The sequence below is a fragment of the Arthrobacter globiformis genome (assembly GCF_030818015.1).
Lineage (GTDB): Bacteria > Actinomycetota > Actinomycetes > Actinomycetales > Micrococcaceae > Arthrobacter > Arthrobacter globiformis_C.
In genome coordinates this window covers 1478323-1535757 of record NZ_JAUSZX010000001.1, presented here as the reverse complement: position 1 = coordinate 1535757, position 57435 = coordinate 1478323, and the positions used below count along the sequence as shown (strand labels likewise).

The window sequence follows — 57435 nt, the reverse complement described above, 5'->3', positions numbered from 1 at the left end:
GGTCATGACGGTTGCTGCCCTGCACCGTGAGGAATCCCGCGGCGGCCACTTCCGCGAGGACTTCCCGGAACGTGACGACGAAAAATTCATGAAGCACTCCATGGCGTACAAAGAAGACCACGCACCGGCCGACGGTTCCGCGGAGGAGGCAATCGCCGGTGTGCGGCTTGCCACCAAGCCAGTTGTCTTTACGCGCTACGAGCCGATGGTGAGGAAGTACTAATATGTCCGCTGAACTTGCTGAGCCAGCCTCCAAGATCGAACTTCCCGCCGGTGTTGGCGGCGGCGGGGAAATCCCGACGTTCGACATCACCCTGCGCGTCCGCCGCTACGACCCCGAGGTTTCCGCCGAAGCCCGCTGGGACGACTTCAAGCTGACCATGTACGGCACAGACCGCGTGCTGGACGCCCTGCACAAGATCAAGTGGGAAGTGGACGGCAGCGTCTCCTTCCGCCGCTCCTGCGCCCACGGCGTCTGCGGTTCCGATGCCATGCGCATCAATGGCCGCAACCGCCTCGCCTGCAAGACGCTGCTGAAGGACCTGGACACGTCCAAGCCCATCACCGTTGAGCCCATCAAGGGCCTGCCGGTGGAGAAGGACCTGATCGTGGACATGGAGCCGTTCTTCCAGTCCTTCCGCGAGGTCATGCCGTTCCTCATCAACAAGGGCCACGAGCCCACAAAGGAACGCCTGCAGTCCGCCGAGGATCGTGAGCGCTTCGACGACACCACCAAGTGCATCCTGTGCGCCGCGTGCACGTCCTCCTGCCCGGTGTTCTGGACCGATGGCCAGTACTTCGGCCCGGCAGCGATCGTGAACGCCCACCGGTTCATCTTCGACTCCCGTGACGACGCCGGCGACATGCGCCTGGAGATCCTCAACGACAAGGAAGGCGTGTGGCGCTGCCGCACCACCTTCAACTGCTCCGAGGCATGCCCTCGCGGCATCCAGGTCACGCAGGCCATCGCAGAGGTCAAGCAGGCCATTCTGGCCCGCAAGATCTAAAGCCCGCTTATTTAGCGGACAAAGCACTACGACGGCGTCGCTCACCACGTACGGGAAACGTACGGTGAGCGGCGCCGTCGTCGTTTTCCCAACAAAGCCATTCGCATCATACGAAAGGGGACACCGTGTCCCGCTCCGAAAAAGTCTCGTTCGAAGGCACCACCGGTGAACTGCTGTCCGGCATCCTCGATGTGCCGGACGGCCCGGTGAAGGGCTGGGGCGTCTTTTCGCACGGCTTCACGCTGGGCAAGGACAGCCCCGCGGCGTCCCGGATGTGCAAGGCGCTGGCGGACAACGGGATCGGCATGCTGCGCTTCGACAACGTGGGCCTCGGCGGCTCCGCTGGGCAGTGGTCCGCAGGCTCCTTCAGTCACAAGGTGGCGGACACCGTCCGGGCGGCAGAGTACATGCGGGCCGAGGGCCGGGCCATCTCCCTGCTAGTGGGGCATTCCTTCGGGGGCGCCGCCGTGCTCGCGGCCGCGTCGGAAATCCCGGAACTCGATGCGGTCGCCACGGTCGGGGCGCCGTTCTCCCCTAAACATGTCGCCCACGTCTTCGATGCGGCGCTGGACAAGATCCTCAGCGAAGGCAGCGCCGAGGTGGACCTGGGCGGAAAGCGCGTAGAGATCCGCAGGCACTTCGTGGAGGACCTCGAGAACGCCGACCTCACGGACTGCATCCGGCGCCTGCATAAGCCCCTGATGGTCCTGCACTCCCCCACGGACAACACCGTGGGCATCGAGAACGCCAGCACGATATTCCAGACGGCCCGCCATCCGCGGAACTTCGTCTCGCTGGAGGGCAGCGACCACCTGCTGACCGGCAAGGGGCAGGCCGCGCGGGCCGCGAAGATTATCGCGGCGTGGGCCGACCAGTACCTCGACGCCGGACACTGACCGCCACGGGGCGCGGATGCTCGGCCGGCTGGTGCCGTTCCACCGGCGTCTTTCCCGGCTGTACCTGCCGTGACCCCCAGCCGGTGTTTTTGGTGGCCGGAGCGGCCTTCAGGTCCTCCTCGCGGATGGCTGACCATGACGCCGCCACGAGGTAGACCTGGCTGACCAGGTTGAACCAGATCAGCAGCCCGATGATGATGGCAAACGGCGCAAGGATGGGGTTGCGTCCGGCACCGGCGAGCAGTTCGGTGCTGAAGACCTGCAGGACTGTGGTGCCCACGCCGGCGAGGATGGTCCCTTCCAGCAGCGCCTGCCGGGACAGCTTCAGGCCGCCGGCCAGGCGGAACATGATGAGTGCGGTGATCCAGTTCAGGAGCAGCGGTACGGCGATCTTGATCAGCGCTGCCGTCGGCCCTGCCACTACGGGGTCCAGGCGGAGCTGCTCCATCGCCCAGCCCGCCGCGGTGCCGAACACGAGGGACGCGCCCGAGCTGATGACCAGGGCGCCCCCTAGAAGCAGCAGCGTACCGGCGTCGCGCAGTTTGAGGACCACCGGATTGAGCTTGCGCGGGCCCAGCATCATCACTCCCCGGAGCCCCTCGCGCAGGCCGGCGATCCAGCCCAGGGACGTAACGACGGTAACGACGGCGGCGATGACCGCCGTCCAGCCGAGCCCGTCGGGGTTCAGCAGGTCCTTCGGATCCACCAGGCCGTCACCGCCGTCGACCTTCAGCAAACCCGGCGCGGTTTCGGCCACGCTGGCGATGATCTGGTCCAGGAGCGCGGGCTGGCCGCGCAGGGCCAGCCCCGCAATGGAGAACCCAGTGGCCAGGAGGCCAGTGATGGAGAAGAACATGTTGAAGCCGGTGCCCGCACTCATCAGCGGTCCGTGCTGCCGGGTGTAGTGCTGCAGCACCCGAATGGGACGGACGGTGTTCAGCCGGGCCTGCAGAAACTGGACCAGGGCCATGAGCTGGGGGAAGGTCCCCTGGCCGGACCTCCGGGCTTTGCCCCACTCCACCCGCTTGCGGATGACCTCCAGCTTCAGCCGGGCTCGCTCAGTGGGGAGCGGTGGCTCCGTCGGCGTTTGTTGCTCGGAGGGAGTCCCGTTGGTCGTCTGGTTCGGTACCAAAGTCAAGCTCTTCCCGTAGCTGCCAAATACCGTCGGTGTCGTGCTCGTAGAGTCCCATGCTAACCACCGGGAAGGTCGCCCTGTAGTCTTTCAGCACCGTTTCCGCCTCATCGAGGCTCTCCGGTGCGACGTCGTGGGCAATGGTCACATGGGGATGGTAGGCAAAGGGCAGCTCACGTTCGAGCGGTCCGGTCTGGAGCTTTTCGTGGAGGTCGACACACTCCTGGAAGCCCTCCTCCACCCTGATGAAAACCACCGGGGAGACGGGCCGGAAGGACCCAGTTCCGCAGATGGTCACCATGAAGGGCGCCTGCGTCCGGGCCACCGCCCGCACGTGGTCCCGGGCCGCTTCCCAGTCATGCGTGGGGGTGGTGGTGACGAGGGTGATGTGCGCCGGGATGACGGTGGCCATGGGGTCTCCGAAGGATGCCCGCCACCGCTGCAGTTCCTCGGCGATTTCAGGCGGGAAGCCCAGAATGACCCCGAGGCTCATTCCGTTGCTGACTCCGCTGTTGGCGGGCATGGGGGCCGGCATCTCGCTAGCGGGCTCCGGCATATGGCAGGAATCCGGTCTTGGCATAGACGTCTGCGAGGGTGGCAGAGGCGATTGCGCGGGCCTTGTCGGCACCGTGGGCAAGCAGCCGGTCCAGCTCCGCCGGGTCGGCGAGGAGTTCGTTGGCGCGGTCGCGGATCGGGGTCAGCCGCTCGGTCACCACCTCGGCAAGGTCCACCTTGAGGTGGCCGTACATCTTGCCTTCGTAGGCGGCTACCAGTTGGTCGACGGTCTGCCCGGTGATGGCCGAGTAAATGGTCAGCAGGTTCGACACGCCGGGCTTCGTTTCCCGGTCGAACCGGATCTCAGTCTCCGCGTCGGTCACGGCGGACTTGATCCGTTTGGCGGTGACCTTGGGGTCATCGAGCAGGTTGATCAGGCCGTTGGGCGACTCCGCGGACTTGGACATCTTGGCGGTGGGAAGCTGCAGGTCGTAGATCTTCGCCGATTCCTTCTGGATAAAGGGCTCCGGAACGGTGAACGTCTCGCCGAACCGGGTGTTGAACCGGGCGGCGAGGTCGCGGCTGAGCTCCACGTGCTGGCGCTGGTCCTCACCGACCGGTACGCCGTGCGGCTGGTAGAGCAGAATGTCCGCGGCCTGCAGGATCGGGTAGGTGAAGAGACCGACGCTTGCATAGTCCGAGCCCTGCCGGAGCGCCTTGTCCTTGAACTGGGTCATGCGGGACGCTTCGCCGAAGCCCGTGATGCAGTTCAGGACCCAGGCCAGCTGGGCGTGTTCAGGCACCTGGGACTGGACGAACAGGGTGCACTTGTCCACGTCCACGCCGCCGGCGATGTACTGCGCCGCCGTGACCCGTGTCCGGCGCGCCAGTTCCGCGGGGTCCTGCGGGACCGTGATCGCGTGCAGGTCCGGGATGAAGAAGATGGCGTCGTACTCATCCTGCATCCGCACCCAGTTCACGAGGGCGCCGAGATAGTTGCCAAGGTGCAGGGAATCGGCGGAGGGCTGCATGCCGGACAGGATGCGGTGCCGGATCCCGGCAGCCGGCTGGGTGCCGTTTGCTGGTTCGGGCTGCGCAGCTGTGTCGGTCACGGTGGAAGTGGAGGTCATTCGTCGAAGCCTTAGGAACTAGAGCCGGTAGTCCACTACCAGCGGGGCATGGTCAGAGAAGCGGGTGTCCCACGAGGGCGCCCGGTCCACGACGGCCGAAACTGCTGCGGCCGCGAGGGCGGGGGTGGCCAGGTGGTAGTCAATGCGCCAGCCGGTGTCGTTGTCGAAGGCCTGGCCGCGCTGCGACCACCAGGTGTAGGGGCCATTGACGTTACCCGCCAGGCCCCTGTGAACATCCTTCCAGCCGATCTCCTCACCGAAGAAGCGGTCAAAGTAGGCGCGCTCCTCCGGCAGGAAGCCGGCACGCTTGACGTTGCCCTTCCAGTTCTTGATGTCCAGCTCGGTGTGGCCGACATTCAGGTCACCCGTGACCAGGGCGTGGTCGCTGTGCTTGGTGAGCTCGGGCAGGCGAGTGCTCATGACATCCAGGAAGCGGTATTTGTCCTCCTGCTTGGGAGTGCCCGCCTCGCCGGAGTGCACGTAGGCGCTCACGACGGTCAGCTGGGACGCATTGCCTTCGGCGTCGCGGACCCGGAAGTCAGCCTCCACCCAGCGGCCGGCAGTGGCAAAGTAGTCATCGCCGATGTGGTCGCGGGTGACGAGGGGCTCCTCGCGGGAGGCGATGGCGACGCCGGCACGGCCCTTGGCCTCGGCTTCGGCGTGCAGGATGTGCCACCCTTCGCCGATGAGCTGGCGCACGATGGCGTCAGGGGCCCGGACTTCCTGCAGGGTCAGGATGTCCACTTCGCGGGTCGCAAGCCATTCGCCCATGCCCTTTTTGTAGGCAGCCCGGAGGCCGTTGACGTTGACTGTTGCGATGCGAAGGTGGTCCTTCTTCAATGCCGAGCTCACCCGTTCCACTCTAGTCGATGATGGTTCCGGTCACGGGCTCGCCGGAGCCGCCGGACGACTTGATCATGTCACGGGCGTTGGTGGCGGTGATCTCAATGGTCTCGAGGGCGCGGCGGATGGTGTCCTGGTCCGCGGCTGCGCCCTTGGCCCGCTCCTGCTCCACCACGCGCACCTGCACCTGCACGATCTTGAAGGAGTGGTCCAGCTTCATGTCCCGGATCTCCTCCGCCTCGCCGCGTTCACGGACCAGGCGGGTTCCCCCGTGGTCGGCCGAGACGGTGGAAGGTGCGCGGCCGGTGGCGGCGTTGAACGCGTTGTGCGCCTCGTTGATCTTGGCTCCGGCCTTCTTGGCCGCCCGCTGGATGCTGAAGACCACGAAGGAGGCGAGCGCCAACCAGAACAATGCGATGACGGCAACAACCCAGCCGACGACGTCGTTCTGGTTGGCCGCGAAGATCACAGCCACCAGGAAGGCAGTGATCAGGACCAGCAGGCCCGGACCGCTGATGCGGAACATGGAGAATCCGCCCCGGCCCGGGGTGGATGAAGACTTGGAGCTGCCCAGAGATTGCATGAAGCTATTCTCTCAAATCCCCGGAGCGCCCCCGGACGCTTCCACCGGCGGCGAACACCTGCCTACTTCAGGAACAGGCTCCGCAGCCTGCCGGTGGTGAGCATGAGGCCCAGGACGATCATCACCAGGTAGTAGCCCACGTGGACGGCCGTGGCCGGGGTGAAGGAGGCAGCGCTGATCTGCCGCAGCAGCTCCACCCCGTGCCACAGCGGCATGGCCTGGATCAGCCACTGGATGTACTCCGGGTAGACGCTCAGCGGGTAGAAGGTGGCACTGAAGAGGAACATCGGCAGCATGATGAAGTTCACCCAGTCCATCTGCTGGAAAGTCTTCATGAAGCTCGTGATGCCCATGCCGAAGCTGGCAAACCCGAAGGCGATCAGCACCGAGGCCGGAATCATCAGCAGTGCCCACGGAGTGGTGATCAGGCCCATCAGCCCCATGACCGCCGTGAACCCGGTCGCGTACAGCAGGCCGCGCAGCAGCGCCAGGAAGATCTCGCCGATGGCCACGTCCAGGGGCCCGAGCGACGTGTACAGCATCCCCTGGTAGAGCCTGGCGAAGTTCATCTTGAAGAAGACGTTCCAGGTGGAGTCGTACACCGCCCCGTTCATGGCCGAAACCGCCAGGAGCGCCGGTGCGATGTACGCCGCGTAGCTGATCTCCTGGCCGCCGGGACCGGTGACGGAGCCCACCACGGCGCCCATCCCGACGCCCATCGAAATCAGGAACAGCACCGGCTCGAAGAACCCGGACAGCATGACCAGCCAGTTGCTGCTCTTGGTGGCCATCAGCCCGCGCCCGATCACCGCACGGGCGTTGCGGGAGTACAGCGGGCCGAAGCGCCGGTTCCGGACTTCCTCTGTGACGGCGTGGCCCTGGGTCAGGACTGTCACTGTCCCATCCTCCTGATGAATTGGCGCTTGGTGAGGACCCAGCCGAACCAGGCCAGAGCCAGCAGGAACACGACATGGATGATGGTCAGCACCGGGGATTCCTCGTAGCCGAACGTCATTACCCGTCCCAGCTCAGTGCCGTGCCAGATGGGCGAGATCCAGCCGATCCAGCGGACCAGCACGGGCAGCGTGTCCAGCGGGAAAAACGTGCCGGAGAACAGGAACAGCGGCATGACGATGAACCGCATCACCATGGCGAACTGGCCTTTGTCCTCCTTGATGGATGCCGCGTAGGCCATGAGCGGCAAGCCGAACGAGAGCCCGGCCAGGGTTGCCACCAGCACGGAGCCCCAGCCCCAGCCACTGGGTGATGCGCCGAACATGGCCACGATGATGAAGTAGATGACGGACTGCAGCAGGAACCGCAGTGTCACCGCGATGATTTGCCCGGCCGCGATCTGCTCGGAGGTCAGCGGGGAGGCGTGCGGACCGTAGTAGACCCGGCGCCATTTAAAGCCGTCCATCACCGGGAACGTGAATTCGTTGGCTGCGGTCATGACCGCGGCAGACACCAGCAACGCCGGGGCGATGAACGCGATGTAACTGACCCCGCCGAACGCCGAGACCGCGTTGGTGTCCACCAGCGTGGCCAGGCCGACGCCCATCGCGAACAGGTACGCCGCGGGCTGGCCGACGCTGTACAGGAAGATGGACCAGCCGTACCCCTTCATGACGCGCAGGACCTGCTCGGCGTAATAGAAGGCGCCCCAGCGACGCGCCTTGGCGGCCGACACCTCGGGAGGGTGGGCGCGCAAGGTGCGTCCCGCCGTCGGGCTTTCCGGTGAGTTGCCGACGGCGGTGGGCCCGGTGGCGCGCCCGCTGGCGTGCCCGGCAGTTGACGGCTCAGTCAATGAGGCTCCTGCCGGTGAGCCGGAGGAACACGTCCTCCAGCGAGGACCTGCGCACCAGCGATGTCAGCGGCCGCAGCCCGCGCGCGGAGACTTCCTCCAGCGCCGCCTCGCCGTCGTGGGTGTAGATCAGCACGCGGTCCGGGAGGGTTTCCAGGCGTTCGCCGATGCCCTCGAGCTCGGCACCGATGCTGGCGTTGCGCTCCGACCCGAACCTCAGCTCCAGGACCTCGCGGGTGGAGTAGTCCCTGATGAGCGCGGCCGGCGAGCCTTCCGCCATGATGCGGCCCTTGTCCACCACGATCAGCCGGTCGCAGAGCTGCTCGGCCTCATCCATGTAGTGCGTGGTGAGGATGAGCGTGACGCCCTGCTCCTTCAGCCGGAACAGCCGGTCCCAGAGGATGTGCCGCGCCTGCGGGTCGAGGCCCGTGGTGGGCTCGTCGAGCAGCAGGATGCGGGGCTCGTTGATGAGTGAACGCGCGATGGTGAGGCGGCGCTTCATGCCGCCGGACAGGGCGTCCACCTTGGACTTGGCCTTGTCCGTGAGCTGGGCGAATTCGAGCAGTTCGTCGGCCTTGGGTTTGAGGTAACTCATGGGCAGGCCGAAGTAGCGGCCATAGACCAGCAGGTTGTCCCGGACCTTGAGTTCCTCGTCCAGGTTGTCCTGCTGCGGCACCACGCCCAGGTGTGCGCGCACCTCGGGACCGTTCTGTTCGGGGTCCAGCCCCATGATGGTCAGGGTTCCGGAGGTCCGCTGGGACACCCCGCCGATCATTTTCATGGTGGTGGACTTCCCCGCGCCGTTGGGGCCGAGCAGCCCGAAGGACTCCCCCGCCGGAACGCTGAAGGAAATGCCGTCGACGGCGATGACGTCGCCGTAGGTCTTGGTCAGGTTCTCGGCGGTAATCACGTACCCCGGCGGGGCGGGCACGGCGTCAGGCCCTGTTTCGTTCTCGGGCCCTGTCTCGTTGGCGGGCACAGGCTTCTTGGACGTTCCTTCGGCGGAATGGAGTTCGGGCACCCCATTACGCTAGTACGCGGCGTGGGCCAAAGGAATAGCTAAATCTCAAAAAACCCGAACAGCAACGCGCGGTCAGGTATCGCCCAATTCCGAGGCAGTTGGGCGATATCTGACCCCACGTTGCGGTTGGCGTTACCTGCGGTTCCCCGGTGAGTCGCCGCGGAGGACCTCCAGGCGCTGGCGGTACTCGGTTTCGTCAATTTCGCCGCGTGCGTAACGCTCGCGCAGGACGCTTTCACCGCCGCGGGCGGTGGCCCACTCGTGGTTCCTGCGCCAGGTGCGCCGCGCGAAGAAGATGAACAGTCCGATCACCAGGATCCAGAACAGCGGGAACAGCAGGAACCATGGCGAGAATCCGCCGCCCCACGGGCCGTGGGCTACGGGATCGGCCAGCAGCTGCGCGGACTGGACCGCGAAAGTGGTGGCTAGGGATGCAGTCATGTCATGCTCCAAAATGTCGGTAAGGGCCGTCTTTCGGCTCTGCTTCGAGTCTGGCCGTCCGACGGCGGCGGGTCGTCCGACGTCGGGAGTCACCTTGGGTGCCCTGCGTACTCCGCCGGGAGTCCGGCCCCTGCTGCCTCAGCCGGCCCAGCCGGGCCGCACGAGCCCCGATTCGTAGGCCAACACCACCAGCTGGGCCCGGTCGCGGACCAGCAGCTTGCTCATGATGCGTGAGACATGGGTCTTGGCCGTGAGGGGCGTGATCACCAGCCGTTCCGCGATCTCGGCGTTGTTCAGGCCCTCGCCCACCAGCCGCAGCACCTCGCGCTCACGCTCGGTGATGTTCTCCAGCGACACCGGAGCCGCCGTCGCCCGGGACTGCAGCGCCAGCTGGGCCATGATGCGCCGGGTGACGGACGGCGAGAGCAGGGCGTCGCCGTCGTGGACCACGCGAACGGCGCGGAGCAGCTCCTCGGGTTCGGTGTCCTTCACCAGGAACCCTGCCGCCCCGGCCCGCACTGCCTCCGCGATGTATTCATCCAGTTCGAAGGTGGTGAGGATGATGATCCGCGTGCCGTTCAGGTTCTGGTCCGCCATGATTTTCCGGGTGGCCTCCAGCCCGTCCGTCTCGGGCATCCGGATGTCCATCAGCACCACATCCGGACGCTCCCGGGAAGCCAGGCGGACGGCGTCACGGCCAGTTCCGCACTCGGCCACCACCTCCATGTCCGGTTCGGCGTTCAGGAGGGCGCGGAAGCCGGCGCGGATGAGGGTCTGGTCGTCCGCGACCAGGATGCGGATCACTGTGCCTCCCGTTTCACTGTGCCTCCCGTTCCGGTCCCGGCAAGGGCCGGGACAGCGGCCCGGCCACCGGAATCACGGCCCGGACCCGCCAGCCCGGATGCAGCGGCGCCAGGTCCAACGGCACCATGTGCAATGAACCGCCGACGGCGGCTGCCCTCTCACGCATCCCCGTCACCCCGTTGCCTTCCGGCACCCCGGCGGCCCCGGCGCCGTCGTCGTCAATGGTCACGGTGAGCTGCTTTCCGGGGTTCCCCGCCGGCGTCGTGCCCTCCAGTGCCAGTACGACGGCGGCCTTCCGGGCGCCGGAATGCCGCACCACGTTGGTCAGGGCTTCCTGGACGATCCGGTACGCCGCTTCCTGGGCGGCGTCCGGAAGCTCCTGCACGGCCGCCGCCTCGGGCACGGTTAGGCTCACCTCGAGCCCGGCGCGGCGGGCGTCGTCGGCGAGCCCGGGAATCCTGTCCAGCCGGGGCGGCGGCGCCGGGCTCAGCGGAGCATCCTCGCGGAGCACGCCAAGGAGCTGGCGGACCTCGGCGAGGGAATCCTTGCTCGCCGCCTTGATGGCTTCGAGCGCGGGGCGGAACTGGGCAGGGTCCTTCTCACCCAGATGCAGCGCCACGGAGGCACGGACGTTGATCAGCGACAGGGAGTGGGCAACGACGTCGTGGATATCCCGGGCAAGGGCCAGCCGGTACTCGTCGCGGGCAGCCTGTTCGCGGGCCTCGTGCTGGCGGCGCCGTTCCGCCACCCGTTCGGTGCGCAGCCGCACGCCCTCCCCCATCAGCACAAGAATGGCCAGCCATGAGGTGCCGGCGAATGCCCGGACCAGGGCGAACTCGTCGCCGCCGACCGCCGCCGTGGCCACCAGGACGGCTGCACAGGCGCCGGCCACGGCCCAGGTCTGCCAGCGCTTCCCGGCCGCGGCGGAGAGCACGATCGCCAGCGCCAACGACAGGAATACCGGGCCCCATGCATAGCCGAGCGACAGGTACGCCGCGACGGAGGCCGCCGCGGCAGGAAGCATCACCAGCGGGGCGCGCCGACGCAGCGACAGGGCCGCCGGCCCTGCCAGCAGCAGGACGAACGCGAGGGCATCCAGCGGCCGGTGGTCAGGCTGCCGGGCGGAGGCGAAGACGGTGCCCACCACCTCGAAGACAGCCACGGCAACCACAATGGCTACTGTGGGCGGTCCCCGGAAACGGCGCTGCATATGTCCGAGCCTAGCCGGGAAGGACCCGCCCGTCGTCGGCTTAACGGCGTAGGGCGCCTACTCCTCCTGGAGTAGGCGCCCCACCGGCACCCTAACCTCGCAAGCTCGGTCAGGGAACCCTGCCGGCGTGGGCCCAGGCGTGGGCCCACGTCGTTGAAACCTAGGCCTGCTGATTAAGCGATCCCGGCCTGGCGTTCCGCGGTTTCCACCACGTTGGCTAGGAGCATGGCGCGGGTCATCGGACCCACGCCGCCCGGGTTCGGGGACAGCCAGGCGGCGACGTCGGCGGCGTCGGGGTGCACGTCACCGGTGACCACCGCCTTGCCGGTGCCGTCGTCAACACGGCTCACCCCGACGTCCAGCACAATGGCGCCCGGCTTCAGGTCCTCCGCCTTGACCAGGTGCGGCACGCCGGCCGCGGCGATCACGACGTCGGCCTGCCGGAGTTCGGCGGGCAGGTCGGCGGTGCCGGTATGCGCCAGAACGACGGTGGCGTTGACGTCCTTGCGGGTCAGCAGCAGGCCCACCGGGCGGCCGATGGTCACGCCGCGTCCCACCACGAGGACGCGCTTGCCCTTCAGGTCAATGCCATGGCGGCTAAGCAGTTCCACGCAGCCCTTGGGGGTACAGGGCAGCGGGGACTTCATGGGGCCGCTGATGTTGGCCACGAGGCGGCCCAGGTTCATCGGATGCAGGCCGTCGGCGTCCTTATCCGGATCCATGGCCTCCAGGATGACGTCCTGGTCGATGTGCTTGGGCAGCGGCAGTTGGACGATGTAGCCCGTGCACTCCGGGTTGTCGTTCAGCTCGCGGACCACGGCCAGGAGCTCCTCCTGGGTGGTTTCCTCGGGCAGGTCGCGGCGGATGGAGTTGATGCCCACCTCGGCGCAGTCCTTGTGCTTGCCGCCCACGTACCAGGTGCTGCCGGGGTCAGACCCCACCAGAATGGTGCCCAGTCCCGGAGTGACGCCCTTGGCCTTGAGTGCGGCCACGCGTTCGGTCAGCTCGGCCTTGATGGCGGCGGCGGTAGCCTTGCCGTCAAGGATCTGCGCGGTTTTTGCGGTTTCAGTCACGGATCACCACTGCTCGTGCTGCGGGTACAGCGGGAAGTCGGCAGCGAGCTTGTCCACGCGGGCCTGCAGGGCATCGACGTCCGTGGCGGAGCCGGCCTTCAGTGCGGTGGCGATGATCTCGGCAACCTCGGTGAATTCGGCGGCACCGAAGCCGCGGGTGGCCAGGGCCGGGGTGCCGATGCGCAGGCCGGAGGTGACCATCGGCGGGCGCGGGTCGAACGGCACGGCGTTGCGGTTGACGGTAATGCCCACGGAGTGCAGGAGGTCCTCGGCCTGCTGGCCGTCCAGCTGCGAGTTGCGCAGGTCAACCAGCACCAGGTGAACGTCGGTGCCGCCGGTGAGGACGGAGACGCCGGCCTCGGCAACATCGGACTGGTTGAGGCGGTCGGCGATGATCTTGGCGCCTTCCAGGACGCGCTCCTGGCGCTCCTTGAATTCGGCGGTGCCGGCGATCTTGAAGGCGACGGCCTTGGCTGCGATCACGTGCATGAGCGGGCCGCCCTGCTGGCCCGGGAAGACAGCAGAGTTGAGCTTCTTGGCCCATTCCTGCTTCGCCAGGATGACGCCCGAGCGCGGCCCGGACAGCGTCTTGTGCACGGTGGAGGTGACGACGTCGGAGTGCGGCACCGGGCTCGGGTGCAGTCCCGCGGCCACGAGGCCGGCGAAGTGCGCCATGTCGGTCCAGAGCAGGGCGCCGACCTCATCGGCGATCGAACGGAACGCGGCGAAGTCGAGGTGGCGCGGGTACGCGGACCAGCCGGCGATGATGACCTGGGGCTTCTCGGCGATGGCCTGCTCGCGCAGCTTGTCCATATCGATCCGGAAGTTGTCTTCCTCGACCTGGTAGGCGGCAACCTCGTAGAGCTTGCCGGAGAAGTTCAGCTTCATGCCGTGCGTGAGGTGACCGCCGTGAGCCAGGGAGAGGCCCAGGATCTTGTCCCCAGGAGTGATCATGGCGTGCAGCGCGGCAGCGTTGGCCTGCGCACCGGAGTGCGGCTGAACGTTGGCGTACTCGGCACCGAACAGCGCCTTAACCCGGTCGATCGCCAGCTGCTCGGCCACGTCCACGTACTCGCAGCCGCCGTAGTAGCGGCGGCCCGGGTAGCCCTCGGCGTACTTGTTGGTCAGAACGGAGCCTTGGGCTTCCATGACCGCGCGGGGCGCGAAGTTTTCGGAGGCGATCATTTCCAGGGTGCCGCGCTGGCGGCCGAGCTCCTGGTCCAGTACTGCGGCGATCTCGGGATCGAGTTCAGCCAGCGGCTGGTTGCTGACGGAGGAGGTGCTAACGGAAGTCGGTGAAGTAGTCACGAAGAACTCCTGGCTAGGGATGGGCACTGCTAAAGGTCAGGCTACCGGCTTGAACGTTGCTCCGCCCTTCGATGACCACCATCCGGAAACGCTTCCGGGCGCACGTCTATTAAGGGCGCCGCAGCGCACTGGGTGGCTGCTCTTCGAGAAGCGCAGCGCTACCGGCAAAACATGACCCTCGGCCCAGGCGTACGATCCGTGGTCTTCGTGAATGCCGCTCCCTGGTGGTTAGCCACCCAAACGCCAGTTGCGACGCCACCACACTATCAAAAGCGGCACCGACGCGCGGGTAGGCTGTTCTTCGTGAATGAAGACCAGCTCGCCAAATCGTACGTAGTAACCCTGTCCTGCCCCGACCGCCCCGGAATTGTGCACGCCGTTGCCGGCGCCCTGCTCGTGGCGGGCTGCAATATTACGGACTCACAGCAGTACGGCAGCGAGTCCACCGGGACTTTCTTCATGCGCGTGGAAGCCACCACCACCGCATCCCAGGCTGAGGTGGTTGCTGCCCTGGAGCCAGTAGCCGAAGCCTTCGGCATGCAGTGGAACCTGAACCCCGTGGGCCGGAAGGTCCGCACCCTGCTGATGGCCAGCAAGTCCGCCCACTGCCTGAACGACCTCCTGTTCCTGCAGCGCTCGGGCACCCTGCCCATCGAGGTTCCCGCTATCGTCTCCAACCACCGGGACCTGGCCGGTCTGGCCGAGTTCTACGGCATCCCGTTCCACTACATCCCGGTGACGGCCGACACGAAGGAACAGGCCGAGGACCAGCTGCGCAAGATCATCGCCGAAGAGGGCGTCGAACTGACCGTCCTGGCCCGTTACATGCAGATCATCTCGGACGACCTGTGCACGGAGCTGACCGGCAAGGCCATCAACATCCACCACTCCTTCCTGCCGTCCTTCAAGGGCGCCAAGCCCTACCACCAGGCCCATGCCCGCGGAGTGAAGCTGATCGGCGCCACCGCGCACTACGTCACCGCCGCGCTGGACGAGGGCCCGATCATTGAGCAGGAAGTCATCCGTGTGGACCACGCGCGCACGCCGGAGCAGTTCGTGCAGATGGGCCGGGACGTGGAAGGCCGCACTCTTGCCCAGGCCGTGCAGTGGCACGCCGAGCACCGCGTGCTGCTGGACGGCAACCGAACGGTCGTCTTCAACTGATGCCCCACCCTTAACTTCGCCGCCGCGGGCAGTGCCCGCAGCGGCGGTTTTCGGTGGCGGTTCACACCCGGCGGGTTTTAACCAAGACTGGTTAACACGATGACTCTGCTGACGGAAACCTCGCTGGAACCCTTCATCGCCCTGCTCAAGGCCCAGGGCAGGCACGCCGTGCTGGACGTGTGCTGCGGCCCGGGCGACGACGGCCTCCGGTTCGTCCGGGCCGGAATCCACTACACGGGCGTTGATCCCTTCGACGGCAACGTGAGGTACGCAATGGCCCGCCGCCTGAGCGTCTCGGTGGCGGACCCCACGCGTTTGCCCTTCGCGGCGAACACGTTCCCCGCTGTCTGGGCGGTCCAGTCGCTGGAGGGGCTCACGGCAGAGCAGGCGGACGACGTCGTGCGGGAGCTTGAGCGTGTGGCAGAACCCGGTGCGCCGATCGCCGTCGTCCTCCCCTGACCGCCGCCCTCCACCCGCTGCTATGCCCGGTCCGCCGTGGTGGGCGGTTGGCTGCCTTGGGACACCGTCGGCCGGTTGAGCCGCACACGGACCGCGGCGCCGGCGCAAAGCATGACGGCAAGTCCGCCGACAATGGTGGCCCACGTCAGCTGCTCGCCGAGCAGTAGCGCAGCCCAACAGATACTCATCACTGGCTGGGCGAGCTGGACCTGGCTCACCTGGGCCATGGGCCCGAGGGCAAGGCCGTGGTACCAGGCAAAGAAGCCCAGAAACATGCTGACGATGCCGAGGTAAGCAAAGGCAGCCCACTGCACAGGCGTGGCCGAGGGCGACTGCTGGGACACGGAGAAAGCCACAAGAACCACCATCAGGGGCGAGGCCAGGACGAGGGCCCAGGATATGGTCTGCCAGGCGCCAAGCTCGCGGGCCAGCAGTCCTCCCTCGGCGTACCCCACGGCAGCGGCCAGCACGGCGCCGAAGAACAACAGGTCCGTCCAGTGCAACTGGCCAAAGCCACCGGGCTGTGCGACGGCGAACGCGATGGCGGCAAAAGCCCCCGCTCCTGTCGCGATCCCAAATGCTGCCCGTGGACGCTCGCGGCCGCGGAGCACCGCCAGCGTTGCAGTCGCAGCCGGCAGCAGGGCGATCACCACGGCCCCATGGCTGGCCGGCGCGGCGCTGAGCGCGTATGACGTAAGCAGGGGGAAGCCGACGACGACCCCTCCGGCGACCACCGCCAGGCGAAGCCACTGCGTGCCGCGGGGCAGGCGCTGCCGCGTCAGCACCAGGGCCGCGGCCGCCAGGACGGCCGCCACCACCGCCCGGGCCGAGGCAATGAACAACGGCGACAGCCCCTCCACTGCGAGGCGGGTAAAGGGAACGGTGAACGAGAAAGCCACCACCCCCAGGAGGGCCCACCAGATTCCGGCATGTGAGGATCCGGTGCGTGACGATCCTGCGGAAGGCGACCTGTTGGGTGACGATATCACTGGGCGGACTGGAACAGTAGCGCTACTATTGCCTCTCATGAACAACGATAGCAGCTCCCGGATCGCGTCGCGGCTGAGGAAATGGGTCGCCGAGGCGGCGCCGGGATCGCGACTGCCGTCGACCCGGTCGCTCGTCGCGCAGTACCAGGCCAGCCCCGTTACCGTTCAGAAGGCGCTGCAGGCCCTCACGAGAGAGGGCGTTATCGAGAGCCGGCCAGGCGTGGGGACCTTCGTGCGGGCCGTCCGGACCGCGCGGCCCTCGGACTACGGCTGGCAGACGGCGGCCCTGCGGTCACCACAGGCCCCTCTTCGGCCCGCCTCCGCCGCCATGCGGACCGCACCCAACGATGTCATCGCGTTCCATTCCGGCTATCCGGCCCGCGAACTCCTGCCGGAGCGGCTGGTGCGCGCGGCGCTCGCGCGGGCGGCCCGCGGCGAGGCAGCGTTGTCCCGTCCCCCGGCGGCAGGGCTGCCCGAGCTGCAATCCTGGTTCGCCCACGAGCTCGGAAGCTCCACCCCGGCCGGCATTACGCCGCCAACCCCAAGCGACGTCGTCGTGCTTCCTGGCAGCCAAAGTGGCCTAAGCTCCATCTTCAGGGCGCTCGTCGGCTACGGACACCCGCTCCTCATGGAATCCCCGACATACTGGGGGGCCATCCTGGCCGCGGCGCAGGCCGGCGTCCGCGTCATCCCCGTACCCAGCGGTACCGGCGGACCTGACCCTGACGAACTGGCCCGCGCCTTCGAGGAAACGGGCGCCCGGATGTTCTATGCCCAGCCGAACTACGCCAACCCCACTGGCGCGCAGTGGGACGGCCGGCGGGGCGAACAGGTGCTGGACGTCGTGCGCAAGAACGGCGCCTTCCTCCTCGAGGACGACTGGGCACACGACTTCGGCATCACCACCACAGCCCAGCCCGTGGCGGCCCGCGACGATTCCGGCCACGTTGTGTATATCCGTTCGCTGACCAAGAGCGTCTCCCCTGCCATCCGGGTGGCCGCCGTCATCGCCCGCGGCCCGGCGCGCGACCGCATCCTTGCCGACCGGGGAGCCGAGTCGATGTATGTCAGCGGCCTGCTCCAGGCCGCGGCACTCGACGTCGTGACTCAACCTGCGTGGCAGACCCACCTGAGAAGCCTCCGGCACCAGCTCCAGTCCCGCCGCGATCTTCTGCTCACGAGCCTGATACAGCACGCACCGCAGGCCCACATCGAGAATGTCCCCAAGGGTGGGCTGAACCTCTGGGCACGCCTTCCCGACGGGACCGACGTCGAACAGCTCGCCCGGAATTGCGAAAGCGCCGGCGTCATCATTGCGGCCGCAACGGAGTGGTTTCCCGCCGAACCGGCGGGGCCGTTCATCCGGCTCAACTACGCGGGCCCCAACCCGGGCGCGTTCCCCGAGGGCACCCGGATTCTCGGCCAAGAGCTCGCGCGGATCCTCGCGTAACTGGGCTATTCTGCGCGCACCTAGGATGGGAGTGGTTTGGGTTCGAAGCTCCGGCAGCACGCCGGTCAGGGCTCCAGCAATGAGAAAGGACAATACTCCTTGGGCTACGTCTATCTGGCACTGGCGATCGCCGCGGAGGTCCTGGGTACCAGCCTCCTGAAGTCGACAGAAGGATTTAGCCGGCTCTGGCCCAGCGTCTGGTGCCTGGGGTCCTACGGTGTGGCCTTCGCGCTGCTGTCGCAGGTGGTCAAGAGTGTTCCCGTCGGCGTGGCCTATGCCCTGTGGTCAGGCCTCGGAACGGTTGCCATCGTGGCGATCGGCGCCGTTTTCCTCGGCGAGGAACTCAACCTCATGAAGGTCCTCGGGATCGCACTGGTGGTCGCCGGCGTCGTCGTTCTGAACGTCGGTGGAGCACACTGACAGGCGCCCCGGGCAGAAGATCTCCATGACAGCTTTCGTTTCGCCCTCGACAGGACGCCAGCTCAAGGCCGTGCTGTTCGACACGTTCGGAACCGTGGTCGACTGGCGGTCCGGCGTTGCCGCAGAGATCAGGAAATTCGGTGACAGGCACGGGCTCGCACTGGACCCGTTCGGCCTGGCGGACAAATGGCGCGCGGAGTACCAGCCGTCCATGGAAACGGTGCGTTCCGGCCACCGCAGTTACGTGCCTCTGGACCAACTGCACCTGGAAAACCTGAAGCGCGTGCTCGAACGGAGCGGGCTCTCCCCTGCCGGGTTTACGAGCGAGGACCTTGGGGAACTCAACCGTGCTTGGGAGCGCCTGCCAGCGTGGCCGGACAGCCGCGATGGCCTGCATAAGCTAAAGAGCCGCTATGTCATCGGGCCGCTGTCCAACGGGAACACCGCCCTGCTGGTGAACATGGGCAAGAACGCCGAGCTGCCGTGGGATGTTGTTGTTGGCTTGGACCTGCTCCGGGTGTACAAGCCCGACCCCGCTGCCTATCTCGGCGCCGCCTCGGTCCTTCGGCTCGATCCGGGCGAGGTCATGCTGGTTGCCGCCCACAACGGTGACCTTGGCGCTGCCCGGGCTGCCGGGCTGGCCACCGCGTTCGTCCCGCGGCCCAGCGAGCATGGGCCGGGGCAGACCACGGACCTGGTCCCGGCCTCAGGCTGGGACGCCGTGGCAGCGGACTTCATCCAGCTGGCACAAATGCTGACTGAAGGCGCCGCCCTGGCACACTAGCCCCAACCGCGGTACTCCCGGCCCACTTGTCCTAGGCTTGGGTGCATGGCTCCCATTCACCCCTTCGCCGGCGACACGCCGGACATCCACCCCTCCGTTTTCGTTGCGCCGACGGCGTCGATCATCGGCCGTGCCACGCTCGCCGAGGACGCCAGCGCGTTCTACGGCGTCTCGGTGCGTGCCGACACCGCCGCTATCACCGTGGGCACCGGCAGCAACCTGCAGGACAACGTGGTCCTGCACGCTGACCCGGGCTTCCCCTGCAGTGTCGGGGCGCGCGTCAGCGTCGGGCATAGCGCCGTCGTCCATGGCTGCACCGTGGAGGACGACTGCCTCATCGGCATGAGCGCCACCATCCTCAATGGAGCGGTGATCGGCGCCGGATCGCTCGTGGCGGCCGGCGCCGTCGTGCTGGAAGGGACGGTAGTCCCGCCCCGCTCGCTGGTGGCCGGGGTCCCGGCCAAGGTTCGCCGCGAACTCACCAATGAGGAGTTCGACGGCGTGAAGCGCAACGCGGCGCACTACCGCGAGCTCGCCCAGGCGCACCGCGAACTCCACGCCTAGTCCAGGCTGAGGACTCGCATCTGGTGCCAGGACGCCAAAATGGTCTGGGGACACCCGAATTCGGGTGTCCCCAGACCATTGGCGCATCGCAGGACCGTTCCGGCGTCGTCTGCCAGCCGGCTCAGTCGAGGCTGATCGGTCCCAGTTCGTCCAGCAGGTCGCCGGGGCCGGGATTGCCGGGTGCCGATGAGCCGCCAAGGTGGTTCACCACGCCCCACACCGCGTTCAGCCCCGTGGTCACGGCGCCCTCTGCCCAGCCTGCGGTGAAGGAAACGTCGTCGCCGGCGAGGAAGATGCCCCGCTGGCTTTCCGGCAGTTTGTCCTGCTTGAAGTGGGTGAAGAGCCGCTGCTGGTAGCGGTAGTGGCCGGGCAGGTTGGCCTTGAACGCGCCCATGAAGTTGGGGTCGGCCTCCCAGGAGACGGTGATGGGCTGGCCCACGATGTGGCTGGCGATGTCCACGCCGGGGTAGATCTGCTCGAGCGAGTGCAGCATCAACTCCACCCGTTCGTCGGCGTCGAGCGCCAGCCACTTCAGCGCGTCGTCGTTCCAGGTGTAGGACAGCAGGATCACGGCCGGCTGGTCGGGTCCGTTGTCCAGCAGGTAGGTGGCGCGGTTGAGCCGGTCCGTGAGCGTCATGGACAGCACCTCCCTGCCGGTTTCCGGATCGATGTCCTTCCAGAACGGCCGGTCCACCATCACGAACGTCTTGGACGACTGCATGTAGTGCGAGCGCTCGATCGCCGTCCACAGCTCGGCCGGGAACAGCGCCTCCTCGGTGTGGATCCGGGTGGACAGCAGCCACGACTGGCAGGTGGTGACCACGGCCGGGAAAGAGGCCATCCTCCCCCAGCGCTCCCGGATGCGGAGGTTGCCGTCGGCGTCGCGGCTGATCCGTTCCACCGCTCCGCGCGGGGAGCCTGAGTGCAGGGACGCCAGGGACGTCCCCTCCGGCCAGTGAACCATGCCCGACGGCGCGTGGCGCCAGAGTGCCTCGGGGAGCCTTTGCGCTCCCCCGGCTATGAGCCGGTGCTGGTCGTCGGCATCGGTATAGACGACGCGAAGGATTTCCAGGATGGAGTTCGGGAAGTCGGTGTCCCAGCCGCCGGTGCCGAAGCCAACCTGGCCGAACGCCTCGCGGTGCGCGAATCCCGCCTTCCGGAACGCCTGGCTGCCGGCGATAAAGCCGTAGAAGGTCTCCTCGTCGAGTTCCGGAAGAAGCTCGTTCCACAGCTCCTTGATCCGGGCCGTGTCGCGCGCCCGGATGGCCTCCTGCATCTGGGTAAACTGCGCGCCGTCGTTCACGGCCGCCTTCCAGGCGTCGGCCACCTCGCGGAAGAACGGCGGCAGGTCCGCTGAGGTGGTGGCGTAATGCTTCTGCCCCGCCAGTTCAATCACGGTGCTGGAGGTTGCCGGTGCCAGCGGATTGGGGAAGTCCCGCGTCTCCAGGCCCAGCAGGTCCACATAGTGGTAGAACGCCTTGCCCGAGACCGGGAACCGCATGCCGCCCAGGTCTGCCACCACGTCAGGGGCTGACGGAAAGCTGGCTGTGCGCAGGCGTCCGCCGAGCTGGTCCGCTTCGTAGAGCACCGGACGTAGCCCGAGCCTCATCAGTTCGTACGCCGTCACCAGCCCGGACAGCCCTGCGCCCACCACGGCGACTTCGGTGCCGTGCAGTTCCGGCGCGGACCGAACCCAGTCCGTCCGGGTGGGACAGGTAGTGGTCGTAACTGAACGGGAAGTCCGGGTTCAGCATGGTCACCGGGGCCTGGTCCGGCGCGCCGGCACCCGGCAGGCCAGGGGCGGTGGTAGTCGTGCTGGACGGGTCGGAGGCCGGCAGTTCGGTAGCGGTTGTCATGGAAGGTGTGTCTCCGTGGTCTCGTATGGTGTCTTAGTGAAGAGTTGTCGCATCAGCGGATGCGGCAGCTGGGGAAAAGTCACGGCCGGATAGTTCACGGTATTCCTCCTGCCCCAGCGCGGCCACCCGCGAGTGCCGCCTGCCGTAGCCAAGGTAGGCGGCCAGTCCCACGAGCATCCAGATCCCGAAGGTCACCCACGTTTCTGCGCCCAGGTTGGCCATCAGGTAGACGCACATGAGCGCGCCCAGGATCGGCGTCAGCGGGAACAGCGGAACCCGGAAGGTCCGCGTGAGCTCCGGCCGGGTACGGCGGAGGTAGATGACGGCCACGTTCACCAGGGCGAAGGCGAACAGGGTGCCGATGCTGGTGGCGTCCGCGAGCGCCCCGAGCGGGACCAGCCCGGCGGTGAGGGCGACGGCGGTTCCCACGATCAGGGTTCCGGCAACGGGCGTGCCGGTGCGGTGGGAGACGCGGCCGAAGATGCTGGGAACCAGTCCGTCGCGGGACATGGACAGCAGGATGCGGGTCTGTCCGTAGAGGACGGTGAGCACAATGCTGGCGATGGCGAGCACAGCACCGACGGCGAACACCAGCGCGATCCATGGCTGGCCGGTGATTTCCTCCAGGATTTTCACCAGTGCGGCCTCGGTGCCGTCGAACCAGCCCCACGGGCGGGCGCCTATGGCGGCTACGGCAACCAGCACGTAGATGGTGGTGACAATCAGCATGGAGAGCATGATGGCCCGGGGCAGGTCGCGCTTGGGGTTGCGGGCTTCCTCGCCCGCGGTGGAGGCGGCGTCGAACCCGATGTAGGAGAAGAACACCCGGGACGCAGCAGCGGAAACACCGGCGGCCCCCATCGGCAGGAGCGGCTCGAAGTGGCCGCCGTTGAAGGCGGTGAAGGCCACTGCGCAGAAGAAGACCAGGATGCCCACCTTGACCAGCACGATTGCGGTGTTGATCCACGCGCTTTCCTTGGCGCCGCGGACCAGCAGGACCATGGACAGCACCACGATGATCATGGCCGGGACGTTGACCACCCCGCCGTCACCCGGCGGCTGCGAGACAGCATCGGGCAGGGCCTGCCCGAAGACCGCCAGCGCCTCGTTGACGTACTGGCCGGCACCCACCGCGACGGCGGCTACGGAAACGGCGTATTCGAGCACAAGGCACCAGCCGCAGATCCAGGCCATCCCCTCACCCATGGTGGCGTACGTGTACGAGTAGCTGGAGCCCGCAGCCGGCACCAGTCCTGCCATTTCGGCGTAGGACACGGCGGACAGCAGCGCGGCCACGCCGGCGATGGCGAACGAGATCCAGATGGCCGGCCCGGCCAGCGGCACTGATTCGCCCAGGATCACGAGGATGCCGGTACCGAGGGTGGCGCCCACACTGATCATGGTCAGCTGCAGAACACCGAAGCTGCGGACCAGGCGTGTGCCGCCGTGGCCGCTTTCGGCTTCGTTTACCATCTGTCCGATCGGCTTTCGGCGAAGGAGCTGTGCTGCCAGTCCGGGGCGGCTGGAGGTCACCGCCGGCTGCTGTTCTGTGAAGGTGGGCAGAGTCATCGTTGACGTCCGTTCGTGGGTAGTTGTCGATTGCCGTCGCTCCAGCCTAAGGCTGTGAGCCATCTCTCACAGGTGTGCAAAATGACCTATAGTGTTCAGGCATGAGACGTAATGCACACCAGACAGGCACCCCGATGACGGTGCTCTCGGGCCAGGTCAGCGTTGACCTGTCCGCAATTTCCGACAACGTCCGAGCGCTGCGGAGGCTAACCCCCGCACCGAATTTCATGGCCGTGGTAAAGGGCAACGCCTACGGCCACGGGCTGGTGGACGTGGCGCAGGCAGCCCTTGCCGCCGGCGCCAACTGGCTCGGAACGGCGCAACTCACCGAGGCCCTCGCACTCCGCCGGGCTGGTATCACCGCCCCGGTCCTGTCCTGGTTGTACCTGGCCACAGCATCCAGCGAAATAATCCGCGACGCCGTGGAAAACGACGTTGACATGTCCCTGGGCAGCGCCGCGCAGCTGGACGCAGTGGCAGGCATCGCGAAGGGGCTAGGGAAGCCGGCGGCGGTCCATCTGGAGCTCGATAGCGGGCTCAGCCGCGGCGGTGCCCGCGCCGAAGACTGGTCGAATCTCGTAGCCGCGGCACGCCGGGCGGAGCTTGCGGGAATTCTTACCGTGAGGGGCATCTGGACCCACCTGGCCTGGGCGGACGTGCCGGCCCACCCCGGCAACGCTGCCGCCGTGAACGCGTTCGAGGAGGCCGTGCGCCAGGCCCGGGAGGCAGGGCTGGAGCCCGAGCTGCGGCATGTTTCCAGCTCCGCCAACATCCTGGACCGTCCGGAGTTTGCCTTCGATATGGTACGGGCAGGCCTGGCGATTTACGGCCTTGCCCCAGCCGACCATCTCGATCCGGCAGACTACGGGCTTCGTCCCGCCCTGACTGTCACGGCTCCCGTGGTGCTGGTGAAGAAAGTCCCGGCAGGCACGGGTGTGAGCTACGAGCACCAGGCCATCACGCACGAGCCCAGGTTCCTGGCGCTGATTCCGCTGGGCTATGCGGACGGCATTCCGAAAGGCATTTCGGGGCGCAGCGTCGTCCAGCTGGGTGGCAGGCGGGTTCCCGTGATCGGCAAGGTGTGCATGGACCAATTCATGGTGGATCTTGGTCCCGAAGCGGGCGGCGTTTCTGTCGGCGACACCGCCGTGCTGTTTGGCGATCCGAACAGCGGGGCTGCGAGCGCGGACGATTGGGGGGCGGCGATCGGCAGCCACGGCGACGAAATCATCAACCGGATAGCGCCGCGGCTGCCCAGGGCGTACGAGTGCCCCGATTACGAGGACCCCGAAGACGGTGTGCCTCATGTCGCGTGAGGCCCCCGCAACGGCATCAGGGGCGGCCGGAGGGACAGGCAACGGGAATGGGGCCGAGCGGTTGAGTGTCGTCACGCTGGAACAGTTCCTGGACAAGTTGCCGCCGGCGTTGAAAGTTCTTCACGACGGCGGCAACGGTTCCGGCCTGCTGCGCTGGGTCGAGCCCAGTGAGCTTGAGGACCCCACCCCGTATCTGCTCGACGGCGAGTTCCTCCTCACGGCCGGGCTGCCGTTCGTTGGGGAGGCAGGTGACCGGGCACGGGTCGATGCCTATGTTCGGCGCTTGGTGGAAGCCCGGGTGGGCGCGTTGGGCTTCGGCCTCGAGCCCTACTTCACTGCCGTGCCGGACACGCTGGTAGATGCCTGCATCCGGCACAACCTGACCCTGGTGGAGGTGCCCAGCACGGTGCCCTTCGCGGCCATCGGGCTCGAGTTCTCGCAGCTCCTGGAATCGGACAACGCCAAGCTGTTCAGGCAGTTGGCGGACACCAACAGGCAGCTGATGCGCGCGGTCCTCTCCGCCCGCCCCGAGCATGAACTCCTGGCCGCCCTGACCCAGCGTCTCCCGGTATGGGCTGTGCTGGTCGGGGCGGACGGAAGGGTCCGCGCACGGGCGGGCTCCGGCGTCGAGCTTTCCGCCCTACGGCAGATCCTGGACCGGCTCCTGGGCGGGAGCGGCCCCCGCGTGGAAATGGATTCCTTCGACGTCCCGGGCTCGGCGCTCGTGTTCGGCCATCCCCTGCGCAGCACCCGCGACGCAAACCTTGGTGCGCTGATCCTGGGCACGGATGCGCCCCTGACGCCGTCGCAGAACAGCGTGGTCTCATCCGGCGTCGGACTCCTGGAACTGCTGGTCCGCCAGCGGACCAGCGGCTCCCTGGCACCCAGCCAGCTGGCCACCGCCCTGCTGCTCCACCCGGACAGCCTTGCCAGCGGTGGAACGCGGCACATCAACGGCCTCCGGGACCTGCTGGCCCAAAGCACCTCCTCTACCCGTTCCACGCCGCTGCGGGTCGTGCAGGGCGTCAAGGCTGATCAGGCCGCCGGGCGCGCCGGCGACAGCCCGGTGCGGGAGCTGCTGCAGTGGCGCCGCCTGTTCGACACCAAGCTCGTGGAGCTCACGGACTACGGCTTCGCCGCCATCACCCGGCTCAGGGTGGACGACGCATTGCTGGGCGAAGTCGAGAAGCTGGGGTGGCGGCTGGTCATCGGGGACGCCACCGAGCTCACGGATCTGAGCAGCGCCGACCAGCGGGTGACGGCGCTGCGACAGCGCGTCCAGACTACCGGCAAGAGCGCCAGGGTGGGTGAAGTGACGTGGACGGTCGCCGGACTGCTGGGTCGTGAAGCCGGAACCATGCTGGCTGGCCGGCTGCTGGAGCCGGTGCTCAGCCAGGACAGCGACCGCCGGACCGCGCACCTGTCCGTGCTGAGGGCATGGCTCGGCGAGAACGGGAACTGGGATGCCACCGCCAAGGCGCTGGGACTGCACCGCAACAGCGTCCGGCGGCAGATCAACGCTGTGGCCGAACTGTTGGACACCGATCTGAACCAGGCGCAGGTCAGGGCCGAACTCTGGATCGCGCTGCAGTACGTGGACGAGCTGCCCGCCACGTAGCTGCGCCTATGAACGCTTTGCGGCGCCGCCGGTCTCCTCGCTGCCGCTCTCCTCCCAGGCGCGGTAAACATCCGGGCGCCGTTCGCGCAGATAGGGGACGGCATCGCGTGCCTGGCTGGCCGCCTCGGCACTGACCTCCGCGTACAGCAGTTCCGGGTGGGGCCCGGCAGCGGCGAGCAGTTCGCCGTCGGGACCGGCAATGACGCTTCCGCCCAGGAAAGTGCAGCCGTCCTCGTCCCCGGAGTGGTTGGCATATGCCACCGTCAGCTGGCTCTCCAGTGCGCGCGCCCGCAGCAGCACCTGCGGCACCGATTCGAAGCCGTGGGCCAGCGCCGTGGGAACCAGGAGCAGGTCGGCGCCGGCCGCGGCCGCCGCGCGCACCGTTTCGGGGAATTCCACGTCGTAGCAGATGGCAAGCGAGGTCTTGATGCCACCCAAATCGACGACGGCGGGGGCTGCTTCCGCGGGGCTGAACGCCTTGCGCTCCTCCGGGCCAAAAAGGTGGACCTTGGCGTAGCTCAGGAGTTCGTCCCCGCGGGCGTCCAGGGCCGTCGCGGTGATCTGCCACTGCCCGTCGGCCTTGACGGCGGGCAGGCTGTAGACCAGGGCAATCCGGCGCGCGGCAGCGATGCCGGCAAGGGTACGCCGGATGCCGGGCAGGGTTTCGGGGTCCAGCTCCGCCCTGACGCGCAGCGGTGCATAACCTACCGGGAAAAGCTCGGGGGTCAGGAGCAGGGCAGCACCCGCTTCCGCGGCCCTCTGAGCCGCCCGGTCGATGGCTGCGCAGTTCTGTTCGATGTCCAAAACACTGGAGTTCGCCTGCATCAGTGCCAGCTTCACTGTGATCACCTCAAGTCTTCGGGGACGCCCGCCCAACACTGGACGTCGTTTCCTTCAGCGTATCCGCGGCCGTGGCCGCCGATCCGGCCCATTTGCACCGCCCAGCGCTGCCCGTGGGATGGATTGCCCGGCACCTGCCCCTTCCGCATGCTGGGGGTGTTGCGTTAACTTCTTGACTGCAAGGCTGCTGATGGTGCAATGTTCATTTCATGCCCTCACCATCGCGCTCAACGAGGAGCCGAACCAAAAACCCCGGGTCGCAATCCGCCCTCAGGCACCTGAACCAGCAGCGGATCATCGAATGCCTGCTCAACGGCCCGTCGACCCAGGCGGAGCTTGCGCGGCAGACGGGACTGTCCACCGCGACAGTGTCCAACATCGTCAAAATCATGCAGGACTCTGGCCTCGCCTCCACGGAGCCGATCACCAGTTCCGGCCGACGCGCACTCAACGTCCGGCTCAACAGCAACGGTGCCGTGGCGGTGGGCATCGACTTTGGCCGGCGGCACCTGCGGGTGGTTCTCGCCTCGCTCAGCTACCACATCATCGCCGAGGAATCGGTGCTCCTGCCCCTCGGTCACCAGGCGGAACAGGGCATCCAAGCGGCCGTCGCCCTGCTCGATAAACTGCTGGCGGACAGCGGAGTGGAGCGCAGCGCCGTGGTGGGCGCCGGCGTCGGAATCCCCGGCCCGATTGACCGCCGGACCAGCACCGTCGCGCAGGGGGCAATCCTGCCTGAGTGGGTGGGCATCGACATCCAGGAACGCCTCGAAGAGGCGTTCCAGTTCCCCATTTTCATAGACAATGACTCGAATCTGGGCGCCCTGTCCGAGGTCACGTGGGGACCGCACAGCGGCATCAGCAACCTGCTGTTCATGAAGATCGGCTCCGGCATCGGCGCGGGCCTGATCCTCAACGGCAACCCGTACTACGGCAACGTCGGGATCACCGGCGAAATCGGCCACGCGACCATCCACGAACACGGCCTGATCTGCCGCTGTGGCAACAGGGGGTGCCTGGAGACCATCGCCTCCACCACCACCATGATCGAGCTGCTGAGCCGCGGCGAGGAGCGTCCCCTCACGCCCGAGGACATCGTCCGCAAGGCGCTGTCGAGGGACGCCGCAACCCTGCGCGTGGTGGACGACGCAGGCCTTGCGGTGGGCAGGGCGCTGGGGAATGTGGCCAACCTGATCAACCCCGAGGTGATCGTGGTGGGCGGCCCCCTGGCGGGGCTAGGCGACATCCTGCTGGACCCCATCCGGCGCGGGCTGGTCCGGCACGCCGTGCCGGTCATCGGCGAAACCACCACCCTGACCATGTCCTCGCTCAATGACCGGGCGGAGGCCCTGGGCGCCGCATCCCTGGTCTTCCAGCACGCCGGAATCCGCCGCACGTAGCGTTTCGTTATCCCGCCGTTGCGTTAAAGACTTGACGACAAGGGCATGCTCCATCTACTTTTTCATCAGACGGCCCTGTGGTTTGCAGGGAAGACAACGAAGTCAATGCATTGGAGGCGTAAGGGCAAATGACGTCCCTCAACACGCAGAGCGAGCCGGTTCTCCTGGAGATGCGCTCCATTACCAAGGAATTCCCGGGCGTTAAAGCCTTGTCCGATGTGAACCTGGTGGTGAAGGCCGGGGAAATCCACGCGATCTGCGGGGAAAACGGCGCCGGAAAGTCCACCCTCATGAAGGTCCTCTCCGGCGTGTACCCCTATGGCAGCTACAACGGCGACATCGTGTACCAAAACGAGGTGCAGCAGTTCAAGGACATCCGGGCCAGCGAGCACGCGGGCATCGTGATCATCCACCAGGAGCTGGCGCTCATCCCGGAGCTCTCCATCACCGAGAACATCTTCCTGGGCAACGAACCGGTCAAGCGTGGTGTGATCGACTGGGCCGAGGCCCGCACCCGCTCCCGTGAACTCCTCGCCCGGGTGGGCCTGCGCGAGGACCCGGACACCCCGATCAAGGAAATCGGCGTCGGCAAGCAGCAGTTGGTGGAGATCGCCAAGGCGCTGAACAAGTCCGTGAAGCTCCTCATCCTGGACGAGCCCACGGCCGCCCTGAACGAATCCGACTCCCAGCACCTGCTGGACCTGATCCTGGGCCTGAAGGGCCGCGGCATCACGTCGATCATCATTTCCCACAAGCTCAACGAGATCGAGCAGATCGCGGACTCCATCACCATCATCCGCGACGGGAAGTCCATCGAAACGCTCAACGTGAAGGCCGACGGCGTCGACGAGGACCGCATCATCAAGGGCATGGTGGGACGCACTCTGGAGTCGCGATTCCCGGACCACGAACCCAAGATCGGCGACGTCCTGTTCGAGGTCAAGAACTGGACCGTGGGACACCCCCAGGTCCAGGACCGCCTGGTCTGCAAGGGCTCCAACTTCTTCGTCCGCCGCGGCGAGATCGTGGGCTTCGCCGGGCTGATGGGCGCCGGCCGCACCGAACTGGCGCGGTCAGTGTTCGGCCGTTCCTACGGGCGCTTCATCAGCGGCCAGATCTACAAGAACGGCAAGGAGCTCCACCTGAAGAACGTCAAGCAGGCCATCGACGCCGGCCTGGGGTACGTCACGGAGGACCGGAAGTCCCTGGGCCTTAACCTTCTGGATGACATCAAGACCACCACCGTTTCGGCGGCGCTGGGCAAGATCAGCAGGCACTTCGTTGTGGATGCCAACAAGGAATTCACGGTGGCCGAGCAGTACCGCAAGTCCCTGCGGACCAAGACGCCGTCCGTGGAGGAGGGCGTGGCCAAGCTGTCCGGCGGGAACCAGCAGAAGGTGGTCCTCGCAAAGTGGATGTTCACCGACCCGGACCTGCTGATCCTGGACGAGCCCACCCGCGGCATCGATGTGGGTGCCAAATACGAGATCTACGGGATCATCCAGCAGTTGGCCAACCAGGGCAAGGGCGTCATCGTGATCTCCTCCGAACTCCCCGAACTGCTGGGCCTGTCCGACCGGATCTACACGATCTTCGAAGGCTCCATCACCGGTGTCCTGAACAAAGATGAAGCCAGCCAGGAGAGCCTCATGAAACTCATGACCTCCGCCCGCAAGACCGCAGCCTGACCTTCTGGAAAACTTCCAGAACCTTCCAGACACAAGGACCGAAAACAATGAACGCGCTCAAGAAGCTCTTTGGCGGCAACACCCGCCAATTCGGCATGATCTTCGCCTTGGTGGCACTGATCGTCTTCTTCCAATTCGCCACCGAGGGCCGCACGCTGACGCCGGGCAACGTGATCAACCTCTTCAACGGCAACTCCTACATCCTGATCCTGGCCATCGGCATGGTGCTGGTGATCATCGCCGGACACATCGACCTGTCAGTCGGATCCGTGGCGGCCTTCGTCGGCGTCACGGTGGCCCTGGCCATCCGGGACTGGGGCATCCCCTGGTACGCGGGCATTCTCCTGGGCCTCGCCCTCGGTGCCCTGATCGGGGCCTGGCAAGGGTTCTGGACAGCCTATGTGGGCATCCCCGCGTTCATCGTCACGCTGGCCGGCATGCTGCTCTTCCGCGGCTTCAACCAGTTCGTCGGCAAGTCCAACACCATCCCCGTCCCGTCGGACTTCCAGTACATCGGCTCCGGCTACCTTCCGGAGGTGGGCCCGAACACCGGCTTCAACAACCTGACCCTGCTGCTGGGCCTGCTAGGCGTCGCGTTCGTGGTCTTCAGTGAAATCCGCGCCCGCCGCACCGCGAAGGCCCTCGGCGCGGAAGTTCCCGAAGGCTGGGTGGTGGTCACCAAGCTCATCCTGGTCTGCGGCGCCATCCTCTACGCCACCTACCTGTTCGCCACCGGCCGCCCGGGCACGTCCTTCCCCATCCCCGGCCTCATCCTCGCCGTTCTGGTCCTAATCTACGGTTTCATCGCCTCCAAGACCGTCGTCGGCCGCCACGTTTACGCAGTGGGCGGCAACCGCCACGCCGCCGAGCTCTCCGGCGTGCAGTCCAAGAAGGTCAACTTCCTGGTCATGATGAACATGGCCATCCTGGCCGGCCTCGCCGGCATGATCTTCGTGGGCCGTTCCACGGCATCCGGCCCGTTCGACGGCGTCGGCTGGGAACTTGATGCCATCGCCGCAGTGTTCATCGGCGGTGCAGCGGTCACCGGCGGCGTCGGCACCGTGATCGGCTCGATCGTCGGTGGCCTGGTCATGGCCGTGCTGAACAACGGCCTGCAGCTCCTGGGCGTCGGCGCCGACCTGACCCAGATCATCAAGGGCCTGGTCCTGCTGATCGCCGTCGCGTTCGACGTCTACAACAAGAGCCAGGGCAAGCGCTCCATCATCGGCATGCTGACGCAGAGCTTCAACCGCCCCAGCGGCGGCACACCGCTCCAGCCCGACGAAGTGACCTCCACCAAGGAAACCATCTCCCGGGAAGCCTGAGCAGCGCCCGCTCCCCGGATGCAATTCCCACCCCTATAGAAAGTGAACCGAGCAAATGCGAATGATTGGTAAGGCAGGAAAGGCGGCAGCAATCGCTGCCATTGCGGCACTGGCGCTGACAGCCTGCGGCCGTTCCGACACAGGTACTACGGGCGGCGGCACCGCCGGCGGCGAGGCGTTCCCCAAGAACTCCTCGATCGGCGTCGCACTCCCCCAGAAGACCAGTGAGAACTGGGTCCTGGCGGAGAAGCTGTTCAACGACGGCCTCAGCCAGGCAGGCTTCAAGGCGGACGTCCAGTTTGCCAACGGTGGCGTCTCGGAGCAGCAGAACCAGATCAGCGCCATGATCACCAAGGGCGCCAAGGTCATCATCGTCGGCGCCATCGACGGTGCGCAGCTGGGCACCCAGCTGAAGCAGGCCGCGGACTCCGGGGCGAAAATCATCGCCTACGACCGCCTGCTGCTGAACACCCAGAACGTGGACTACTACGTGGCCTACGACAACTTCAAGGTGGGCGAGCTGCAGGGCAAGGCGCTGCTGGAGGGCATGCAGGCCAAGAAGCCGAACGGCCCCTACAACATCGAGCTCTTCGCCGGTTCCCCTGACGATGCCAACGCCAAGGTCTTCTTCGACGGCGCCATGAGCGTCCTGCAGCCGAAGATCGACGACGGCACCCTGAAGGTGCTCTCCGGACAGAAGACCTTCGGACAGGCTGTCACCCAGGGCTGGAAGGCAGAAAACGCCCAGCGCCGTGCAGACACGCTCCTGACCGGCAGCTACACCTCCGCGTCGCTGGACGGTGTCCTGTCCCCGAACGACACCCTTGCCCGCGCAGTGCTGACCGCCGTCAAGGCCGCCGGCAAGCCGCTTCCGGTGGTCACCGGACAGGACTCCGAGGTTGAGTCAGTCAAGTCCATCATGGCCGGCGAGCAGTACTCCACCATCAACAAGGACACCCGCAAGCTCGTTGAGCACGCGATCGTCATGGTCAAGGACATCCAGGCCGGCAAGACGCCTGAAATCAACGACGACAAGTCCTACAACAACAAGGTCAAGACCGTTCCCGCCTACCTGCTGGAGCCGGTCATCGTGACCAAGGAAAACGTCAAGACGGCCTACGTGGACGATCCGGTTCTCGGCCCGATCACCAAGTAGCGGCGTCCAACAGACGCCACAGAGCCCCGGCTCCCCCGCACTGACCAGTTCAGACGGGAGGGCCGGGGCTCTTCCGTTGCCACCCAACGCACGCTCACTTTTCGCACTCCTGGCATTTTTCGCGCTCCGGCCTCACAGCGGAAACATAGGTCCGGCCCGTTTCCCGCACAGCAGCGGGCACCAGTGTGGGATCCGAAGCCGGCCAATCCCCCGGCATGTGATCCCAAGGAGTGCAGTGAGCGTCCTCGCCCGAAGTGTAGGCAATGCATTTAGAAACAAGGTCCGAACAGCCGCGGTTGTGGCCGTGCTGGCGGTCGCCATTGGCCTGGCTTTGGCCATGTTGGTGGCCAACCAGGCCGTCAGCGCCAAAGTCCAGGAGCTGAACGCTTCCGTGGGGACCGTGCTGACGGTGAACCCGGCCGGCAGCCAGGGCTTCGAAGGCGGCGGCGAGCCGCTCACCGCCGCGCAGGCGGCGACCGCAGCGGACGTCCCGAACGTGACCGCCGTCGTCGGAACCAAGGCACTGCGGCTGCGCAACGCGACCGAAGCCGCCGCGCAGGCAGCAGCCGGCACCCAGGCCGGACTGGGTGCCAGCGGACAGGGCGGCGGGCAGGGCGGCCCCGGCGGCCAGACCACCACCACGCTGACCACCAGCCTCACCGCGGCAGTCGACGCCGGAACGCTCGGTGCGCGCAACCAGAACAGCTCCGGAACCACCGGGACGACGGGAAGTACCGGGACCACCCAGCCGGCGCGGTCCCTTCCCATCACGGCGACCGGTACCGGGGCAGAGGTCGACAGCACCGGCAAGGCGCTGGAACTTACCTCGGGCACGGGCCTGGGTGACTACACGGCCGAGTCCACCAAGGCGCTGCTGGGCACCACCCTTGCTGAAAAGAACAACCTCAAGGTGGGCTCCACCTTCACCATCAACAGCAAGACCTTCACCGTCGCCGGCTTGTTCGACGCCGGCACCGCGTTCGGCAACAACGCCCTCTACGTCACACTCCCCACCGCCCAGACCCTTGCCGAGCTGCCGGGCGAGCTGTCCACGATGATAGTCACGGTAGACAGCATGGAGCACGTCGGCGCCGCCAAGACGGCACTGCAGAACGCGCTCGGCACCGACAAGGCCGACGTCACCCAGGGCCAGCGCAACCTCGAAACCGCCGTCACCTCACTGGACAGCGTCAAGAACATCTCCATGGTGGCGTTCATCGCGGCACTTGGCACGGCGGGGCTGATCATCCTGCTGATCATGGTCATGCTGGTCCGCGAGCGCCGCCGCGAAATCGGCGTACTCAAGGCCATCGGCGCACCCAACCGCACCATTGGTCTCCAGTTCGTGCTCGAGGCCCTGGTCCTCGTGGCCCTCGGCAGCGTGGTGGGCGCCGTCATCGCCTCCTTCGCCAGCGGCGGCATCGTCTCCGCACTGGTCAGCTCCAGCACAAGCACGACGGCGGCCCCCGCCGGCCAGCGCGGCGGCGGGTTCGCCGGGGCGGCGGGCGGGTTCCCGGGCGGCCAGGGCGGCCCGTTCGGCGGCGCCTCCCAGCTGCTCACCTCCGTCACCGCCAGCGTTTCCCCCGAAATCCTTGCCGCCGGAATCGCGGCAGTGTTCGGCGTCGCCATCATCGGCGCGCTGGTTCCGGCCCTGCTCACCGCCCGCATCCGCCCCATCGAAGTCCTCCGAGGAGAATAGCCATGATTGAAGTCAAGGATCTGGTCCGCACGTTCAAGTCCGGCGACCGCACCATCAAGCCGGTCAATGGGGTCAGCTTCGAGCTGGAGCAGGGCGCGCTCGCGTCCATCGTGGGCAAGAGCGGCAGCGGAAAAAGCACGCTGCTTTCGCTCCTGGGTGCGCTGGACAAGCCCACCAGCGGAGACGTCGTCGTCAACGGGGTGAGCCTGGCGGGCATGCCGGACGGCAAGCTGACCGAGTACCGGCGCCGGGACATCGGCTTTGTGTTCCAGCAGTTCAACCTGGTTCCCAACCTCTCCGCGCTGGACAACGTCATGCTGCCTATGGAGTTCGCCGGGGTGCAGAAGTCCGTCCGGGCCGAGCGGGCCCGGGCACTGCTGGAACAGGTGCAGCTCGATCCGGACAAGCACGGCCGCCGCATCAACCGCCTCTCCGGCGGCGAGCAGCAGCGCGTGGCCATCGCCCGCGCCCTTGCCAACGAGCCCAAGCTGATCCTCGCCGACGAGCCCACGGGCAACCTCGATGAGCAGACGGGCGAACACATCATAGAACTGCTCAGCTCCCTCAGCCGCAACCACAACACCACCATCCTCGTGGTCACGCACGACCGCACACTCGCCAACAAGACGGACCGGCGGTTCCGTCTGCAGCAGGGCAGGCTCACGGAGGAGCCGATCCGCGACCGCGCTGCGGAGCCGGCGGCGGTGTAGTGTGCACGGAAGGTGCGGGCAGGGCGTAGACCCTCCCGCACGTTCCGCACGCTTCAGCCGATGCGTCCTCACCTTTCGCAGGTTTTGACCCGAGCCCTCCTCACCGGGGTGAGAGGATGGCGTCATGACGTCACCGATCGCCAAACCGTGGCTCTTCAGCCAGCCCAACCAGGATCCCCTTGCCGCCACGGGCCGACCGCTGCGGTGGGGTGTCATTGCCACCGGCCGGATCGCTTCCCTGGCGTCGCGGGACCTGGCGCTGCTGGAGGACGCGGAGCTCTATGCTGTCAGCTCCCGCGCCCAACACACCGCGGACGCGTTTGCTGGCGAGTTCGGCTTCGCGGTGGCGTACGGGGACGACGGCGGACAGCACGGCTATGAGCGGCTCCTCGCCGACGACTCGGTGGACGTGGTCTACGTGGCCACGCCGCACGCGCAGCACCACCGTGTGGTGCTGGCTGCGCTTCGGGCGGGAAAGCATGTGCTCTGCGAAAAGGCGTTCACCATCAATGCGCGTGAGGCTGCCGAGTTGATCGACGTAGCCCGCGAAAAGAAGCTGTTCCTGATGGAAGCCGTGTGGAGCCGCTTCCTGCCCAGCATGCAGAGGGCTTTCGAGATCGCACATTCCGGCGAGCTCGGAACCGTCCAGTGGGTCACGGCAGACCTCGGCTTCCCGGCGCCGTACTCCCCCACCGCCAGGCTCTGGGCCGTTCAGGACGGCGGCGGCGCACTTCTGGACATCACCGTCTACCCGCTGTTGTGGGCCCTCGGCACCCTGGGTTTCCCGCAGACGGTCAGTGCCATGGGCACTTTGAACGACGACGGCGTGGACGCCCAGAATGCGCTCACGCTGGGTTACCACCACGGCGCGCAGGCACAGCTCACCTCGTCCCTACTCGCCCACGGCCCCCGCGCCGCGACGGTTGCCGGCAGTCTTGGGTATCTGCAGACACTCGGCTCGATCAACAACCCCAGGAAGCTGGTGGTGGGGATCGGGCAGGAGACACCGCGGACGGAACACTTCGAGGTGACGGGCCGGGGTTATACGTACGAGCTTCGTGAGGTAACCCGGTGCATCCAGCAGGGCCTGACCGAGAGCCCGGTCATGCCCCTCGAGGACTCGCTGAATACGATGCGGCTGTTCGACGGCGTGCGTGCCCAGCTCGGTGTCGCGTATCCCAACGACGCCCACTGAGCAGCTCTTCCGGCCTTCATCGAATCGAAAGAATTATCCTCACGGGTCTGGACTCTCACTTTGGGGCAGGCTTAGGCTGTAGTCGATCGTCGATTCGTTCGGTGAGCTTGGGGGTGTTAAGCATGACCAATGCGGCTTTGTCGTGGTCTGCGCTGCGCCCTTTGCGCGCGGTTCTCTTGGCCGGCGCCGCCACTGTGGCCTGGCTGGCTGTATCCGCCCCGGCCGGCAACGCCGACACACCACACCTGTCTGACTCCCTTGGCGACAGTCTTTCATCGGCTGTCTCGTCCATCAAAGGAAACGCGGACAGCGTGGCGGGAAGCGTTGGCGCGCTGGTCTCCTCTACGGCACCTGAAGCCCGCGCCGCTGCTCAGCCAACGCCAGCCGTAGCGCCCCTGCCACTTCCAGCCGTCGATCCGGCAGCTCTCCCGGCACCATTGCCGGGGACACTTGCGCCGGCCACGGCCGCACAGCCGTCGGTTGTTGCGCCTCCACCCGTGGTTCCCGCTCGTTCCACGCCACCGGCGCCAACACCGGAGGCCGTCGTTGCCCCGGTTGTGGCGGACATTGTGGAGCCCGTTAACGCCGCTCTCGGCGGGGCGATTCCCGACGACACCCTGGCTGGGGTTAATGATCCCGTCGCCTCCGTTGCTGATGGAGCGCTGACGGACACGGCCGAAACTATTGTGACGCCGGTCGCCGAGGTTGTTGAGCCAGTTACCGAGGTCGTGAAGCCAGTAACCGACGTCGTGAGCCCGGTGACCGAGACTCTTCCTGTCGAGCTTCCCGTCGAGCCGGTCAGTGACGTGCTGACGCAGACACCTCCTCTGACGGCACCGATCACGGCGCGCGCCAAGGACGTCGTGACGGGCATTGTCGCGAATCCAGAACGGCTACCCGCAGTTGGCTTCGCCGAAACGGGACAAATTTCCGCAAGTCCAGGGGCCTCGCCTGGCATAGCGGCCGGGCCCTCTGTGGTGTCCGCGCCGCCTGTTCAACCGGCCGCAGGATCCCCGGCTCATTTCAGCCACGCTGTTGCGCCGAAAGCCGCTAACCCCATCGGGTCTGCCCCGAAGGTTCCTGCCGGCGGAGACTCACCATCCGGTGGCGACGGAACGTCGTCGCCGGAGGCGCTGCTTCCCTCTCCCGCCTCAGGCTCGGGTGGTGGCACGCCCTCCGGCGGCCCTTCGGCTTCCGCCGCCTGGCTGAACAGCCCCTTTGAATACCTGCCGCTCATGGGCTTTGTCCCTGTCAGCGGACCTCTTCAGCATGTTCCTTCGCCGGTGGCCAACGACCCCGGCTCCTCTCCTGACTAGTTGGGCCTCTTCTGCCTCGCTGCGGCAGACACACGGCCAATCAGGTTGCCATGAGCACCTGACAACAACTTTTCAGGAGACATCACAATGCACCAGACAGTTCGCAGGGGCCTATTAGGCACCCTCTTTGCCGGAGGGTTACTAGCCCTCGGCGCAACCGCGGCGAGCGCGGATACCACTGCTACAGGCGGGGTCAACATCGCGTCCGAAACCGCTTCGGCGGACCTCAATGCTTCGACGTCGCTGGGTCTGCTGGGTGGCCCAGCGCCGTCGAATTCTTCCGCGGTCAGCGTTAATGCCGACCTCGACCTCAACACCGGTACCTCGAACGGCAGCACTGCCGCCGTGGCACCGGCCGCGACCGCCCTGGTCGACGTCAACCTCGGCAACACCGCAGTGACAGGAACCGACACCAACGTTCCCGCCGCCAACGTGGCAGCCGCCGCGGACATCAACCTTGGTGGGACCGGCGCCGGAACCGGAACCGTAGCTCCCGCCGCCGACGCCACCGCAGCGGTCGACATCAACCTCGGCAACACCGCAGTGACAGGAACCGACACCAACGTTCCCGCCGCCAACGTGGCAGCCGCCGCGGACATCAACCTTGGTGGGACCGGCGCCGGAACCGGAACCGTAGCTCCCGCCGCCGACGCCACCGCAGCGGTCGACATCAACCTCGGCAACACCGCAGTGACAGGAACCGACACCAACGTTCCCGCCGCCAACGTGGCAGCCGCCGCGGACATCAACCTTGGTGGGACCGGCGCCGGAACCGGAACCGTAGCTCCCGCCGCCGACGCCACCGCAGCGGTCGACATCAACCTCGGCAACACCGCAGTGACAGGAACCGACACCAACGTTCCCGCCGCCAACGTGGCAGCCGCCGCGGACATCAACCTCGGCAACACCGCAGTGACAGGAACCGACACTAACGTTCCCGCCGCCAACGTGACAGCCGCCGCGGACATCAACCTTGGTGGGACCGGCGCCGGAACCGGAACTGTCGCTCCCGCCACCGACGTAGCTGCCGCCGTGGACGTGAACCTCGGTGGCATCGGAGGGGGAACGGGCACCACTGTTCCCGCCGCCGACGTGGCAGCCGCCGCGGACATTGACCTCGGCAACACTGGCGTCCTGGGAAATGGCACCGATAGCACCCTCGCCGACGCCGTCGTCGACATCAGCCTCGGTAACAACACCGGCACGGGAACGGACACCGTTGCTCCTGCCGCCGACCTGACCGCCGTCGTCGACCTCAACCTCGGCAACACGGGTTCCCTGGGAACTGGTGCGGAAGGCACCGTCGGCCTCGGGCTCGGCACGGGAACTGATGCGTCCGTGGACCTGGGTGTCGACCTCGGCATCGGATTTGGCGCAGGAACTGTCACGACGCCGCCCGCTACTGATCCGGGTGACGGAACTGGCAACGGCTCCGATCCGGGCGACGGAACTGGCAACGGCTCCGATCCCGGCGACGGAACGGATGGCACCGGTACCGATGGAGCCGGAACGGGAGCCGACGGCACGGGCACTGATGGCACTGCCACTGACGGTACTGGCACAGGCACCGCCGGAACCGACGGGAACGGATCCGGCACAGGCACCGCCGCTGGCGGAGCCGCAACGGGCGCTGGCACCGTGACCACCACGGCCGGCGCCGCCATCCTGCCCGCGGGCTCGGTGACCACGGGCGTCTCCGCGCCGGAGAGCACGGCAACTATGGCCAACGGAAACTTGGCTACCGCACAACAGACGCTCGCCAACACCGGAACCGACGCTGGGCTGCTGCCGCTCGCCTTGGTCCTGCTCGCCGTCGGCGCGCTGCTGGTGATCCGCAGGAAAAAGGCCTAACACCCGGTTCCTGACCGGACAGGAATAACCGCCCTTCGTCGGCGGTCCGCATCACGGCAGTCCTCTGGACTTCCGGATGCCGGGCCGCCGGCGAAGCCGTGCCCCCGCCCGGGCGCCCTCCGGCTTCCGCCCCAACCGGCCAACCGGACAGCCAGCGGCCTTAATTACTAAGTACACGTATTATCCTTAACACCGAGCCAGAGCTGATAAGGACGGCAACGTGTTAGAAGAATCGCCCAGCGGGGTGACTACGGATGTACTGGGCGGGCGCTACCGGCTGGGTGAAGTGATCGGCCGCGGCGGCATGTCGTCGGTCTATACGGCCAGGGACCAGAACCTGGGCCGGGATGTGGCCCTGAAGCTCTTTGCCCCCCAAGCCGCAGATGCCGATGAACTCAAAAGGCAGGAAGCCGAGATCCGGCTCCTGGCAACCCTGAACCATCCCAGCCTTGTCACCCTTTTCGACGCCGGCGTGGATACCCGCGTGCCGGACCAGCCCCGGCCCTTCCTGACCATGGAACTCGTGGAGGGCCAGGACCTGCGCAGCCGCATCCGGCACAGCCGCGTTCCGCTCGACGAGCTGTCCGTCGTCGGCGCCGGGGTCGCCGATGCCCTCGCCTACGTTCACGGGCTGGGCATCATCCACCGCGACATCAAGCCCGCCAACATCCTCCTGATCCAGGTACGCCCCGGCGAGCCGGTGCGGCCCAAACTGACAGACTTCGGCATTGCCCGGATCGTGGACGGCACCCGCCTGACGGCCACCGGCACCATGGTGGGCACGGCAGCGTACCTGAGCCCCGAGCAGGCCATGGGCTCGCCGCTTTCGCCCGCGTCGGACATCTATTCGCTGGGCCTCGTGCTGTTGGAGTGCATCACGGGCACCGTTGAGTACCCGGGCAGCGCGGTGGAGTCGGCGGTGGCGCGGCTGCACCGTGCCCCGGAAATCCCTGGCGACCTGCCCACGGAATGGCAGCACCTGCTGGCTTCCATGACTGCCCTCGAACCGCTGGAGCGGCCGTCCGCCGCGGACCTGGAAGTGGCTCTCCGGCATGCCCTCGTTTCACCGGAATCCGCTCCCGCAGACCTGGCCGAGGAGCACACCCGCGTACTCCCCACGCTTCCGTCCCGGCCGCCGTCGATTATTCTGCCGGGTCCGTCTGAGACATCCGGGCTTTCTGCGACGTCGGGGTTTCCTGAGACGGAGTCCACCGCCAAAACAGCAGCCAAGAGACCAGAGCATGGGACACCAACAGGCCCGAACGGCCGGCCCGCCGGCGCGAAGAGGCGCCGGCGTTTCCGTATTGGCGCCGCCCTCGCGGCGGCAGCCCTGCTGGGCGGAGCCGCCGCGGTGACCGTCGCCGCCAACTCACCTGAAACGCCCGACGTCGTCCCTTACCCCAGCGTGAGCGGCACCCTGGGTGACCATCTCGTGGAGCTGCAAAGGAGCGTCGAACCATGACCCCAGGCCAGGCACCGGCCGCGTGGCGCCGGGCGGTGACCGTCCTCACGGGGTTCACGTTGGCAGCCGCACTGGGAGGCTGCGCGGGCGCCGCCCCGGAGCTCGAGACGGACGCGGCTGCAAACCTTCAGGAGCGGGTTCTTGAGGTCACCAGGTCCGCTGCGGGAAACAACCCCGCCGCCGCGCTGAAGTCGCTGGGCAGTCTCTCCTCTGAGCTAGATGCTGCGGCGGCCGCCGGGCAGGTTTCCTTCAAACGCCACCGGAGCATCACGGCGGCCATCAACTCCGTGCGGGCCGACCTCACGGCAGCGCAGGCAGCCAAGAACGCTGCTGCTCAAGCTGCCGCCGCGAAGGACACGGCAGCCCCGAAGCCTTCACCGACGACTGCGCCGGCTGCAGTAGTCCCGGTCCCGGTTCCCGCCCCTGCGCCGGCTCCCGCGAACACTGGAAAGCAGGACAACTCGGGCAAGGGCAGCTCGGAGGGGAACAAGGACAAGGGTTCGGGCAAGAACAAGGACTAGCCCCGCCGGGACCAGTCCTTGTTCTTCGAACCCTCAGGACGCTTCTCCGCCCTTCAGGAAGATCCGCTCTTCAGGAACCTCCGCCCGTCAGGAAGCCGCTGCCGGGAAACGCTCCCACGCCCGGTGGGCGGCCAGCAGCTCCTGGATCTGCGGAACCACCTGCACGGCACTGTCACCCAGCACCACGCCTGCCGCGTCGTCCCGGATGCTCGCCGCATCCACACCGGCGGAGCCCGATCCCCACGCCCCGATGGCCTTGGCATGGCGGAAGGCCTCTGACAGCAGCAGCACGACCCGCGGATCAAGCGAAGCACCGGGAGCCCCGGCTTTCGCGTCCAGCCCCTGTTCGGCGTCGTCCGCCGGCGCCCCGGATCCTGCCACGATGACGGCATCGAACTCGGTGGAGCGGGCGGTGAGGTAGGTCCGCTGAACCGGGATCCCGCCGTCGGCCTCTCCCCCGAGCGTCCCGCCGGACGGTGCGATCACCAGCGGAACGATGCCGGCGTCGTCGAGCGCCTTGCGGGCGTCCCGGACGGCCTCGAGGTCACTGGACTCGTCCGCCACGATCCCGACGACGCGGCCTGCGACCGGCCAGGTCTTCCCCAGCTGGGACAGGGCGGGGCTGGGCTGGGCGTCCGGCACGTCCTCGGTGGCCTCGGGAGCGGGCATCCCCAGCCCGCGGGCCACGGCGGCGCACAGCGAGGCATCGATGTTGGCCAGGGCTAGAAGCTGGCGCTCACGGACCGGCTTCTCGTAGCACTTGCCCAGCTCGAACGTGTAGGCCTGGATCACATGGTCCTGCTCCACGGGAGTGAGGCTACGGAAGAACAGCCGGGGCTGGCTGTAGTGATCGTCGAAGGAGGCCGGATTCTTCCGCTGTTTGATGGCCTCCGCCACGGCTTCCGGGACATCGACGAACGCCCCGAGGTCTGCGCCGGCCTTGAACGGGCAGCCGCCGTCGAGGGAATTGGGCCGGTAGGGCGCCACCCCGGCGTGCACTGCGGTCTGGTGCATGCCGTCGCGCAGCATGTCGTTCACCGGGGCCTGGGGCCGGTTGATGGGGATCTGAGCGAAGTTTGGCCCGCCCAGGCGCGAAATCTGGGTGTCCAGGTAGGAGAACAGCCTGACCTGCAGCAGCGGATCGTTGGTGACGTCAATGCCCGGTACGAGGTGGCCGGGGTGGAAGGCCACCTGCTCCGTCTCGGCGAAGTAGTTGACCGGGTTGGCGTTGAGCGTCATCAGCCCGATCGGCTGGACGGGGGCCAGCTCCTCGGGCACAAACTTCGTGGGATCCAGCAGGTCGATCCCTTCGAACATCTGGTCCTCGGTGTCCGGGAACGTCTGGATGCCCAGCTCCCATTCCGGGTAGGCGCCGGCCTCGATCGCGTCGGCCAGGTCCCGCCGGTGGAAGTCCGGATCCATGCCGTTGATGATCTGGGCCTCCTCCCAGACCAGGGAATGCACGCCCTGCTTCGGCTTCCAGTGGAACTTGACGAGCGTCGTGGCGCCCTCGGCGTTAACCAGGCGGAAGGTGTGGACGCCGAAGCCTTCCATGGTGCGGTACGAACGCGGGATGCCCCGGTCGGACATGTTCCACATGGTGTGCGCCTGCGCCTCGGTGTGCAGGGACACAAAATCCCAGAACGTGTCGTGGGCGCTCTGGGCCTGCGGGATCTCGCGGTCCGGATGCGGTTTTGCGGCGTGCACGATGTCCGGGAACTTGATCCCGTCCTGGATGAAGAACACCGGGATGTTGTTGCCCACCAGGTCGTAGGTGCCCTCGTCGGTGTAGAACTTGGTGGAGAACCCGCGGGTGTCGCGGACGGTGTCAGCGGAGCCGCGCGAACCGAGGACCGTGGAGAACCTGACGAACACGGGCGTTTCCACGTCCTTGGCGAGGAAGCCTGCCCGGGTGATGTTGGCGGCCGTGCCGTACGAACGGAACACTCCGTGGGCGCCGGCGCCCCGGGCGTGCACCACGCGCTCCGGAATCCTCTCGTGGTCGAAGTGGGTGATCTTCTCCCGGAGGTGGTGGTCCTGGAGCAGGATCGGCCCCCGCGGCCCGGCCTTCAGCGAGTGGTCTGTGTCGGCCAACCGGAGCCCCTGCGCGGTGGTCAGGTACTGGCCGGACTGCGCCCGGGAGTGTTCGGGCGCACCCGTCGGGCTACCCGTCGGGGACACTGCTTCCGGCCCCTGCTGGTCCGGCTTGGGCGGCAACGGTTCCCGCGGGGTGGTGGGTTCGACGACGGCGGGTTGCTCGCCTGCCGGTGCTCCCGGAATGTTGATTGCTGATTCTTCTGGCACAGGGAGGATCCTTTCCGAAGCGGTGGCCTAACCGGACTCGGCCGTTGGCGCTGGGCGCCCGACCAAAAGATAAGCCTGCTTAGTACCCTACGAAAGCCGCTGGTAACCCACAACCGCGGGCCGTCATTTGAGCGTTCCGAGCTTCATAGTCAGCAGCCTTAGTTTCTCTCTTCAAATGCCGCGTGCTTCCCGCTACCTTGGAGGTGTTCCATCCGGACAAGGCAATCAGAATCACGGGCCATCCGCCCGTACGCTGAAGGAGTGAACCTAGCATGGCAACTGTTCAGGAATCGATCACTGTCGATGTTCCCGTACGCCAGGCCTACAACCAATGGACCCAGTTTGAGGATTTTCCCAATTTCATGAGCGGCGTGGACGCAGTCCGTCAGCTCGATGACACCACTGTCCATTTCGAAACCAGCATTGCGGGTGTGAAGCGTGAGTACGACGCCCAGATCACCGTCCAGGAGCCGGACCAGCGCGTCACTTGGGAGAGCCTGAACGAGCCGCGCAACGCAGGCACCGTTTGGTTTGAGTCCCTGGGCGACAACGAAACCAAGGTGAACGTCGAGCTGACCTGGGAGCCTGAATCGGCAGTGGAGAAGCTTGGCGCGGCCACCGGGCTTGATTCCCGGCAGGTCGCCTCAGACCTGAGGAAGTTCAAGAAATTCATCGAGGAACGCGATACGGAAACCGGCGCCTGGCGTGAAAGCGTGAGCGGTGGCGAGGTGGAAGGTGACGCCGGTACGACGGCGGCCGGCGCGGGAGTTGGCACAGGCACCGGCGTCGGAGCTGGAACGCCCGGTCCCGCAACAACGGCTGGCGGCGTCGGAGCCGGAGCGGCGGGCGTCGGCATGGGGGCAACAGCAGCAGGAGGCAACGGCGACCCGGGCGCAAGCACCGGCTACTCAGAGGGTGCCGGCATGGACGCGGTCCCGGGCCGCAGCTACGAGTCGGGAGACGCCTACGACGCCGCGGCAACAGAACGGCCGGTAGACGCGGACCCTGACATGGCGGTTGACACCCCCTACGGAGACAACGACACAGGTGAGCCGCGGACCGAAACCCGGCACACGGACACACGCCGCGACGATATCCCCGACCGGTAGTGCATCGTCCCGACCGGTAGCTCCAGGTCCAGGCCGGCAGTGCCGGCAAGCACGAAAGCGCCCCGCCACTCAGACGAGTGGCGGGGCGCTCCTTGTGCTTGGCTCGGCAGCTCAGCCGCGGACCGGAGACCTAGCTCAGGCTGGCGACGATCTTGTTGAGCGTGGCGGACGGCCGCATGACGGCAGCAGCCTTCTCGGCGTCCGGGCGGTAGTAGCCACCGATGTCCACCGGATGGCCCTGGGCACCCAGCAGTTCGGAAACGATAGCTTCCTCGTTGGAGGTCAGCGCGTCGGCGACAGCTGCGAACGAGGCTGCCAGCTCTGCGTCCTCGGTCTGCTTGGCGAGTTCCTGTGCCCAGTACTGGGCCAGGTAGTAGTGGCTGCCCCGGTTGTCGATCTCGCCGGCCTTGCGGCTCGGGGACTTGTTCTCCAGCAGGAACGTGCCGGTGGCGCGGTCCAGGGTGTCGGCGAGGATCTGGGCGCGGGCGTTGTCCGTGGTGTTGGCCAGGTGCTCGAAACTGACGGCCAGTGCCAGGAATTCACCCAGGCTGTCCCAGCGCAGGTGGTTTTCCTTCAGCAGCTGCTGGACGTGCTTCGGGGCGGAGCCGCCGGCACCGGTCTCGAAGAGGCCGCCGCCGTTTATCAGCGGAACGATGGACAGCATCTTGGCGCTGGTGCCCAGTTCCAGGATCGGGAACAGGTCCGTCAGGTAGTCGCGGAGCACGTTGCCGGTGACGGAGATGGTGTCCTCGCCCTTGCGGATGCGCTCCAGGGTGAAGGCGGTGGCCTTCACCGGGGACAGGATTTCGATCTGCAGGCCCTCGGTGTCGTGCTCCTGCAGGTATTCGCGGACCTTCTCAATGAGCTTGGCGTCGTGCGCGCGGGTCTCGTCGAGCCAGAACACAGCGGGGGTCTGGGAGGCGCGGGCGCGGTTCACGGCCAGCTTCACCCAGTCGCGGATGGGCAGGTCCTTGGTCTGGCAGGCTCGCCAGATGTCACCCGGGGCAACTTCGTGTTCGATCAGGACGTTGCCCGAGCCGTCGACCACCTGGATTTTGCCGGGGACCTGGGCCTCGAAGGTCTTGTCGTGGCTGCCGTATTCCTCGGCGGCCTGGGCCATGAGGCCGACGTTCGGGACGGTGCCCATGGTGGTGGGGTCGAACGCGCCGTTGGCGCGGCAGTCGTCGATGACAACCTGGTAGATGCCGGCGTAGGAGCTGTCCGGGAGGACTGCCAGGGTGTCGGCTTCCTTGCCGTCCGGGCCCCACATGTGGCCGGAGGTGCGGATCATGGCGGGCATGGAGGCGTCCACGATGACGTCGCTGGGGACGTGCAGGTTGGTGATGCCCTTGTCGGAGTCGACCATGGCGATCGCGGGGCCTTCTTCGAGGCCCTTCTTGATGGCGGCCTGGACGCCCTCGCGGACGTCCTCGGGCAGCTCGTCCAGTCCGTTGAGGATGGAGGCGAGGCCGTTGTTGGGGCTGAGTCCGGCTGCGGCGAGCTGCTTACCGTAGGTGTCGAACAGCTCGGAGAAGTAAGCCTTGACCACGTGGCCGAAGATGATGGGGTCGGAGACCTTCATCATGGTGGCCTTCAGGTGTGCGGAGAAGAGCACGCCCTCTTCCTTGGCGCGGGCTACCTGTGCTGCCAGGAACTCGTCCAGGGCCGCGGCGCGCATCACGGTGCCGTCGATGACTTCACCGGCGAGGACCGGGAAGGCCTTCTTCAGGACCTTGACCGTGCCGTCCTCGCGGACCAGCTGGATTTCGATGGTGCCGTCGGCCGGGACGACCACGGACTTTTCGTTGGAGCGGAAGTCGTTGGCGTCCATGTGTGCAACGTTGGTCTTGGACTCGGGGGTCCAGGCACCCATGGAGTGCGGGTTCTGGCGGGCGTAGTTCTTGACCGACAGGGGCGCGCGGCGGTCCGAGTTGCCTTCACGCAGGACCGGGTTCACGGCGGAGCCCTTGATCTTGTCGTAGCGGGAGCGGATGGCGGTTTCTTCGTCGGACGTGGGGTTGTCCGGGTAGTCCGGCAGCTTGTAGCCCTGGGACTGGAGCTCGGCAATGGCGGCCTTCAGCTGCGGCACGGATGCGCTGATGTTGGGCAGCTTGATGATGTTGGCTTCCGGCTTCTTCGCCAGGTCACCCAGTTCAGCCAGGGCGTCGCCGATGCGCTGCTCTTCAGTGAGGTAGTCGCCGAAGACGGCGATGATGCGGCCGGCCAGCGAAATGTCGCGGGTCTCCACCTGCACACCTGCCGTGGACGCGAACGCCTCGATGATCGGCAGGAACGAATATGTGGCCAGCATCGGCGCTTCGTCGGTGTGGGTATAGATAATTTTGGCCATGCTCGGGCGTCTCCCTGAAGGTCGGCTTGTATCTGGTATTCCGGTCTATTTCACCATCCTTTAACTTACCCGAGGTGAACCGGATGAACCTTACCCGGACGGCCGGATACACTTGCGTGACCCCGTTTCTGTGTGTTCCGCCACACTATCCATTGTCCCCGGCGCGCAGGAGTCCTAATCTTTCTCTCATAAACGAATACCGCTTCGGCGGCTGAACTCAGATGGAACCCCTTGCGGCAGGGGCAGATCAGCACACCCCTACCTGGCAAACAAAACTTGAATCGTCACTAACCGAGCTTGTCATCCCCGGGTAGGTCAATCAGTCTCCCGGCGTGCCTCCCGGGGCCCGCCCCACCTGATAGGTAGGACCGCAATGACAAGCAAAAAGACTTTGACCGGCAGCCTTCTGAGCCTCTCCACAGGTCTGCTTCTGGCTGTGAGCGCCATCGGCGGCGCAACAGCCTCTTCTGCAACGTCGCAGGACTTGACCCAACTACAGGTCGCAAGCACCCCCGTGTCCAGCCCGCAGGGCTACTGGACACCCCAGCGCATGCGTGCCGCCCTTCCCGGTGACGTGCTGGCCGCCAAGGCCGTGGCCCGGCAGGACAGCAAAGGCCCCTCGTCCGATGCTGCCGTGGAGTCGGGAGCCCCAACGAGATTTGCCGGCGCCGCCGCGCAGACCCCGGTCACCACTGCCCTGCATGCAAATGAGGCCCCGGTGAAACACATCGGCAAGGTCTTCTTCACCCTCGCCGGAATCAACTACGTTTGCTCCGGCAACTCGGTCGCCGCCCGGAACAGGAGCCTCGTGGCCACCGCCGGCCACTGCGTCAATGAGGGGCCCGGCGCCTTCGCCACCAACTGGGTCTTCGTTCCCGGATACATCAACGGGACGGCCCCGTACGGCCAGTGGCCGGCCCGGTCGCTGCACGCCGCACGGAACTGGACCTCCGGCGGCGACATCCGCTACGACACAGGCTTCGCCGTGGTTGCCCGGGTGGGAGGCAAGTCCCTGGCCGACGTGGTGGGGGCGTCCGGAGTGGAATTCAACCAACCCCGCGGCCTGACGTACAAGTCATTTGGCTACCCGGCCACGCCCCCGTTCACCGGCCAGACCCTGGTCAGCTGCTCGGGCACGGCCAGGAATGACACCATCAACCCGCAGTTCAACTCCCAGGGCATTTCGTGCGACATGACGGGCGGCTCCTCGGGCGGCCCGTGGTTTGCCCAAGGCGACACGGACGCTGCAAGCCGGGCGGACGGCTTCCAGAACTCCGTCAACAGCTACGGCTACGGAACGAGTTCCACCACGATGTTCGGGCCATTCTGGGGCTCGACCATCATGAAGGTCTACGACAGTGCACAGAGGAAATGATGCTGATGCGGGCTCTGCTGGCGATGTGGTGAGCCACAGCGTCAGCCAGGCGCCCGAGGAGATCCTGGCCTACTGGACCCCGGAACGGATGGCCGAAGCGCACCCCCGGAACATCCGGTTGCCAGATCCGGAGGATAGGGAGCCCCAAGCCGAAGGAAAGTAACCCAAGTTAAAGCCCGACGGCGGCCGTCCCCTTAAGGGGGCAGCCGCCGTCGGGCTTTGCTTCCGGAAGCTTTGCTGGGCCCACGCCGCCCGGGTTCCCTGGCCGAGCGAAGCGAGGCTAGGGAGGCGCTGGGCCCACGCCGCCCGGGTTCCCTGGCCGAGCGAAGCGAGGCTAGGGAGGCGGTGGGGACTAGTGGAAGAAGTGGCGGGCGCCGGTGAAGTACATGGTGATGCCCGCAGCGTTGGCTGCGGCGACGACTTCCTCGTCACGGACCGAGCCGCCAGGCTGCACCACGGCCCGCACACCGGCGTCGATCAGGATCTGCAGGCCGTCGGCAAACGGGAAGAACGCGTCGGAGGCAGCCACCGCGCCGCGGGCACGGGCGGGAGCGCCGGCCGAATCGACGTTAGTGGCGCCGCCGGCACCGTCGACGTCGGACTCAACCTGCACACCCAGCGTGTTGGCCCGTTCGACGGCAAGCCTGCAGGAGTCCAGGCGGTTGACCTGCCCCATACCGATGCCCACTGCGGCGCCGTTCGAGGCGAGCAGGATCGCATTGGACTTGGCCGCGCGGCAGGCGGTCCAGGCGAAGGCGAGGTCGGCCAGCGTGGCGTCGTCAGCTGCCTCACCGGCTGCGAGGGTCCAGTTGGCGGGGTTGTCGCCGTCGGCGTCCACCTTGTCGGTGATCTGCACCAGCACGCCGCCGGAGACCTGGCGGATTTCGGCCGGGTAGCGGCCGTACCCTTCGGGCAGGGCCAGCAGGCGGATGTTCTTCTTCTTGGAGAGGATCTCCACGGCCTCGGGGTCGAATCCGGGGGCAATGACCACTTCGGTGAAGATGCCGGCCACGGTCTGGGCCATGCCGGCGGTGACCGTGCGGTTGGCCGCGATGACGCCGCCGAAGGCGGAGACGGGGTCGCAAGCGTGTGCCTTGGCATGGGCATCGGCGATCGGGTCCGCAGCGTCAGGGGACGCCACTGCCACACCACAGGGGTTGGCGTGCTTGATGATGGCCACGGCGGGCTCGGCGAAGTCGTAGGCGGCGCGGAGTGCTGCGTCGGCGTCCACGAAGTTGTTGTAGCTCATGGCCTTGCCATGGATCTGGTCGGCCTGGGCGATGCCCGCGGGGGCTGCCTTGTCGACGTACAGCGCTGCCTGCTGGTGCGGGTTCTCGCCGTAGCGCAGCACCTCGGAGCGTTCCAGGGCGAGGCCGGCGTAGGCGGGCCAGTCGATGACGCCGTCGCCGTCCTCGTCGCGGAACTGGCTGGCGGTCCAGGTGGCTACGGCGGTGTCGTAGGTGGCGGTGTGCGCGAACGCCTTCGCGGCGAGCCGGCGGCGGGTCTTGAGGTCGAAGCCACCCTCGGCGGCGGCGCGGACCACGTCGCCGTAGAACGTCGGGTCCACCACAATGGCGACGGCGGCGTGGTTCTTCGCGGCGGAGCGCACCATGGCGGGGCCTCCGATGTCGATCTGCTCCACGACGTCGTCCTGGGCGGCGCCGGACTTGACCGTCTCCACGAACGGGTAGAGATTCACCACGACGAGGTCGAAGGCTTCGATCTCCATCTTGGCGAGGGTCTCCATGTGGGCGGGGACCCGGCGGTCGGCGAGGATGCCGCCGTGGACGCGCGGATGCAGGGTCTTGACCCGGCCGTCCAGCATCTCGGGGGAACCGGTGACCTCTTCGACTTCCTGGACCGGAATGCCGGCCTCGGCGATCTTCTTGGCGGTCGAGCCGGTGGAAACAATTTTGACGCCTGCTGCGTGCAGGCCCTTGGCGAGCTCCTCCAGACCGGTCTTGTCGTATACCGAGATCAGGGCCCGGCGGATGGGAACACGGTCAAGCTGCGTCAAGCTCACAAAAGTCTCCGTCTTTATCTCGCGATTGATGTGCCGCGGTTGGTGGGGATACGGCCAGTTTATCGTGTCGACGGGCCCCCTCCCGCTGGCGGCCCCAGTGTGAAGGCGGGGCTTGAAGCCCCGGCGCTCCCCCGGGTTGCGGCCCGGCGCTCCGCGGCGACTTCCGCAACGTAAGGTTTAAGCAGGAGGCCGAGATGAACATTTACACCGCTGTGCCCAGTGGCGAGCAGGTAGTCCAGGAGCTGCCGTGGCGCTGGAGAGTGCAGGGCCGCATCTTCGTGATCGGCGGCCTGGGATTCATGTTCGACGCCTGGGACGTCACCCTCAACGGCATCCTCATTCCTTTGCTGTCCACCCACTGGAGCCTCACGCCTGGCGAGGCGGGCTGGATCGGCACCGCCAACCTGATCGGCATGGCACTGGGTGCCTTCATCTGGGGCACCATCGCGGACACCATCGGGCGAAGGAAGGCCTTCACGGCCACGCTGCTGATCTTCTCGCTATTCACGGTGCTCGGCGCCTTCTCCCCCGACTTCCTCTGGTTCTGCGTGTTCCGCTTCATGGCCGGATTCGGCCTGGGCGGCTGCATTCCGGTGGACTACGCACTGGTGGGTGAGTTCACGCCGCGCCGGCAGCGCGGCAGGGTCCTCACCGCCATGGACGGCTGGTGGCCTGTGGGGGCTGCTCTCTGCGGGTTCGTGTCCGCCTGGCTCGTGGCCGCGTTTGCCGACTGGCGCCTGACCATGCTCGTCATGGTGCTGCCTGCCCTGCTGGTGTTCTGGGTCCGGCGCAGCGTTCCCGAGTCGCCGCTGTTCCTGATCCGCAAGGGCCGCCGCGACGAAGCGGCCCGGGTGATTGACGGCCTGGTCGAGGCCACCGGTGCGGAGCCCCGGGCCTACAGCCTGCCCGAGCCGCAGGCCGTGGCCCGGCTTTCCGCCGGCAGCGCGTGGGAGCAGCTGCGTGGGGTCTGGCAGTTCAATTGGAAGATTACCGCCGCCGCCTGGGCCCTGTTCATGAGCATCCTGCTGGTCTACTACCTGTCCCTGACCTGGATGCCGCGGATCCTGATCGGCGCCGGGTTCGCCGAATACAAGGCGTTCCTGACGACGGCGGGGATGGCCGCCGTCGGGCTTCTTGGCGTGATCGCGGCCGCGCTGCTCGTGGAACGCGTGGGCCGCAAGTGGCTGCTGGCCATCACGGGGCCGCTGTCCGCGCTGATCCTGGTGGTGGTGGCGTTCGTGGTGGATGTGCCCACGGCGGCGGTGTTCTGGCTGCTGGTGTTCGGGTTTGTGGTGCAGGTGGCCATCCCGGTGCTCTACGCGTACGTTTCCGAGCTGTACCCCACGGAACTGCGGGGCAGCGGCTTCGGCTGGGCTTCGACATTCTCGCGGCTGGGGGCAGGCTTCGGCCCGCTCATCTTCGCGAATTACTTCTGGCCGCAGCTGGGGCTCGCCACCTCCTTTGCCCTCGCCGGCGGCCTGGTGGTCCTGTCCGTGCTGTGGATGGCGTTCTTCTCCCCCGAAACCCGCCAGCGCCGCCTCGAATAGCCCTTCTCCTCCCAACTGACTCGCAATAGTTGTCGTTTTGACGCCTCAAAACGACAACAACTGCGGGTCACTTGGGTGACCAGCCCCTGCTGAGTAGCGCGTCCCGGACTTTCGCTACGGCGGGCACTGCGTGTGCTGCATGTGGCGCTTGGAGTTCCTGATAAGCAGCCAGCCCGCACGGCTGTAGTCCTCCTCGCGGGCGATGTCCCGGACGATCTGTGCAGCCTCGGAGCGGCCCTCTCCTTCGTACTAAGGCGAGCTAGTTGGGAGCTGCGGACCGGCGGGGCTGGCTACTTCGGGGCCCGGGCGGCGGCGTGCTTTGCCGCGAGGGACGCCAGAGTGGAGACCAGGAGCCGGCGCTCCGCCACTTTGATCCGTTCGTGCAGGGTCTCCTCGGTGTCGCCGTCCTCGACGGCCACCGCCTCCTGCGCGATGATGGGCCCCGTGTCCACGCCGGCGTCGGCCCAGTGCACGGTGCAGCCGGTGACCTTCACGCCGTAGGCTATGGCGTCACGGACTCCGTGGGCGCCGGGGAAGGACGGCAGCAGGGCGGGGTGCGTGTTGAGGTACTTTCCGTCGAACGCGTCGATGAATTCGGGGCTCACGATCCGCATGAAGCCGGAGGACACCACCACATCCGGCTGGTACGCGGCCACGGCTTCCGTCAGCGCGGCGTTCCATTCCGCACGGTCCGGATAGGCCTTGAAGTCCACCACGAACGTCTCAATCCCGGCAGCAGCAGACCGCTCCACGCCGTAGGTTCCCGGGCGGTCCGCGCCCACCGCGGCGATCTCAACATCCAGGTCTCCGGCCTGAACGGCGTCAATGACGGCCTGGAGGTTGGAACCGGTTCCGGAGACGAGGACTACTATGCGCATTGCTCAAGCTTAGGCGGCTGCTCGCGTAGGCTGGAAAACATGAACCCCACCCCGGGCCCCCAAGGGCCGCAGCGGACCGCGCGTCCGCTCAGCGAGGAAGCCAAAGCTTCGCTCCAGAAGACGCACACACTGTTCCGCATGTTCATCGTGGCTGTGCTGGGCGCCTTCTTCGTGTTCCAGCTGGACATCACCTACCTCTGGCTTACGGCCATTCTGACGGCGGCGGGCATCGCGCTGGGGATCATCGTGCTCATTCGGGCCATCCGGTTCAAGGAATCCAAACTGGTGCTGTTCGGCACCATCTCCGGCCTGGTGGTTTCCGCCGTCATGGTTCTCCTGGTCCTGACCTCGGCGCTGTTCTTCAACCCGGTGCGCGACTTCCAGCAGTGCTCCCGCCAGGCGCTGACTAGCAAGGCAAGCACGGAATGCCGGGTCCAGCTGGAGAACTCGCTGCCCGGTCCGCTCAAGCAGCCCGTGCGCTAGGGCCGCCCGGGGCGGAAGACTATTTGCTGCTCGGGGCAGTCCCCAGCTCGGCGTCCCGCAGTTGCCGGCGTTCCAGCCACGGTCCCGCTGCGTAGCCAATTACGACGCCGATCCCCACTTCCGCTGCCAGCCAGACTGCCGTCCACAACGGGTCAGGCCCGATATCCGAGAGGCGGCCGATGCCGGCTGAGCCGCGCGCCAGCCAGGCGAGGGCTGCGGCCAGCACGCCGGCAGCGGCCCCGACGATCAGCGCCAGGAACAGCGTGGATCCGGCGGCGGTCAGCCAGCGGACGCGGAGTTTGATGGACAGCCACTCATCGAAGTGGTTTTCACCTTCGCGCAGGAACCACCACCCAGCCAGGACTCCGGCGAGCACGGGAACCACCAGCGCCACCGGCCCGAAATCGAGCCGACCGGAAGGGATCGCAGCAAAAACGGGGATAGTGGGCAGCGGTCCCACGGCGGTTCCCAGCGGGCCCACCTGGGAGCCTGCGCCGAGCGCGAATCCGGAGCCGGTCAGCCACGCGAGCGCGAAGACAGCGAGGTTGGGCAGGAAGCCGAGCTGCGCAATGGTGAGGGCCGCGCCCCCTACGGGTCCGGCGTCGAGCGCTTCATAGACCGCCACCACAAGGTTCCAGTGGATGAAAAGATCCACGGCCAGCAACGCCGAGGAGATGGCGAGCGCCGCGAGGACAGCCACGAAGCCCGCCTTCGCTGCCGACGCCAGATACGACCCCGCCCACCGCGAATGCTGGCTCGTGCGGGCGATCCAGTCCACTGCGTCGACGCCGATCAGCCGGCTCCATGAACCGGCCTCCCGCCGGGCGCCGATCACCATCCCGAGGCCGAACGGAACCAAGGGAAGGAGTCCAGCCCACCACAGGAAAACCTCAACGTCCTCGGTCCGGCAAATGAATCCAGTTGCGATGCCAAAACCCGCGTAGACCAGCCATGAACCGAGGAGCGCCTGCCACAGCTGGTCCGTGTACGACGCCCGGGCAAGGCGCCTGCCCGCCCGCCAGGCGAGCAGAAACGGTATGAGTGTGAGGCCCAGCGGAAGCAGCGACAACATGCCGGTCTCCGGCCTCGCGGCAGCTCCCTCCCCCACGGTGGTGAGGTACAGGGGTACCCCGTGGATGACCAGCCAGGCCTGGCCGGCCAGCCGGGCCAGGACATCGAAGCCGGCGCTCCCGAAACCCGAGGTCGCCCACACCGCAACGATGGGGGCGATGACCACCAGCGCGGAAATGATGGCCGCCTGCGCGGATTCGAGCCCGCCCTGCAGCCACAGGGGCATGGGTAGGCCACGGTCTCCGGTCTGGTCAGCACGCAGTTTCATCGCCTCCCATCGTGCCATGCGGGACCCGGCGCGCCCCGTTTCGACAGGCTTAACACCACGAGAAGTCGGACGAACATGGGCCTGCGCCGGTACACGGCAGGCTCGACGGCGGGCGCTTTTTCGGAGGGCCCGACGTAAAATTAGCTTGTCCGCATTCAGTGGTTGGAGGCAGAAAATGACTACCGCATCCCCACATGCACACGGCGTTCACTTTGGCAGGACTGACGTCCAGAACGCTGGCATGGGTGTTGGTATTGTCGCGTTGGTGATCGGTGTGCTGGGGTTCATCCCGGGCATTACCGCCCGGTATGGCGAACTTATGTTCCTAGGGCCCGATTCGCACGCCATGTTCCTAGGCCTGTTCCAGGTATCCATGCTGCTCAACATTGTGCAACTGGTTATCGGCGGAACCGGTTGGGCCATGTCCCGCAGTGAAATGGGTGCCCGCAGGTTCCTCATGGGCGCCGGTGCCCTCTACATCATTCTCAGCATCTATGGGCTCAGTGTCGGAGTGGATTCGGCGGCCAATTTCCTGTCGCTGAACATGACGGACAACTGGACCATGATGGTGGCTGGTGTACTGATGATTGCCGCCGGCTGGATGTTTTCACGGCATTCGGTCGAGGACAGGAAATAGCCCGGAACGCGAACGCCGGGAACTAGGAGCCGCGAATGAGTAGATATCTAATCTGAGTATTCGTACTACCGGTTGGTGCAGGCGGCCACGCAAGTCGTGGGCGGCTGCACCAGCTTTGTGTCCGCATCCTTAATGCCCGGGAATGGGCTGTTTCAGCCAGAACTGGACTGACCTTCAGGAATCATGCAGGGGAGAGTCCGAACCCGGCTGCCGTGCCGAACAGCAGGAAGGTTCCCACGCCGTCAGTATGGGATCGGGGGCCGCTGCCGGGAACTTCTCTGCGGTGACGGCTATTTGAAGCGGATCTGCGCGTAGGGCTCGCTGGGCAGATTCCCGGCGGTCCAGGGTTCCTCCGACGGTTCGATGCGGACTTCGCCGCGCCCGTCGCGCAGGACTGCCACCACCGTGGCAGCAATGGCGATGACGGCAATCACAGCCAGCAGCACAAGGACGACGACGATGGATCCAGACATCCCTAAGGCACCTTCTACTTCAATTCTAGAGCGTTCCCCCTGTCCGACCGTGCGCGAATTTTTTTCCTCTGGACGTATCTGGGCGATAGGCATATCCTGATCTCCCACCGCGCTGGGGGGTGATTCGGATGGGCAACAGCTTGCGCTATGTCAAAGCTGCCGTTCTGCGTGCCCTCCTGCTGCCCGCTCTCCTGGTTCTCGCGTGGATCACCTGGGGCGCAGCGTCGGCTGAGGCAGCTCCCGGGGACTCCGTGACGGCTGGTCCGGTTGGCACCGGTTCCCTGGACACTGGTTCCCCCCACGGCGGTTCCCTCAACACTGGTTCCCTCAGCACGGCGCCCATTACGGCCATTGCGGAATCTGTGGTGTCTGCTCCGCTGGCTCCTGCGGCTTCCCACCTGACCCCAGCGGCAAAGTTGCTGCCGGCCGTTCCTGCCCTGCCGGCGGCCCCCAGCGTCCCGAGAACGGTCGCCAAGCCTGTGACGACTGCCGTCGGCGCAACCGCGGACACAGCCGGCACTTTGATCAAGGACGCGCCGACGGCGGTCAGCACCGTGACCACCGCTGCGGCTCCGGTGCTCCACAAGGCAGACAGCTTGGTTACGGCCGCGGAAGACATCCCATCGTCGGTGCGGCAACTGCCGCTAACGCCTGCTGTCCCGGTCATTCATTCGCTACCGCGTCCTTCCCTGCGTGTCCCGTCGGTGTCGGTTTCTTCGGTGCCGGTTCCCTCGGTGCGTGTTCCTTCGGTGCCGGTGCTGGATCCGGCCGGAGTCCATGTACCGGCTGTCAGGCCGCCGGCGCCGGTTCCCGGCGCCGCGGACAGCCCACCAGATCTCGCTGTACCGCCACATGCCGTTTCGCCGTCGGGCATCACGCAGGGGACGAACACTCCAAAGACCGGCCGGATCCTGCCGGCAGCAAGTGCCGGGACGATCCTCCCGGCCATGCCGGCTACGGGCGGTGGTCTGCCGCTCGCAGGCGCGGGCCTCACGCTTGCGCAGCTGCAGATGACCACGTCCCAGCGGCGAGAGCCGGCAGCCGCCAGCCCCGCAACCCACAAACTTCACATTGATACGTTGCCCCGCGACGGTCACCTCCCGGCCTTTGCCGCGAGCGAGGGAACGTGGGGGAACTCCTCCGGAGGCTCCGAAGGCTTCGGCGCCCAGGCCGCCGAAGTGGCGGGAGATTGGGACCGGACCCCTCTGCTTGCCGGCGCCCGGATGTTCGATGCCACCCCGAACCTTCCTGCCAGCCCAGCCTCCGGGCCGGGGTCTTCCCCCGACTGAACAGGTCAACTCTGCCCTCAAATGCGGGCAGAAACGACCACCTGCGCAACCCTGCGCAAGGACCATCAGTTCAGTCAGGAGAATATGTCATGTCTACGCACGCCCCGCTGTCTGCTGCCCCTCGTCCGTCCCGTCCCCAGTCCGGCGCCCTTGGCGGCCGGATCGGAAACTGGCCCGACCCCATGCGCGGCCGGATCGGAAACTGGCCCGACCCCATGCGCGGCCGGATCGGCAACTGGCCCGACCCTATGTCCGGCCTCATCGGCAACTGGCCGGACCCGATGCAACAGCGAAGCTAGGAATGCCCCAGCGAAGCTGAAGTACGGTCCGGCCCTGCGCCTGGACCAGCATGCGCCAACCAGGATAGGTGTCGCCGCGCGCGGCGCGGCGACACTTATCCTCCCTCAATGACCGAAACACCCGCCCAAGGCGCCTACTCGGGGCTGGGATCGCCCCTTCCATTTCGCTTCTGGCGTGTTCCGGCACGGTCCCCCGGCGGCGGCGTATCTTCCTGTCCGGCCTCATCTGC

Annotated in this window: 52 protein-coding genes, 1 pseudogene and 1 riboswitch (2 of these 54 cut by a window edge); of the genes and pseudogenes, 29 read left to right on the top strand and 24 right to left on the bottom strand. The window is 66.7% G+C overall.

Annotated features, from left to right (window positions below; translation table 11 throughout):
* From sdhA to QFZ23_RS07105, 3 genes are all read left to right on the top strand, one after another.
* Positions 1-223: the final stretch of a succinate dehydrogenase flavoprotein subunit gene (sdhA, locus tag QFZ23_RS07115; protein WP_306921629.1), read on the top strand. 1580 nt of this gene lie to the left of the window's left edge; the window shows 223 of its 1803 coding nt (coding positions 1581-1803); its start codon lies beyond the left edge, outside the window; its stop codon occupies positions 221-223.
* 1 nt (position 224) lies between these two features.
* Positions 225-1007: a succinate dehydrogenase iron-sulfur subunit gene (locus QFZ23_RS07110; protein WP_306921628.1), complete on the top strand. Its 783-nt coding sequence runs from the start codon at positions 225-227 to the stop codon at positions 1005-1007.
* Between the two features lie 125 nt (positions 1008-1132).
* Positions 1133-1903: an alpha/beta hydrolase family protein gene (locus QFZ23_RS07105; protein WP_306921625.1), complete on the top strand. Its 771-nt coding sequence runs from the start codon at positions 1133-1135 to the stop codon at positions 1901-1903.
* Here QFZ23_RS07105 and QFZ23_RS07100 read toward each other — a convergent pair.
* The 13 genes from QFZ23_RS07100 to glyA all read right to left on the bottom strand — a co-directional run bounded on the left by QFZ23_RS07100 (position 1860) and on the right by glyA (position 13747).
* The gene (locus tag QFZ23_RS07100) at positions 1860-2924 is read right to left on the bottom strand and encodes a YihY/virulence factor BrkB family protein (protein ID WP_306926721.1); all 1065 of its coding nucleotides are present in this window, start codon (positions 2922-2924) and stop codon (positions 1860-1862) included. The two genes, QFZ23_RS07105 and QFZ23_RS07100, sit on opposite strands and share 44 nt — an antisense overlap.
* Before the next feature lie 37 nt (positions 2925-2961).
* Positions 2962-3558 carry a 2'-5' RNA ligase family protein gene (locus QFZ23_RS07095; protein WP_306921623.1) on the bottom strand — a complete coding sequence of 199 codons (597 nt, stop codon included), beginning with the start codon at positions 3556-3558 and terminating at the stop codon, positions 2962-2964.
* Positions 3559-3574: 16 nt separating this feature from the next.
* Entirely contained in the window at positions 3575-4660 is a 1086-nt protein-coding gene (gene trpS, locus QFZ23_RS07090) for a tryptophan--tRNA ligase (RefSeq protein ID WP_306921621.1), read from the bottom strand.
* An 18-nt stretch (positions 4661-4678) separates the two neighbouring features.
* Positions 4679-5512, bottom strand: coding sequence for an exodeoxyribonuclease III (locus QFZ23_RS07085; protein WP_306921619.1), 834 nt, complete (start codon positions 5510-5512; stop codon positions 4679-4681).
* A 10-nt stretch (positions 5513-5522) separates the two neighbouring features.
* Positions 5523-6086, bottom strand: a complete 564-nt coding sequence (locus QFZ23_RS07080) for a hypothetical protein (RefSeq protein WP_003798109.1) — start codon at positions 6084-6086, stop codon at positions 5523-5525.
* 62 nt (positions 6087-6148) lie between these two features.
* Complete coding sequence (locus tag QFZ23_RS07075; protein ID WP_306921616.1) at positions 6149-6982, bottom strand: ABC transporter permease; 834 nt, start codon at positions 6980-6982, stop codon at positions 6149-6151.
* Positions 6979-7797, bottom strand: coding sequence for an ABC transporter permease (locus QFZ23_RS07070; RefSeq protein WP_306926720.1), 819 nt, complete (start codon positions 7795-7797; stop codon positions 6979-6981). Before QFZ23_RS07070 ends, QFZ23_RS07075 begins: the two co-directional genes overlap by 4 nt.
* Before the next feature lie 88 nt (positions 7798-7885).
* Positions 7886-8821: an ABC transporter ATP-binding protein gene (locus QFZ23_RS07065; RefSeq protein WP_306926718.1), complete on the bottom strand. Its 936-nt coding sequence runs from the start codon at positions 8819-8821 to the stop codon at positions 7886-7888.
* 222 nt (positions 8822-9043) lie between these two features.
* Positions 9044-9352 carry an SHOCT domain-containing protein gene (locus tag QFZ23_RS07060; protein WP_306921614.1) on the bottom strand — a complete coding sequence of 103 codons (309 nt, stop codon included), beginning with the start codon at positions 9350-9352 and terminating at the stop codon, positions 9044-9046.
* A gap of 138 nt (positions 9353-9490) precedes the next feature.
* Positions 9491-10156: a response regulator transcription factor gene (locus tag QFZ23_RS07055; protein WP_306921612.1), complete on the bottom strand. Its 666-nt coding sequence runs from the start codon at positions 10154-10156 to the stop codon at positions 9491-9493.
* 13 nt (positions 10157-10169) lie between these two features.
* Positions 10170-11366 (bottom strand): sensor histidine kinase, encoded by a 1197-nt coding sequence (locus QFZ23_RS07050; RefSeq protein ID WP_306921611.1) that lies wholly within the window; start codon positions 11364-11366, stop codon positions 10170-10172.
* A gap of 173 nt (positions 11367-11539) precedes the next feature.
* Complete coding sequence (locus tag QFZ23_RS07045) at positions 11540-12439, bottom strand: bifunctional methylenetetrahydrofolate dehydrogenase/methenyltetrahydrofolate cyclohydrolase (protein ID WP_306921610.1); 900 nt, start codon at positions 12437-12439, stop codon at positions 11540-11542.
* Positions 12440-12442: 3 nt separating this feature from the next.
* Positions 12443-13747 carry a serine hydroxymethyltransferase gene (gene glyA, locus QFZ23_RS07040; RefSeq protein ID WP_306921609.1) on the bottom strand — a complete coding sequence of 435 codons (1305 nt, stop codon included), beginning with the start codon at positions 13745-13747 and terminating at the stop codon, positions 12443-12445.
* 174 nt (positions 13748-13921) lie between these two features.
* Positions 13922-14008, bottom strand: a riboswitch (ZMP/ZTP riboswitch).
* A gap of 42 nt (positions 14009-14050) precedes the next feature.
* Here glyA and purU point away from each other — a divergent pair.
* Positions 14051-14911, top strand: a complete 861-nt coding sequence (gene purU, locus QFZ23_RS07035) for a formyltetrahydrofolate deformylase (protein WP_003798131.1) — start codon at positions 14051-14053, stop codon at positions 14909-14911.
* Between the two features lie 99 nt (positions 14912-15010).
* A complete protein-coding gene (locus QFZ23_RS07030; protein WP_306921608.1) occupies positions 15011-15370 on the top strand; it encodes a class I SAM-dependent methyltransferase in 360 nt (119 codons plus the stop codon).
* 20 nt (positions 15371-15390) lie between these two features.
* On the opposite strand, the gene QFZ23_RS07025 is transcribed toward QFZ23_RS07030, so the two are convergent.
* Positions 15391-16398, bottom strand: coding sequence for a DMT family transporter (locus tag QFZ23_RS07025; RefSeq protein ID WP_306921607.1), 1008 nt, complete (start codon positions 16396-16398; stop codon positions 15391-15393).
* On the opposite strand from QFZ23_RS07025, the gene QFZ23_RS07020 reads away from it, so the two are divergent.
* From QFZ23_RS07020 to QFZ23_RS07005, 4 genes are all read left to right on the top strand, one after another.
* Complete coding sequence (locus QFZ23_RS07020) at positions 16397-17809, top strand: aminotransferase-like domain-containing protein (protein WP_306921606.1); 1413 nt, start codon at positions 16397-16399, stop codon at positions 17807-17809. The two genes, QFZ23_RS07025 and QFZ23_RS07020, sit on opposite strands and share 2 nt — an antisense overlap.
* Positions 17810-17908: 99 nt before the next feature.
* Positions 17909-18229 carry a DMT family transporter gene (locus QFZ23_RS07015; RefSeq protein ID WP_306921605.1) on the top strand — a complete coding sequence of 107 codons (321 nt, stop codon included), beginning with the start codon at positions 17909-17911 and terminating at the stop codon, positions 18227-18229.
* Positions 18230-18254: 25 nt separating this feature from the next.
* The gene (locus tag QFZ23_RS07010) at positions 18255-19013 is read left to right on the top strand and encodes a haloacid dehalogenase type II (protein WP_306921604.1); all 759 of its coding nucleotides are present in this window, start codon (positions 18255-18257) and stop codon (positions 19011-19013) included.
* 45 nt (positions 19014-19058) lie between these two features.
* Positions 19059-19577 (top strand): gamma carbonic anhydrase family protein, encoded by a 519-nt coding sequence (locus QFZ23_RS07005; protein WP_306921602.1) that lies wholly within the window; start codon positions 19059-19061, stop codon positions 19575-19577.
* 121 nt (positions 19578-19698) lie between these two features.
* Here QFZ23_RS07005 and QFZ23_RS07000 read toward each other — a convergent pair.
* Positions 19699-21433 (bottom strand): annotated as a pseudogene (locus QFZ23_RS07000) (FAD-dependent oxidoreductase).
* A gap of 33 nt (positions 21434-21466) precedes the next feature.
* Positions 21467-23002, bottom strand: a complete 1536-nt coding sequence (locus QFZ23_RS06995) for an amino acid permease (protein ID WP_306921600.1) — start codon at positions 23000-23002, stop codon at positions 21467-21469.
* Positions 23003-23103: 101 nt separating this feature from the next.
* Between QFZ23_RS06995 and alr the strand changes: the two genes are divergently transcribed.
* Both alr and QFZ23_RS06985 read left to right on the top strand, forming a co-directional pair.
* Positions 23104-24318 (top strand): alanine racemase, encoded by a 1215-nt coding sequence (gene alr / locus QFZ23_RS06990; protein WP_306921599.1) that lies wholly within the window; start codon positions 23104-23106, stop codon positions 24316-24318.
* A complete protein-coding gene (locus tag QFZ23_RS06985; protein ID WP_306921598.1) occupies positions 24308-25936 on the top strand; it encodes a PucR family transcriptional regulator in 1629 nt (542 codons plus the stop codon). The genes alr and QFZ23_RS06985 overlap by 11 nt, the downstream gene beginning before the upstream one ends.
* Positions 25937-25942: 6 nt before the next feature.
* Here QFZ23_RS06985 and QFZ23_RS06980 read toward each other — a convergent pair whose 3' ends face one another.
* Positions 25943-26776, bottom strand: coding sequence for a nitrilase-related carbon-nitrogen hydrolase (locus QFZ23_RS06980; protein ID WP_306921596.1), 834 nt, complete (start codon positions 26774-26776; stop codon positions 25943-25945).
* Positions 26777-26985: 209 nt separating this feature from the next.
* Here QFZ23_RS06980 and QFZ23_RS06975 point away from each other — a divergent pair, with 209 nt between their 5' ends.
* From QFZ23_RS06975 to QFZ23_RS06925, 11 genes are all read left to right on the top strand, one after another.
* Positions 26986-28176: an ROK family transcriptional regulator gene (locus QFZ23_RS06975; RefSeq protein WP_306921593.1), complete on the top strand. Its 1191-nt coding sequence runs from the start codon at positions 26986-26988 to the stop codon at positions 28174-28176.
* A gap of 128 nt (positions 28177-28304) precedes the next feature.
* Complete coding sequence (gene mmsA / locus QFZ23_RS06970) at positions 28305-29864, top strand: multiple monosaccharide ABC transporter ATP-binding protein (protein WP_306921591.1); 1560 nt, start codon at positions 28305-28307, stop codon at positions 29862-29864.
* A 47-nt stretch (positions 29865-29911) separates the two neighbouring features.
* Complete coding sequence (mmsB, locus tag QFZ23_RS06965) at positions 29912-31189, top strand: multiple monosaccharide ABC transporter permease (RefSeq protein WP_306921589.1); 1278 nt, start codon at positions 29912-29914, stop codon at positions 31187-31189.
* A 55-nt stretch (positions 31190-31244) separates the two neighbouring features.
* Entirely contained in the window at positions 31245-32345 is a 1101-nt protein-coding gene (locus QFZ23_RS06960; RefSeq protein WP_306921587.1) for a substrate-binding domain-containing protein, read from the top strand.
* Positions 32346-32580: 235 nt separating this feature from the next.
* Positions 32581-34044, top strand: a complete 1464-nt coding sequence (locus QFZ23_RS06955) for an ABC transporter permease (RefSeq protein WP_306921586.1) — start codon at positions 32581-32583, stop codon at positions 34042-34044.
* A 2-nt stretch (positions 34045-34046) separates the two neighbouring features.
* Positions 34047-34754 (top strand): ABC transporter ATP-binding protein, encoded by a 708-nt coding sequence (locus QFZ23_RS06950; protein ID WP_306921584.1) that lies wholly within the window; start codon positions 34047-34049, stop codon positions 34752-34754.
* 124 nt (positions 34755-34878) lie between these two features.
* Positions 34879-35949: a Gfo/Idh/MocA family protein gene (locus QFZ23_RS06945; protein ID WP_306921582.1), complete on the top strand. Its 1071-nt coding sequence runs from the start codon at positions 34879-34881 to the stop codon at positions 35947-35949.
* Positions 35950-36446: 497 nt separating this feature from the next.
* The gene (locus QFZ23_RS06940) at positions 36447-37265 is read left to right on the top strand and encodes a hypothetical protein (protein ID WP_306921581.1); all 819 of its coding nucleotides are present in this window, start codon (positions 36447-36449) and stop codon (positions 37263-37265) included.
* An 87-nt stretch (positions 37266-37352) separates the two neighbouring features.
* On the top strand, positions 37353-39116 hold the full coding sequence (locus tag QFZ23_RS06935) for a hypothetical protein (protein WP_306921579.1): 1764 nt from the start codon (positions 37353-37355) through the stop codon (positions 39114-39116).
* 220 nt (positions 39117-39336) lie between these two features.
* Positions 39337-40578: a serine/threonine-protein kinase gene (locus tag QFZ23_RS06930; RefSeq protein WP_306921578.1), complete on the top strand. Its 1242-nt coding sequence runs from the start codon at positions 39337-39339 to the stop codon at positions 40576-40578.
* The gene (locus QFZ23_RS06925) at positions 40575-41099 is read left to right on the top strand and encodes a mucin-associated surface protein (RefSeq protein ID WP_306921577.1); all 525 of its coding nucleotides are present in this window, start codon (positions 40575-40577) and stop codon (positions 41097-41099) included. Before QFZ23_RS06930 ends, QFZ23_RS06925 begins: the two co-directional genes overlap by 4 nt.
* A gap of 87 nt (positions 41100-41186) precedes the next feature.
* On the opposite strand, the gene QFZ23_RS06920 is transcribed toward QFZ23_RS06925, so the two are convergent.
* The gene (locus QFZ23_RS06920) at positions 41187-43403 is read right to left on the bottom strand and encodes a catalase (protein ID WP_306921576.1); all 2217 of its coding nucleotides are present in this window, start codon (positions 43401-43403) and stop codon (positions 41187-41189) included.
* A gap of 272 nt (positions 43404-43675) precedes the next feature.
* Here QFZ23_RS06920 and QFZ23_RS06915 point away from each other — a divergent pair, with 272 nt between their 5' ends.
* Positions 43676-44512, top strand: coding sequence for an SRPBCC family protein (locus QFZ23_RS06915; RefSeq protein WP_306921574.1), 837 nt, complete (start codon positions 43676-43678; stop codon positions 44510-44512).
* A 130-nt stretch (positions 44513-44642) separates the two neighbouring features.
* On the opposite strand, the gene QFZ23_RS06910 is transcribed toward QFZ23_RS06915, so the two are convergent.
* Complete coding sequence (locus tag QFZ23_RS06910; protein ID WP_306921572.1) at positions 44643-46862, bottom strand: NADP-dependent isocitrate dehydrogenase; 2220 nt, start codon at positions 46860-46862, stop codon at positions 44643-44645.
* 373 nt (positions 46863-47235) lie between these two features.
* Here QFZ23_RS06910 and QFZ23_RS06905 point away from each other — a divergent pair, with 373 nt between their 5' ends.
* Positions 47236-48237: a trypsin-like serine peptidase gene (locus tag QFZ23_RS06905; RefSeq protein WP_306921570.1), complete on the top strand. Its 1002-nt coding sequence runs from the start codon at positions 47236-47238 to the stop codon at positions 48235-48237.
* A 352-nt stretch (positions 48238-48589) separates the two neighbouring features.
* Here the strand turns inward: QFZ23_RS06905 and purH are convergent, their stop codons facing one another.
* The gene (purH, locus tag QFZ23_RS06900; protein WP_306921568.1) at positions 48590-50260 is read right to left on the bottom strand and encodes a bifunctional phosphoribosylaminoimidazolecarboxamide formyltransferase/IMP cyclohydrolase; all 1671 of its coding nucleotides are present in this window, start codon (positions 50258-50260) and stop codon (positions 48590-48592) included.
* A 194-nt stretch (positions 50261-50454) separates the two neighbouring features.
* On the opposite strand from purH, the gene QFZ23_RS06895 reads away from it, so the two are divergent.
* Complete coding sequence (locus QFZ23_RS06895; RefSeq protein WP_306921566.1) at positions 50455-51807, top strand: MFS transporter; 1353 nt, start codon at positions 50455-50457, stop codon at positions 51805-51807.
* Between the two features lie 290 nt (positions 51808-52097).
* Here the strand turns inward: QFZ23_RS06895 and purN are convergent, their stop codons facing one another.
* Positions 52098-52685 (bottom strand): phosphoribosylglycinamide formyltransferase, encoded by a 588-nt coding sequence (gene purN / locus QFZ23_RS06890; RefSeq protein ID WP_306921564.1) that lies wholly within the window; start codon positions 52683-52685, stop codon positions 52098-52100.
* A 39-nt stretch (positions 52686-52724) separates the two neighbouring features.
* On the opposite strand from purN, the gene QFZ23_RS06885 reads away from it, so the two are divergent.
* Positions 52725-53168, top strand: coding sequence for a hypothetical protein (locus QFZ23_RS06885; protein ID WP_306921562.1), 444 nt, complete (start codon positions 52725-52727; stop codon positions 53166-53168).
* Between the two features lie 19 nt (positions 53169-53187).
* Here the strand turns inward: QFZ23_RS06885 and QFZ23_RS06880 are convergent, their stop codons facing one another.
* On the bottom strand, positions 53188-54507 hold the full coding sequence (locus tag QFZ23_RS06880) for a cell division protein PerM (RefSeq protein WP_306921560.1): 1320 nt from the start codon (positions 54505-54507) through the stop codon (positions 53188-53190).
* Positions 54508-54748: 241 nt separating this feature from the next.
* On the opposite strand from QFZ23_RS06880, the gene QFZ23_RS06875 reads away from it, so the two are divergent.
* Positions 54749-55144 (top strand): DUF4383 domain-containing protein, encoded by a 396-nt coding sequence (locus tag QFZ23_RS06875; RefSeq protein WP_306921558.1) that lies wholly within the window; start codon positions 54749-54751, stop codon positions 55142-55144.
* Positions 55145-55434: 290 nt separating this feature from the next.
* Here the strand turns inward: QFZ23_RS06875 and QFZ23_RS06870 are convergent, their stop codons facing one another.
* Positions 55435-55617 carry a hypothetical protein gene (locus QFZ23_RS06870; RefSeq protein ID WP_306921557.1) on the bottom strand — a complete coding sequence of 61 codons (183 nt, stop codon included), beginning with the start codon at positions 55615-55617 and terminating at the stop codon, positions 55435-55437.
* A 128-nt stretch (positions 55618-55745) separates the two neighbouring features.
* Here QFZ23_RS06870 and QFZ23_RS06865 point away from each other — a divergent pair, with 128 nt between their 5' ends.
* Positions 55746-56906 carry a hypothetical protein gene (locus QFZ23_RS06865; protein WP_306921555.1) on the top strand — a complete coding sequence of 387 codons (1161 nt, stop codon included), beginning with the start codon at positions 55746-55748 and terminating at the stop codon, positions 56904-56906.
* Between the two features lie 89 nt (positions 56907-56995).
* Positions 56996-57205, top strand: coding sequence for a hypothetical protein (locus QFZ23_RS06860; RefSeq protein WP_306921552.1), 210 nt, complete (start codon positions 56996-56998; stop codon positions 57203-57205).
* A 134-nt stretch (positions 57206-57339) separates the two neighbouring features.
* Here QFZ23_RS06860 and QFZ23_RS06855 read toward each other — a convergent pair whose 3' ends face one another.
* On the bottom strand, positions 57340-57435 hold the 3' portion of the coding sequence (locus tag QFZ23_RS06855; RefSeq protein WP_306921551.1) for a MarR family winged helix-turn-helix transcriptional regulator. It continues 630 nt past the right edge of the window; the window shows 96 of its 726 coding nt (coding positions 631-726); the start codon falls outside the window, past its right edge; its stop codon occupies positions 57340-57342.

What these genes read in the sequence shown, in the direction of transcription:
- QFZ23_RS07110 (WP_306921628.1), top strand. Translation starts at nt 225, where the DNA reads ATGTCCGCTGAACTTGCTGAGCCAGCCTCCAAGATCGAACTTCCCGCC.
- QFZ23_RS07095 (WP_306921623.1), bottom strand. Translation starts at nt 3,558, where the DNA reads ATGCCCGCCAACAGCGGAGTCAGCAACGGAATGAGCCTCGGGGTCATT.
- trpS (WP_306921621.1), bottom strand. Translation starts at nt 4,660, where the DNA reads ATGACCTCCACTTCCACCGTGACCGACACAGCTGCGCAGCCCGAACCA.
- QFZ23_RS07080 (WP_003798109.1), bottom strand. Translation starts at nt 6,086, where the DNA reads ATGCAATCTCTGGGCAGCTCCAAGTCTTCATCCACCCCGGGCCGGGGC.
- QFZ23_RS07060 (WP_306921614.1), bottom strand. Translation starts at nt 9,352, where the DNA reads ATGACTGCATCCCTAGCCACCACTTTCGCGGTCCAGTCCGCGCAGCTG.
- QFZ23_RS07050 (WP_306921611.1), bottom strand. Translation starts at nt 11,366, where the DNA reads ATGCAGCGCCGTTTCCGGGGACCGCCCACAGTAGCCATTGTGGTTGCC.
- QFZ23_RS07030 (WP_306921608.1), top strand. Translation starts at nt 15,011, where the DNA reads ATGACTCTGCTGACGGAAACCTCGCTGGAACCCTTCATCGCCCTGCTC.
- QFZ23_RS07020 (WP_306921606.1), top strand. Translation starts at nt 16,397, where the DNA reads ATGAACAACGATAGCAGCTCCCGGATCGCGTCGCGGCTGAGGAAATGG.
- QFZ23_RS07025 (WP_306921607.1), bottom strand. Translation starts at nt 16,398, where the DNA reads ATGAGAGGCAATAGTAGCGCTACTGTTCCAGTCCGCCCAGTGATATCG.
- QFZ23_RS07010 (WP_306921604.1), top strand. Translation starts at nt 18,255, where the DNA reads ATGACAGCTTTCGTTTCGCCCTCGACAGGACGCCAGCTCAAGGCCGTG.
- QFZ23_RS07005 (WP_306921602.1), top strand. Translation starts at nt 19,059, where the DNA reads ATGGCTCCCATTCACCCCTTCGCCGGCGACACGCCGGACATCCACCCC.
- QFZ23_RS06995 (WP_306921600.1), bottom strand. Translation starts at nt 23,002, where the DNA reads ATGACTCTGCCCACCTTCACAGAACAGCAGCCGGCGGTGACCTCCAGC.
- alr (WP_306921599.1), top strand. Translation starts at nt 23,104, where the DNA reads ATGAGACGTAATGCACACCAGACAGGCACCCCGATGACGGTGCTCTCG.
- QFZ23_RS06985 (WP_306921598.1), top strand. Translation starts at nt 24,308, where the DNA reads ATGTCGCGTGAGGCCCCCGCAACGGCATCAGGGGCGGCCGGAGGGACA.
- QFZ23_RS06975 (WP_306921593.1), top strand. Translation starts at nt 26,986, where the DNA reads ATGCCCTCACCATCGCGCTCAACGAGGAGCCGAACCAAAAACCCCGGG.
- mmsA (WP_306921591.1), top strand. Translation starts at nt 28,305, where the DNA reads ATGACGTCCCTCAACACGCAGAGCGAGCCGGTTCTCCTGGAGATGCGC.
- mmsB (WP_306921589.1), top strand. Translation starts at nt 29,912, where the DNA reads ATGAACGCGCTCAAGAAGCTCTTTGGCGGCAACACCCGCCAATTCGGC.
- QFZ23_RS06960 (WP_306921587.1), top strand. Translation starts at nt 31,245, where the DNA reads ATGCGAATGATTGGTAAGGCAGGAAAGGCGGCAGCAATCGCTGCCATT.
- QFZ23_RS06950 (WP_306921584.1), top strand. Translation starts at nt 34,047, where the DNA reads ATGATTGAAGTCAAGGATCTGGTCCGCACGTTCAAGTCCGGCGACCGC.
- QFZ23_RS06945 (WP_306921582.1), top strand. Translation starts at nt 34,879, where the DNA reads ATGACGTCACCGATCGCCAAACCGTGGCTCTTCAGCCAGCCCAACCAG.
- QFZ23_RS06935 (WP_306921579.1), top strand. Translation starts at nt 37,353, where the DNA reads ATGCACCAGACAGTTCGCAGGGGCCTATTAGGCACCCTCTTTGCCGGA.
- QFZ23_RS06925 (WP_306921577.1), top strand. Translation starts at nt 40,575, where the DNA reads ATGACCCCAGGCCAGGCACCGGCCGCGTGGCGCCGGGCGGTGACCGTC.
- QFZ23_RS06915 (WP_306921574.1), top strand. Translation starts at nt 43,676, where the DNA reads ATGGCAACTGTTCAGGAATCGATCACTGTCGATGTTCCCGTACGCCAG.
- QFZ23_RS06910 (WP_306921572.1), bottom strand. Translation starts at nt 46,862, where the DNA reads ATGGCCAAAATTATCTATACCCACACCGACGAAGCGCCGATGCTGGCC.
- QFZ23_RS06905 (WP_306921570.1), top strand. Translation starts at nt 47,236, where the DNA reads ATGACAAGCAAAAAGACTTTGACCGGCAGCCTTCTGAGCCTCTCCACA.
- QFZ23_RS06895 (WP_306921566.1), top strand. Translation starts at nt 50,455, where the DNA reads ATGAACATTTACACCGCTGTGCCCAGTGGCGAGCAGGTAGTCCAGGAG.
- purN (WP_306921564.1), bottom strand. Translation starts at nt 52,685, where the DNA reads ATGCGCATAGTAGTCCTCGTCTCCGGAACCGGTTCCAACCTCCAGGCC.
- QFZ23_RS06885 (WP_306921562.1), top strand. Translation starts at nt 52,725, where the DNA reads ATGAACCCCACCCCGGGCCCCCAAGGGCCGCAGCGGACCGCGCGTCCG.
- QFZ23_RS06880 (WP_306921560.1), bottom strand. Translation starts at nt 54,507, where the DNA reads ATGAAACTGCGTGCTGACCAGACCGGAGACCGTGGCCTACCCATGCCC.
- QFZ23_RS06875 (WP_306921558.1), top strand. Translation starts at nt 54,749, where the DNA reads ATGGGTGTTGGTATTGTCGCGTTGGTGATCGGTGTGCTGGGGTTCATC.
- QFZ23_RS06870 (WP_306921557.1), bottom strand. Translation starts at nt 55,617, where the DNA reads ATGTCTGGATCCATCGTCGTCGTCCTTGTGCTGCTGGCTGTGATTGCC.
- QFZ23_RS06865 (WP_306921555.1), top strand. Translation starts at nt 55,746, where the DNA reads ATGGGCAACAGCTTGCGCTATGTCAAAGCTGCCGTTCTGCGTGCCCTC.
- QFZ23_RS06860 (WP_306921552.1), top strand. Translation starts at nt 56,996, where the DNA reads ATGTCTACGCACGCCCCGCTGTCTGCTGCCCCTCGTCCGTCCCGTCCC.